The sequence below is a fragment of the Elizabethkingia miricola genome, assembly GCF_001675285.1.
Lineage (GTDB): Bacteria > Bacteroidota > Bacteroidia > Flavobacteriales > Weeksellaceae > Elizabethkingia > Elizabethkingia miricola.
This window is the reverse complement of the sequence record NZ_LSGQ01000001.1, coordinates 1-57671: the sequence shown is the minus strand read 5'-3', so window position 1 is coordinate 57671 and position 57671 is coordinate 1. Positions and strand designations below refer to the sequence as shown.

At 36.3% G+C, this 57671-nt stretch carries 53 protein-coding genes (1 of these 53 running past the window's edge); 34 read left to right on the top strand and 19 right to left on the bottom strand.

Features of this window, described 5'->3' with window-relative positions:
* Positions 1 to 1080, top strand: partial view of an ATP-dependent helicase gene (locus ATE49_RS00260; protein WP_065080648.1) — the 3' portion only. It extends 1239 nt beyond the left edge of the window; the window shows 1080 of its 2319 coding nt (coding positions 1240-2319); its start codon lies off the left edge, out of view; its stop codon occupies positions 1078 to 1080.
* Positions 1081 to 1148: 68 nt separating this feature from the next.
* Here the strand turns inward: ATE49_RS00260 and ATE49_RS00255 are convergent, their stop codons facing one another.
* Complete coding sequence (locus tag ATE49_RS00255; protein ID WP_233174360.1) at positions 1149 to 1874, bottom strand: CPBP family intramembrane glutamic endopeptidase; 726 nt, start codon at positions 1872 to 1874, stop codon at positions 1149 to 1151.
* A 37-nt stretch (positions 1875 to 1911) separates the two neighbouring features.
* Entirely contained in the window at positions 1912 to 3252 is a 1341-nt protein-coding gene (locus ATE49_RS00250; protein ID WP_065080647.1) for a M28 family metallopeptidase, read from the bottom strand.
* A gap of 233 nt (positions 3253 to 3485) precedes the next feature.
* On the opposite strand from ATE49_RS00250, the gene ATE49_RS00245 reads away from it, so the two are divergent.
* Positions 3486 to 3974 carry a MarR family winged helix-turn-helix transcriptional regulator gene (locus ATE49_RS00245; protein ID WP_065080646.1) on the top strand — a complete coding sequence of 163 codons (489 nt, stop codon included), beginning with the start codon at positions 3486 to 3488 and terminating at the stop codon, positions 3972 to 3974.
* Positions 3971 to 4738 (top strand): hypothetical protein, encoded by a 768-nt coding sequence (locus ATE49_RS00240; RefSeq protein ID WP_065080645.1) that lies wholly within the window; start codon positions 3971 to 3973, stop codon positions 4736 to 4738. The genes ATE49_RS00245 and ATE49_RS00240 overlap by 4 nt, the downstream gene beginning before the upstream one ends.
* Positions 4739 to 4895: 157 nt before the next feature.
* Here the strand turns inward: ATE49_RS00240 and ATE49_RS00235 are convergent, their stop codons facing one another.
* From ATE49_RS00235 to ATE49_RS00225, 3 genes are all read right to left on the bottom strand, one after another.
* Positions 4896 to 6053, bottom strand: a complete 1158-nt coding sequence (locus tag ATE49_RS00235; RefSeq protein ID WP_065080644.1) for a glycoside hydrolase family 27 protein — start codon at positions 6051 to 6053, stop codon at positions 4896 to 4898.
* A gap of 122 nt (positions 6054 to 6175) precedes the next feature.
* Positions 6176 to 6559: a DUF3037 domain-containing protein gene (locus ATE49_RS00230; protein ID WP_035591304.1), complete on the bottom strand. Its 384-nt coding sequence runs from the start codon at positions 6557 to 6559 to the stop codon at positions 6176 to 6178.
* Positions 6546 to 7319, bottom strand: a complete 774-nt coding sequence (locus tag ATE49_RS00225; RefSeq protein ID WP_065080643.1) for a HipA family kinase — start codon at positions 7317 to 7319, stop codon at positions 6546 to 6548. The genes ATE49_RS00230 and ATE49_RS00225 overlap by 14 nt, the downstream gene beginning before the upstream one ends.
* Before the next feature lie 199 nt (positions 7320 to 7518).
* On the opposite strand from ATE49_RS00225, the gene polA reads away from it, so the two are divergent.
* From polA to ATE49_RS00210, 3 genes are all read left to right on the top strand, one after another.
* A complete protein-coding gene (gene polA, locus ATE49_RS00220) occupies positions 7519 to 10335 on the top strand; it encodes a DNA polymerase I (RefSeq protein WP_065080642.1) in 2817 nt (938 codons plus the stop codon).
* 249 nt (positions 10336 to 10584) lie between these two features.
* Positions 10585 to 11049 carry an IS200/IS605 family transposase gene (gene tnpA, locus ATE49_RS00215; RefSeq protein ID WP_065080985.1) on the top strand — a complete coding sequence of 155 codons (465 nt, stop codon included), beginning with the start codon at positions 10585 to 10587 and terminating at the stop codon, positions 11047 to 11049.
* 91 nt (positions 11050 to 11140) lie between these two features.
* Positions 11141 to 11998 carry a glycosyltransferase family 2 protein gene (locus ATE49_RS00210; RefSeq protein WP_065080641.1) on the top strand — a complete coding sequence of 286 codons (858 nt, stop codon included), beginning with the start codon at positions 11141 to 11143 and terminating at the stop codon, positions 11996 to 11998.
* Between the two features lie 150 nt (positions 11999 to 12148).
* On the opposite strand, the gene ATE49_RS00205 is transcribed toward ATE49_RS00210, so the two are convergent.
* The gene (locus tag ATE49_RS00205) at positions 12149 to 14326 is read right to left on the bottom strand and encodes an alpha-galactosidase (RefSeq protein WP_260255529.1); all 2178 of its coding nucleotides are present in this window, start codon (positions 14324 to 14326) and stop codon (positions 12149 to 12151) included.
* A gap of 178 nt (positions 14327 to 14504) precedes the next feature.
* On the opposite strand from ATE49_RS00205, the gene ATE49_RS00200 reads away from it, so the two are divergent.
* From ATE49_RS00200 to ATE49_RS00180, 5 genes are all read left to right on the top strand, one after another.
* Complete coding sequence (locus ATE49_RS00200; RefSeq protein ID WP_065080639.1) at positions 14505 to 15542, top strand: hypothetical protein; 1038 nt, start codon at positions 14505 to 14507, stop codon at positions 15540 to 15542.
* A gap of 73 nt (positions 15543 to 15615) precedes the next feature.
* Positions 15616 to 16410 carry an FkbM family methyltransferase gene (locus ATE49_RS00195; protein ID WP_065080638.1) on the top strand — a complete coding sequence of 265 codons (795 nt, stop codon included), beginning with the start codon at positions 15616 to 15618 and terminating at the stop codon, positions 16408 to 16410.
* Positions 16407 to 17897, top strand: a complete 1491-nt coding sequence (locus ATE49_RS00190) for a lipopolysaccharide biosynthesis protein (protein ID WP_065080637.1) — start codon at positions 16407 to 16409, stop codon at positions 17895 to 17897. Before ATE49_RS00195 ends, ATE49_RS00190 begins: the two co-directional genes overlap by 4 nt.
* 31 nt (positions 17898 to 17928) lie before the next feature.
* Positions 17929 to 19119, top strand: a complete 1191-nt coding sequence (locus ATE49_RS00185; protein ID WP_065080636.1) for a glycoside hydrolase family 88 protein — start codon at positions 17929 to 17931, stop codon at positions 19117 to 19119.
* An 18-nt stretch (positions 19120 to 19137) separates the two neighbouring features.
* Positions 19138 to 20235, top strand: a complete 1098-nt coding sequence (locus tag ATE49_RS00180; protein WP_065080635.1) for a DUF4861 family protein — start codon at positions 19138 to 19140, stop codon at positions 20233 to 20235.
* 118 nt (positions 20236 to 20353) lie between these two features.
* On the opposite strand, the gene metQ is transcribed toward ATE49_RS00180, so the two are convergent.
* The 3 genes from metQ to ATE49_RS00165 are packed head-to-tail and all read right to left on the bottom strand — an operon-like array spanning position 20354 to position 22851.
* Positions 20354 to 21163 carry a methionine ABC transporter substrate-binding lipoprotein MetQ gene (gene metQ, locus ATE49_RS00175; RefSeq protein ID WP_065080634.1) on the bottom strand — a complete coding sequence of 270 codons (810 nt, stop codon included), beginning with the start codon at positions 21161 to 21163 and terminating at the stop codon, positions 20354 to 20356.
* 10 nt (positions 21164 to 21173) lie between these two features.
* Positions 21174 to 21830, bottom strand: a complete 657-nt coding sequence (metI, locus tag ATE49_RS00170; protein WP_065080633.1) for a methionine ABC transporter permease MetI — start codon at positions 21828 to 21830, stop codon at positions 21174 to 21176.
* Complete coding sequence (locus tag ATE49_RS00165) at positions 21823 to 22851, bottom strand: methionine ABC transporter ATP-binding protein (RefSeq protein ID WP_065080632.1); 1029 nt, start codon at positions 22849 to 22851, stop codon at positions 21823 to 21825. Before ATE49_RS00165 ends, metI begins: the two co-directional genes overlap by 8 nt.
* 492 nt (positions 22852 to 23343) lie before the next feature.
* Here ATE49_RS00165 and ATE49_RS00160 point away from each other — a divergent pair, with 492 nt between their 5' ends.
* The 4 genes from ATE49_RS00160 (at position 23344) to ATE49_RS00145 (ending at position 29607) form a co-directional block, all read left to right on the top strand.
* Entirely contained in the window at positions 23344 to 23736 is a 393-nt protein-coding gene (locus ATE49_RS00160; protein ID WP_065080631.1) for a hypothetical protein, read from the top strand.
* A gap of 147 nt (positions 23737 to 23883) precedes the next feature.
* Positions 23884 to 24966, top strand: coding sequence for an efflux RND transporter periplasmic adaptor subunit (locus ATE49_RS00155; RefSeq protein WP_045180231.1), 1083 nt, complete (start codon positions 23884 to 23886; stop codon positions 24964 to 24966).
* Between the two features lie 20 nt (positions 24967 to 24986).
* Positions 24987 to 28178, top strand: coding sequence for an efflux RND transporter permease subunit (locus tag ATE49_RS00150; protein WP_065080630.1), 3192 nt, complete (start codon positions 24987 to 24989; stop codon positions 28176 to 28178).
* A complete protein-coding gene (locus ATE49_RS00145; RefSeq protein ID WP_021346601.1) occupies positions 28159 to 29607 on the top strand; it encodes a TolC family protein in 1449 nt (482 codons plus the stop codon). The genes ATE49_RS00150 and ATE49_RS00145 overlap by 20 nt, the downstream gene beginning before the upstream one ends.
* An 88-nt stretch (positions 29608 to 29695) precedes the next feature.
* Here the strand turns inward: ATE49_RS00145 and ATE49_RS00140 are convergent, their stop codons facing one another.
* Positions 29696 to 30643 carry a glycerophosphodiester phosphodiesterase family protein gene (locus tag ATE49_RS00140; protein WP_065080629.1) on the bottom strand — a complete coding sequence of 316 codons (948 nt, stop codon included), beginning with the start codon at positions 30641 to 30643 and terminating at the stop codon, positions 29696 to 29698.
* 152 nt (positions 30644 to 30795) lie between these two features.
* Here ATE49_RS00140 and hpt point away from each other — a divergent pair, with 152 nt between their 5' ends.
* The 4 genes from hpt (at position 30796) to ATE49_RS00120 (ending at position 34330) form a co-directional block, all read left to right on the top strand.
* Positions 30796 to 31353, top strand: coding sequence for a hypoxanthine phosphoribosyltransferase (hpt, locus tag ATE49_RS00135; protein ID WP_009085071.1), 558 nt, complete (start codon positions 30796 to 30798; stop codon positions 31351 to 31353).
* A 25-nt stretch (positions 31354 to 31378) separates the two neighbouring features.
* A complete protein-coding gene (locus tag ATE49_RS00130) occupies positions 31379 to 31957 on the top strand; it encodes an adenylate kinase (protein WP_065080628.1) in 579 nt (192 codons plus the stop codon).
* A 70-nt stretch (positions 31958 to 32027) separates the two neighbouring features.
* Entirely contained in the window at positions 32028 to 33011 is a 984-nt protein-coding gene (gene obgE, locus ATE49_RS00125; protein WP_045180224.1) for a GTPase ObgE, read from the top strand.
* Between the two features lie 44 nt (positions 33012 to 33055).
* Positions 33056 to 34330 carry a DEAD/DEAH box helicase gene (locus ATE49_RS00120; protein WP_059344143.1) on the top strand — a complete coding sequence of 425 codons (1275 nt, stop codon included), beginning with the start codon at positions 33056 to 33058 and terminating at the stop codon, positions 34328 to 34330.
* Positions 34331 to 34403: 73 nt separating this feature from the next.
* Here ATE49_RS00120 and ATE49_RS00115 read toward each other — a convergent pair whose 3' ends face one another.
* The 9 genes from ATE49_RS00115 to ATE49_RS00080 form a co-directional block, all read right to left on the bottom strand.
* On the bottom strand, positions 34404 to 35501 hold the full coding sequence (locus ATE49_RS00115; RefSeq protein WP_065080627.1) for a TlpA disulfide reductase family protein: 1098 nt from the start codon (positions 35499 to 35501) through the stop codon (positions 34404 to 34406).
* A 14-nt stretch (positions 35502 to 35515) separates the two neighbouring features.
* Positions 35516 to 35731, bottom strand: coding sequence for a bacteriocin-like protein (locus tag ATE49_RS20300; protein WP_081278386.1), 216 nt, complete (start codon positions 35729 to 35731; stop codon positions 35516 to 35518).
* Positions 35732 to 36000: 269 nt separating this feature from the next.
* On the bottom strand, positions 36001 to 36768 hold the full coding sequence (locus ATE49_RS00110; protein WP_065080626.1) for a TatD family hydrolase: 768 nt from the start codon (positions 36766 to 36768) through the stop codon (positions 36001 to 36003).
* Between the two features lie 61 nt (positions 36769 to 36829).
* Positions 36830 to 37795, bottom strand: coding sequence for a GSCFA domain-containing protein (locus ATE49_RS00105; RefSeq protein WP_065080625.1), 966 nt, complete (start codon positions 37793 to 37795; stop codon positions 36830 to 36832).
* A gap of 5 nt (positions 37796 to 37800) precedes the next feature.
* Positions 37801 to 38772: a polyprenyl synthetase family protein gene (locus ATE49_RS00100; protein ID WP_059344146.1), complete on the bottom strand. Its 972-nt coding sequence runs from the start codon at positions 38770 to 38772 to the stop codon at positions 37801 to 37803.
* A 93-nt stretch (positions 38773 to 38865) separates the two neighbouring features.
* The gene (locus ATE49_RS00095) at positions 38866 to 40002 is read right to left on the bottom strand and encodes an inorganic phosphate transporter (protein WP_059155430.1); all 1137 of its coding nucleotides are present in this window, start codon (positions 40000 to 40002) and stop codon (positions 38866 to 38868) included.
* 20 nt (positions 40003 to 40022) lie between these two features.
* Positions 40023 to 40661, bottom strand: coding sequence for a DUF47 domain-containing protein (locus tag ATE49_RS00090; protein WP_009085057.1), 639 nt, complete (start codon positions 40659 to 40661; stop codon positions 40023 to 40025).
* 138 nt (positions 40662 to 40799) lie between these two features.
* A complete protein-coding gene (locus ATE49_RS00085) occupies positions 40800 to 42482 on the bottom strand; it encodes a DEAD/DEAH box helicase (RefSeq protein ID WP_065080624.1) in 1683 nt (560 codons plus the stop codon).
* 113 nt (positions 42483 to 42595) lie between these two features.
* Positions 42596 to 43114, bottom strand: a complete 519-nt coding sequence (locus tag ATE49_RS00080; RefSeq protein WP_065080623.1) for a TlpA family protein disulfide reductase — start codon at positions 43112 to 43114, stop codon at positions 42596 to 42598.
* Positions 43115 to 43337: 223 nt separating this feature from the next.
* Here ATE49_RS00080 and ATE49_RS00075 point away from each other — a divergent pair, with 223 nt between their 5' ends.
* From ATE49_RS00075 to trxA, 15 genes are all read left to right on the top strand, one after another.
* Positions 43338 to 44624 carry an adenylosuccinate synthase gene (locus ATE49_RS00075; protein WP_065080622.1) on the top strand — a complete coding sequence of 429 codons (1287 nt, stop codon included), beginning with the start codon at positions 43338 to 43340 and terminating at the stop codon, positions 44622 to 44624.
* A 254-nt stretch (positions 44625 to 44878) separates the two neighbouring features.
* Positions 44879 to 45709: an energy transducer TonB gene (locus ATE49_RS00070; RefSeq protein WP_065080621.1), complete on the top strand. Its 831-nt coding sequence runs from the start codon at positions 44879 to 44881 to the stop codon at positions 45707 to 45709.
* A 163-nt stretch (positions 45710 to 45872) separates the two neighbouring features.
* On the top strand, positions 45873 to 46667 hold the full coding sequence (locus tag ATE49_RS00065) for a ParA family protein (RefSeq protein WP_034869047.1): 795 nt from the start codon (positions 45873 to 45875) through the stop codon (positions 46665 to 46667).
* Positions 46657 to 47547 (top strand): ParB/RepB/Spo0J family partition protein, encoded by an 891-nt coding sequence (locus tag ATE49_RS00060; protein ID WP_078404769.1) that lies wholly within the window; start codon positions 46657 to 46659, stop codon positions 47545 to 47547. The genes ATE49_RS00065 and ATE49_RS00060 overlap by 11 nt, the downstream gene beginning before the upstream one ends.
* Before the next feature lie 54 nt (positions 47548 to 47601).
* Positions 47602 to 48225, top strand: coding sequence for a DUF5683 domain-containing protein (locus ATE49_RS00055; protein WP_034869044.1), 624 nt, complete (start codon positions 47602 to 47604; stop codon positions 48223 to 48225).
* A 99-nt stretch (positions 48226 to 48324) separates the two neighbouring features.
* Positions 48325 to 49023 carry a 4-hydroxy-tetrahydrodipicolinate reductase gene (gene dapB / locus ATE49_RS00050; RefSeq protein WP_065080620.1) on the top strand — a complete coding sequence of 233 codons (699 nt, stop codon included), beginning with the start codon at positions 48325 to 48327 and terminating at the stop codon, positions 49021 to 49023.
* A 62-nt stretch (positions 49024 to 49085) separates the two neighbouring features.
* Positions 49086 to 50690, top strand: a complete 1605-nt coding sequence (gene lepB / locus ATE49_RS00045) for a signal peptidase I (protein ID WP_065080619.1) — start codon at positions 49086 to 49088, stop codon at positions 50688 to 50690.
* Positions 50683 to 51291, top strand: coding sequence for a WbqC family protein (locus ATE49_RS00040; protein ID WP_065080618.1), 609 nt, complete (start codon positions 50683 to 50685; stop codon positions 51289 to 51291). The genes lepB and ATE49_RS00040 overlap by 8 nt, the downstream gene beginning before the upstream one ends.
* Before the next feature lie 6 nt (positions 51292 to 51297).
* On the top strand, positions 51298 to 52980 hold the full coding sequence (locus ATE49_RS00035; RefSeq protein ID WP_065080617.1) for a S8 family serine peptidase: 1683 nt from the start codon (positions 51298 to 51300) through the stop codon (positions 52978 to 52980).
* 93 nt (positions 52981 to 53073) lie between these two features.
* Complete coding sequence (locus ATE49_RS00030; protein ID WP_045184999.1) at positions 53074 to 53544, top strand: lipocalin family protein; 471 nt, start codon at positions 53074 to 53076, stop codon at positions 53542 to 53544.
* A 21-nt stretch (positions 53545 to 53565) separates the two neighbouring features.
* Positions 53566 to 54258, top strand: coding sequence for an OmpA family protein (locus tag ATE49_RS00025; protein WP_065080616.1), 693 nt, complete (start codon positions 53566 to 53568; stop codon positions 54256 to 54258).
* Between the two features lie 98 nt (positions 54259 to 54356).
* Positions 54357 to 55241: a decaprenyl-phosphate phosphoribosyltransferase gene (locus ATE49_RS00020; RefSeq protein WP_065080615.1), complete on the top strand. Its 885-nt coding sequence runs from the start codon at positions 54357 to 54359 to the stop codon at positions 55239 to 55241.
* Between the two features lie 25 nt (positions 55242 to 55266).
* Entirely contained in the window at positions 55267 to 55851 is a 585-nt protein-coding gene (locus ATE49_RS00015; protein ID WP_059344151.1) for an HAD-IB family hydrolase, read from the top strand.
* Positions 55852 to 55968: 117 nt separating this feature from the next.
* The gene (locus ATE49_RS00010) at positions 55969 to 57132 is read left to right on the top strand and encodes a cysteine desulfurase family protein (protein WP_059344152.1); all 1164 of its coding nucleotides are present in this window, start codon (positions 55969 to 55971) and stop codon (positions 57130 to 57132) included.
* Between the two features lie 68 nt (positions 57133 to 57200).
* Positions 57201 to 57515 (top strand): thioredoxin, encoded by a 315-nt coding sequence (gene trxA / locus ATE49_RS00005; protein WP_009085023.1) that lies wholly within the window; start codon positions 57201 to 57203, stop codon positions 57513 to 57515.
* The last annotated feature ends 156 nt before the right edge of the window (positions 57516 to 57671 follow it).

The following is a 57671-nucleotide window of genomic DNA, read 5'->3' as shown; positions in this document are numbered from 1 at the left end:
CGTATTATCAACTATCCAACAAGGGGTATCGGTGAAACAACGCAGAATAAACTAATTGTTACTGCCGATCAACTGAATATTTCGATGGCTGAATTGCTGAATAATCTTCAGATGTATGGGCCACAGACAGGGTTTAATGCGGGTACACTCAACAAGCTTTCAGAATTCTGGAATATGATCAAAGCCTTTCAGGTGATGATGAAGACAGAAACTGTTTACCAGGTGGCTATGGATGTTGCACAGAAGAGTGGACTACTAAAGCTGCTAAAGGATGATCAAACTCCGGAAGGTGTTTCCCGTATGGAGAACATTCAGGAACTAATGAACTCCTTACAAGGATTTATTGAAGAGCAGCAACAATTAGAAGATGGTGATCCCGGCCTTTCTAATTTCCTTGAAAATATTGCACTCTCTACAGATACTCAGGATAAAGACGATGACAACAATAAAGTATCTTTAATGACTATTCACTTGTCAAAAGGTCTGGAATTCCCTGTAGTGCATATTGTAGGTCTGGAAGAGAATCTTTTCCCATCGTTTATGAGTGCTAATACCCGGGAGGAGCTGGAAGAAGAGAGACGTTTGTTTTATGTAGCACTTACAAGAGCTGAAAAACAGGCTATATTCTCGTATGCAGTTTCCCGTTTTCAGTGGGGTAAAATTACAGATTCCGAGCCAAGCCGTTTCTTAAGTGAAGTAGATACAATGTATCTGGACTTCCTTAATCCGGCAACTGATACCCGATTCAGAAATTCTTCAGGTCTTACCTCTAGTCTTTTTGATGATGCACCACCACCACGTCTGGTGAAAAAGGATGCACCTAAGAAGCTGGCGCCAACTCCGGCTTTAACGCCTAAAAACCTTAAGCCAGTTGCTTCTGCCAAAATTAACAATCCGTCCGGTGGAACCACAGATCATATTGAAGTAGGAGATATGGTACGACATGACCGTTTTGGAGTGGGAGAAGTTGTCTTCCTCGATGGAACGGATCCGCAGAATATAAAAGCAAAAGTATTGTTCCAGCATGAAGGTGAGAAGAACCTGATTCTGAAATTCGCAAAACTGACGAAAATTTCCTAAAGGAATTTAGAAATAAAAAATAGCCTGTCAAGATCTTGACAGGCTATTTTTGTCTATAATAATATTTATTATTCCGCTTTACTTAGTTGTTCTTCTTTTGCAAAAGACTTATTCCATGTAAATAAAATAAGAGCAAAAAGAGCAAAACATATTAGTGTTACGACATTAGTACTCACCAATAATGTATGTATAGTTGCCGGAATAAGTATAGCTTTACTTTTTGATACTGAAAATGTAAGTATTACTGAGAAAACAACACAAAATGCCAGAAACACTCCGAAGCCTCCATATTGTTTAAAATCACTAAAGATTAATAAATGCCAGATTGCCCAGAAAACTCCGGAAATAATTCCCTTTATAACCAGATTAATATTTCCAAGACTTTCTGTTAGGTAACCTCGCCATGTATATTCTTCCATGATATTATAGACCAGCATGAAGGCACAGAAGATAAAAGCCCAAAGGTGCTTATTTATTCCATTGTCATTATTCATGCCGTGTACCGAGTATCCGATAAATAGTATAACAGGAAATAGAAGTGCTTTTATTTTATTGGTGCCCAGAAATGTAATTTCTTGTTTTATACCACCGAATCTGTAAAATAAAAAGGAGATGATTGTCACTGCAATTCCGTGATTGTAATTCCATGTAAAATGCAGATCTGAAAACTGACTTAATAATAGTGTTAAGAGATTAGGAAGCTTTCTGGAAAAATAGGTAACAGAGAGAATTAAGACATAAAAAAGCAAAATTCTTAACCAGTTTACTTTTTTAACTTCATGGATAAATTTCATTCTTATATTTAGTAATGTTATTATAGGAGTTGTTATATTATTTTACACCAGGAATAACGATCAGACTTTCGTTACCAGTGCTGTTTACTGCCTGAACGGCAAAGAAACAATTATCTTTAGAATATGGCAATTTTATAAATGTTTCTTTTGTGAAAAATTTCTTTTGCCATACCGGAGAATCCGTCTCACGCATTAAAACATAATATCCGGTTACTTCACCCGATTTAGGTTTCTCCCAGGAAAGAGAAGTATAATTGGTGAGTTCTTTTACTTCCATTTTTACATTTTCAGGTTTTGAGGGTGATTTTGCCAGATTGGCCAATACAGAAACATTTACTCCTACATTCTTTTTGAAGTAATCGAAATCGATAAACTCAGGTAAATCTCCGTATTGTTTTCCGTTTTCCTTGCGGATATCCTGATGCTGATGGTCGAAATTTTCATTGTATTCAGTAAGTCTTACAGCGGAATAGCCTCTTTCTACAAAGGGAGAATGATCACCCCCTCTTAGAAATCTGTCATTTCTGTATATAAGTTTCACCTGTAGATTATCTACATAGCGTTCACCCGTTTCTTTGATATATCTTGCCAATTGTCGGGCATCGCCGTCATTCTCCAAACCAAGGCTTCTGATTTTCTGAGTTTTTTTATCCAATTCGTATTGAGGTAAGCCCTCAGAAAAAACTCTCAACTGATGTGCATTAATCAGATTGGTTTCGCTGGTCAGATTATTAGAAATCATATCATTATTCAGAAGAGCTTCCAGTTGCCAGTTCTCATTTTTAACCTTTTCGGCCATCATTTTAGATCCCAATAAACCTTGTTCTTCTCCCGAAAAAGCGACAAATATTATAGTTGCCGGAAACTTTGATTTACTCAGAATTCTGGCACTTTCTATTACAGCTGCTGTACCGCTGCCATCATCATTGGCTCCCGGAGCATTGTCTTTTGAATTCATAACATCGCTTACGCGTGAATCCAGGTGCCCGCTAATCATAAAAATCCGCTTGTCATTGGGATCTGTTCCGCGAAGAATAGCAACCGGATTTCCTAAATCTGTTGGTTTATCAATCCTTTTACCGTCTGGTTGTATTATCTGATTTTGTAGGAATGCTTCCATTCTGCCATCTGTATTTTTGGCATAATCTTTAAACTTTCTCAGAACCCAGGTTCGGGCAGCACCGATTCCTCTTTTAGGATCTGTTACAGAACTCATGGTATGGCGGGTTCCGAAGCCTACCAGTTTGTTGATATGAGACTTTAAAGAATCTGTACTTACCTGTGAGACATAATTGGCAATTTCGGCATCTTTAGAAACAACCTGTTGGGCAGAAAATACAGCCGGAACAAGAAGAATGGAGACTATTAGTTTTTTCATGATCAAATATTAACAAATTGAGTAGTATCGGGTAGAAGTACAGGATATATACTTCGTAAAGAAACTTTACAAAGAAAAATAAATTTTCACATATAAACTATATGTTCTGCTTGGATGTTAAAGGAAATCATTAAAAGTCCTAAGGATAAAAATTTGCATTTCTAACAAAATATAAAGCCAACTATATAGTTAACTTTATATTTTTATTATATTTGTTACAAATAATACAGAGAATGGATTTTATTAAAACATTGGGATATAAGGCATTCGACAGCAGGCTTAAGAGAATTAGTGATCGGATGTCACATGATGTAAGGAAGCTATACAAAGAAATTGATATAGATATAGAGCCTAACTGGTACCTTATTTTTATGTTACTGCGGAATAAAGGAGAAATCTCAATTGCTGACATTGCAGAATCTCTGGGCTACACGCATCCATCGGTAGTTGTTATTGTAAAAAAAATGTCGGAAAAGGACTATTTAAATATCCAGAAAGATAAGGATGATAAACGGAAACAATTGGTGTCTTTATCACCCAAAGCAACTGAAATATTACCAGAATTAGAACTAATCTGGCAAAGTTGTGAAAGCGCCATCTTAAAACTTCTTTCAGATGACCTGAATATTTTCTCTTATCTGGATGATATAGATGCGGAGCTAAAAGCAAACTCATTTTATAACAGATTTAAGCAAGAATATCAAAAATCAATAAACACATGAGAACATTTATTTTTTTAGCCACAATATTATGTGCTAATATAATGCTGGTTTCTGCCACACCAACCAAAATCATGATAAGGGCAAAAGCCAGGGATGCGAAATTTATCGGAAGTTCGCTTGGAGGGGCTTATATTATTGTAAGGGATAAGACAAGCCAGAAAATACTTGCTGAAGGAAAGACTACAGGCGGGACGGGAAATACAGATTTAATTATGAAAAATGCCAAAATAAGAGAAACCTCTATTACCGATACCCAGACTGCAGGATTTACCGCGAATATCGATATTAACGAGCCTACTTTTGTAACGGTAGAAGTCATTTCTCCATTTAACAATAAACAGGCTCAGGCAAAAGTAAGCACCGAATTATGGGTAATTCCCGGAAAAGATATTTTAGGTGACGGAATTATACTGGAAATTCCGGGATATATTATCGATATACTTAAACCCAGAACTCACCAGTATATATCGCTGAAAACAATAAAAGATAAACCTTTTCAGTTTCAGACCAATATTGTAATGATGTGTGGATGTGTTATTGATAAAGGCGGTGTGTGGGATTCTGAAGAGATTGAAGTAAAAGGAATCCTAAAGAAAGATGGGAAGTATGTGAAGGATATTAAAATGTCATGGGTGTCAACAAACCTTTTCGAAGGAGAAGATATGATTAACTCACCCGGAAATTATGAACTAACATTATATGCTTACCATGAAAAGACCGGTAATACCGGAGTAGATAAGGTAAATTATGTGGTTTATGAGTAAATATTTTTAAATAAGAGGCTGTCTTAAAAGATGTCATGTTGAGCTCAGTCGAAACATTTTCATTATCAAAGATTTAATAGTCAAATATCCTTCGGCAGGCTCAGTATGACAAAGTTTAATACTTTTGGTTTTTAAGACAGTCCCTGTTTTAATTATACTAATCAGTTTTCAGAACAATGATACCATGTTGAGGTATTTTAAAAGTTTGCTGTTCACCGTATTTTCCCAGATCTTTGTGAAGCCATAGATCTCTGATTTTTGTATTTTGATTTAATCCCAGTTTGGAAGCCGCTAGAGTATAACTAATTTCCTGATCACCACGATTCATAATTGCTATTGCTTTTTGTCCTTTATTCAACATCTTCTGCCAAACTTCTATATTACCATCAGAGATAATGTTTTGAGCCTGTTTGAAAGCTGTGTCCTGATTCAGTGCAATAATTTCTTTATTGGTAAGGATTTCGATAGTAGCTTTGGACATCGACCGAAGATCATTTCCTGCAAGCAATGGCGAATTCAATAAAGCCCACATCGAAAAATGAGTTTTGTCTTCATCATGGCTCATCCCTCGTCCTACCTGAAGCATATCCATATCATTGTAATGCCCTGCAGAGGCATAAGAATAGAGATTTTTATTAAGGTCTATAATATGCAGAATGGAGGAGAATTTTGCACTAATATCTCCTGAAACTCTCCAAGAATCGGCAATTTTAATAGCCCATTCTCCCGGGAACTGCCAACGGCAAACATTGAAAACAATATTAGGATCAATAGACTTTACTTTATTAATGATCTTGGTGTATTCTTCTTGTTCATTCAATTTCATTTGCTCACCACCGCACCAGTCTACTTTTAAAAAATCATATTTCCAATCTTTGAAAAATAAGTCAGCATCCTGATCCAAATGGCCGTATAATCCTACACCAAAACCTTGTTTATCATTATCCCAGATGGAACCACATGTGTTTTTTCCGGCATCTGAGTAAATTCCGGCTTTCAATCCTTTACTATGAATATACGCAGCAAGATTCTTCATACCGGATGGAAATTTTTTATTGTCAGTAATCAGGTTTCCTTTTTCATTTCTGCCTCCGAAATAGCCATCGTCTACATTAATATACCGGTATCCTGCCGCATATAATCCTGAAGAAACTAAAGCATCAGCCTGTTCTTTAATCAGTTGCTCATTAATGTTTATACGGAAATTATTCCAGCTGCTCCATCCCATAATAGGAGGTTTGGCTTTTTGGGAAAACAGCATCGTTCCTGTGACTAAGGCTAAAGCACAGACTGTTTTTCTGATTTGTGTATTCATGATAATTAGTTTTTAGTAAAAATAGATTTTTTATAAGAAACATTAATGACGGATGCTAAATAAAAAATCCTTGTCGGATTTTAAATTACGACAAGGATTATAAATATAAAAAAGTGAATTTTTTACTTCACCAGTTCTTCAAAGAGTTTATCAAAAGTTTTGTCCAGATCTTTACTTTTTCCGGGATGTGGACGCGAGGTCTGAACTACAGCACTTCTTACAGCTGTAAGCCAGCGGAAACGTTCTGGGATTTCCAGTAAGGCAATAGGACCTCCGTTTTTGTCTCCTTTAGCGATGTTCTGAAAACTGATCAGATTCTGGGTAATGTCTTCATAATCCAGTTTACTGTGCATTAAAGAAAATTTGTCCGGGCAGAGATGAAACTCCACACGAATGTATTTTTCTTTCTTGGAGAACATGACCAGTCCAATGTTGAAAAATTCCTCTCTCTCAACCTTTGGCACCAAGCGTATTACTGCGTATTCGTATATTTTATCCTCTTGCATTTTTGGCTTCGTTTACAAAGATTTCAGAATTTTCTAATCGGGTTTTCAGGAACTGGCAATAAACTTCTCTTATTTCTTCCGGAGTTTCGTCCGCATCATTCCAGTGTAACCAGTCTTCAGGGATAAGATTTACAATTTCCCTGAAAATAGCATCGTTCAGTTTTTCCTTAGCAAACTGATTAGCCTCATCCAGCATAGATGCCTGTGGAAGTAAAACGTGATCTTTTACATATTTAAAAGGTGTTTTGGCTGCAGTATCAAAATTCTGCCAGGAGTGGTGGAAATAAAAAGAAGCACCATTGTCTATTATCCATAGTTCCTTATGCCACATCAATAGGTTTGTATTTTTAAACGTACGGTCTATATTGGTGATAAATGCATCCAGCCAAACGATTTTGGAAGCCAGAAGCGGATCTATTTTTATAGTAGAGTCATAAGCAATAGCACCTGAAAGAAAATGCAAGCCAAGATTAAGACCTTCACTAGCTTTTAGAAGATCCTGAATTTCTTCATCTCCTTCACTTCTGCCGAAATCAGCATCCAGGTTTACAAATACAAGCTCTGGAATCTTTAATCCCAGTACCTCTGTTATTTTTCCTCCCAATAATTCGGAAATCAGCATTTTTACTCCATGGCCGGCACCACGGAATTTCAATACATATTTAAAATCATCGTCGGCCTCTGCCAGTGCGGGAAGAGAGCCGCCTTCCCGTAACGGCAGAATATAGCGCATTACGGTAACAGTCCTTATGTCTAACATGATACAAAAATAGTTCTTTTTAGTTTACAGTTGCCAGATTAGAGTTTTGGGTAACGAGTAATGAGTAATGAATCATGTGGCAGATAATAAAAAATATTGCGATATCAATCGCTTCATACTCAGAAAATAGGATCCAATGTATTATACCAAACTGATAACTCTTAACCGAAGACTAGTAACTATTTCTTATCTTTGTTTTATGGATGCAACACAAGACAAAAGGCTCTTTCTTATCGATGCCTACGCAATGATTTTCCGTGGATATTATGCTTTAATCAGAAGCCCAAGATTAACAAGCAAGGGGATGAATACCTCTGCAATCTTTGGATTTACTAATTCATTAATAGAGCTTATAAAAAGAGAAAAGCCAACACATCTTGCTGTTGTATTTGATGTGGGAGGTAAAACCCTGCGTCATGATGACTTTGAAGAATACAAAGCCAATCGTTCCGAAACACCGGAGGCTATTAAAATTGCCGTTCCGTACATCCATCAGATTCTGGAAGCGATGCATATTCCTATTCTTGGGGTAGAAGGTTATGAAGCCGATGATGTTATTGGTACACTTTCTTATAAAGCAGAGAAAGAAGGCTATAATGTATACATGGTGACACCGGACAAGGATTTTGCCCAGCTTGTAACAGATCATGTGAAAATATACAAGCCCGGAATGAAGGGAGGGGATATCGAAATCCTTGGTGTAGAAGAAGTAAAAGCGAAGTATGATATTCAGGATCCAAAACAGGTAATTGATTTCCTGGCAATGATGGGGGATAGTGTAGATAACATCCCGGGGCTGGAAGGCGTTGGTGAAAAAACAGCTAAAAAGTTCCTGCAGGATTATGGTAGCATAGAAAATCTTTTGGCGAATACAGCTGATTTGAAAGGGAAGCTGAAAGAAAAAGTAGAAGCAAGTGCGGAAAGAGGTATACTCTCTAAAAAATTGGCAACTATTATGATCGATGCTCCAATAGATTTCCATCAGGAGCAATACGATCTGGAAGCACCGGATTTTGAAAAAGTAAAAGAAATATTCGAGGAACTGGAGTTCCGTAGATTATATGAAAATATGTACCGTGCTTTTGCTCCGAAAGGAGAACCAGCGCAGGCAACGGCTGAAGAGACCGTAAAGAAAGTTTCACCACAGGCAGAGCAGCTTAATTTATTCTCGAGTTTTGACGAGCTGGATGCAGCAACTTCTTCCAAGAAAGATATTAAGACCAATGATCATATATATCAGTATATAGATTCACCAAAAGCACTTTCGGTATTGGTAAGAAATCTTTTAGAAAAACCTGCATTAGCCTTCGATACAGAAACGACTTCTCTGAATGAGTTGGAAGCACAGCTAATTGGTGTTTCTTTCTCGTATAAAAAAGGTTTAGCCTATTATATTCCGATGCCGGAAGATAAGCAGGAAGCACAGGTTCTTTTGGATATTATGCGTCCGGTTTTCGAGAAAGAAGACCAGATAAAGATTGCGCATAATCTGAAGTTCGACTATAAGGTTCTTCATCAGCAAGGTGTTGAGGTAAAGGGGAAACTTTTCGATACAATGATTGCTCATTACCTGCTAAGTCCGGACGGGCGTCATGGAATGGACTATCTGTCCGAAATGTATCTGGATTATATACCGGTTTCTATTGAAACTCTAATCGGGAAAAAAGGTAAAAAGCAAGGCACATTAAGAGATGTGAGTGTTGCTGAACAAACAGCTTATGCAGCAGAAGATGCTGATGTTACTTTTCAGCTATATGAGTTGTTTGCCCCGCAGTTGAAATCTGAAAATCTGGAGAAACTTTTTACTGAGGTAGAAATGCCGTTGGTAAATGTTTTAGCACGTATGGAGCTTGCTGGAGTTTCGTTGGATAAAGACTGGCTGGCACAGGAAAGCGTAGATTTGGAAAGCGACCTTAAGAAATTGGAACAGGAAATATTTGGACTTTCCGGTGAGGAGTTTAATATGAACTCTCCACGTCAGTTAGGGGATATTTTATTTGAAAAAATGCAGCTTGATCCAAAGGCTAAAAAAACCAAAACCGGACAATATGCAACTTCTGAAGATATCCTGCAAAAACTGGCTTCTAAGCATGAAATTATTAAACATATATTAGAATACCGTCAGTTGCAAAAGCTGAAATCTACCTATGTAGATGCTTTACCTACACAGATTGATGCTTTTGACAACAGAGTACATACCAATTTTTCACAGACTACTGCTGCTACCGGACGTTTAGCAAGTGTTAATCCAAACTTACAGAATATTCCGATCCGTACACTTCGTGGCCAGCAGATTCGTGGTGCTTTCGTTGCCGGAGAAGGGAAAAAGCTGATCTCCGCCGATTACTCTCAGATAGAATTGAGATTAATTGCTGAGATAAGTGGAGAGAATAACATGTTGGAAGCTTTTAATCAGGGAGCAGATATTCATGCTTCTACGGCAGCTAAATTATTTAAAATCCCACTTGAAGAAGTTTCTAAAATACAAAGAAGCCAGGCAAAGACCGTAAACTTCGGAATTATATATGGTCAGGGAGCTTTTGCTTTAGCAGAGCAAACCGGACTTTCCCGTTCAGAAGCAAAAGCGATGATCGATGCTTATTATGAAACTTATCCGAGGCTTCGTGAGTATATGGACGAGCAGGTGAAAAAAGCACGTGATCTAGGTTATGTAGAAACTATTCTAGGGAGAAAACGCCACCTTACTGATATTAACTCCAATAATTTTGTTGTACGTGGCCATGCGGAACGTAATGCTGTAAATGCACCGATACAGGGAAGTGCTGCTGATATTATAAAACTGGCAATGATCAGAATAGACCAACAGTTGGACGAAAAGAAAATGAATACCAAAATGCTGCTTCAGGTACATGATGAATTGGTATTTGAATCTCCGGTAAGTGAAATTGAAAAGGCATCAAATCTTATCAAAACCGAAATGGAAAGCGCATACCCTACAAAAGTTCCGTTGGTGGTGGAAGTAGGAGTGGGAGATAACTGGCTGGAAGCACACTAAGAGATTGGTTAATTTTAATGGAATGAGATAGCGCTTCTCCGAAGCGCCGAAGGTATTAATAATCATAATCTACAGAGATATGGTTCCTAAAGGAACCTTTCTTTATTATAATTATCTTATTATTGATGATGAGATTTTATTAAAGAGAAAGAAAAATATTAAAAAAGCTCCGGAGGAGCATTATCTGTGTAAATAAGACGTGAAATATAATTGGGTATTCCGGAGGAATACTATCTGAAAAATATAGAAATGGCTAATACATATTCACAAATATATATTCAGTTGGTCTTTGCAACAAAATTCAGAGAAAATCTTCTTTCTGAATCAATCAAAGATGAAGTTGAGAAGTACATCTGTGGGATTTTTAGTAACAAAGGCCAAAAGGTAATTTCCATTTATGCAAATCCGGATCATATTCATATTTTATTTTCTTATAAAGATTTAAAAATCTCGATTCCTGATTTGGTAAAAACCGTCAAAGTAGAAACAACTAATTTTATTAATGAAAATAGGCTTTGTCAGGGTAAATTCTTGTGGCAGGAAGGGTATGGAGCTTTTTCATATTCAAAAAATCAGATAAAGAATGTGTCCGATTATATTTTGAATCAGAAAATCCATCATCAGAAAAAAAGTTTTAGAGAAGAGTATATTGAACTTTTAACACAATTTGAAATCGATTATAAAGATGAATATTTATTTGATTTTTTCGAGTGACCTCCTTTGAAATATTCCGAATTTTAATCATTATAATCTACAGAGATATGGCTTTTACAGAAGCCGATTCTAATTAAATTATTTTTACTACATGAAATTTCTTATTGTAATCCCGACACATAATGAAGAAGAGAACGTTTTACAGTGTTTAGAGTCACTGAGGAAACAGTCTTTTCAGGACTTTTCGTGTGTTGTTATTAATGATGGTTCTACAGATAATACCAAAGTTCTTGTTGAGCATTTCATAGAAAATACCAAACTGAATAGAGCTCAGGTTTCTATGTTTACGCTTCATAGCCTGCCTAAATCTGAACATCAGCCGGGTGCAAAAGTGGTAAGGACTTTTAATAAAGGGCTGGAAGGTATAGAGCTGGATGATTATGATATCGTTTGTAAATTCGATGCCGATATTATATTTCCGGAAAACTATTTAGAAAAGGTTAGCAGTGTCTATAAAGAAAAACCAAAATCCGGAATGGTTTCTGGTTTGGTATATATTGAGAAGAATGGAGAATGGACATTCGAAAATCTCTCTTCCAAAAACCATGTGCGTGGTCCAATAAAATCTTATAGGGTAGCATGTTTTAAAGATATGAATGGTCTGCGCCCTGTATTAGGTTGGGACAATATAGATGTTATGTTGGCACAGATGCACGGCTGGGAAGTCATTACAATAAAAGATATCTGGGTAAAACATCTGCGTCCTACAGCCTATAAATACAAAAAGCAGAAAGCTGAAAAGCTTGGGCAGTATTTTTATAACATTGGACTGAATTTTCCATTGGCTTTTGTTTCTTCAGCCAAATCATCACTGAAAAATAAATCCTTATCAGAATTTCTTATTACTATGAAGAGCTTTATGAAGCAGAATACTGAGCGAGTACTCTCACCTCAGGAAATTGCATATATTAGAGGTCTCCGCTGGAACCAGATGCTTCGGAGAAAATAGAACTATAGGTACAAAGTTAGAAGTTAGAACCTTATTAAATGATCTGCTTACTTAAAAGCAAGGTGTCATAAAGAAAACAATCTACTGTAGAAAAAATAAAGCCTTGTCAGAATTGAATCTTGACAAGGCTTCTTAAATATTGATGTTGTATTAATTAATTGCTGTGAGTTCAATAACACTGCTTTTCAGACTGCCATTAAGAAACCATGGAAGTCCAATCTTCATTAAATAATCTCCAGAGAAAGACTTTCCGTTTTGTGGAAGCTGAGGTTTGTTTTCATTTTCCAAATTTAGTTCTTTTAATACATAATTTTTATTAGGATCAAGTCCCTGGAATTGTATTGGGGCGAAGTAATCACCTAGTTGAGGATGCAGATTGTATGTGTAGAGCACCGCTTTATTTTTAGCTTTATCAGTAAGCATCCATGCGGCATAATGATTGTTATAAGGAGCAATTAACCGGTACATATCACCGGTATTAATTATATCCTGTAAATTTTTATAATTTTTCAATGCATTCTGAGATAACTTCAATTCCTCCGGATTCATTTCCTCAATTCGTATATCAAATCCCAATTTGCCGCTCATAGCAACATCCAGCTTGAATTTTAAGGGCTGTTTCCCCCAGCTGGTTACGTGTGCACACTGGATTCCCATAGGGAAGAAGTATGAATATCCATACTGAATAAATATCCGTTGTAATGGATCAGTATTATCACTTGGCCAGAATTCATTCGTGTATTTCAATCCTCCATATTCTGCACGGCCGCCACCACCACTACACCACATTAGTTCTGTATCCGGGTATTTCTGACGGATGCGCTCCAGAACTTTATAAAGTCCAAGGGTATAGTCGATATAGAGGTTATTTTGTTTGTCTTTCAGATAATCCGAAAAAGCATTGGTCATATAGCGGTTACAATCCCATTTGATATAAGCGATATCAGGGTTCTCCTGGAGAATATTATCTACTACTTTAAAAACATGTTCCTGTACTTTAGGGTTGGATAAATCCAGAACTAACTGGGTTCTTCTTAGATTTTCATCTCTGTTTGGCAGTTTCAGAATCCAATCGGGATGTTTTTCATAGAGTTCGCTTTTGGGATTCACCATTTCAGGTTCCACCCATATTCCAAACTTTACATTGTGCTTTTTGGCCTCTTTTACAAAGAAGGGGAGGCCATTTGGAAGCTTTTTCTTGTTTACTTCCCAATCACCAAGGCCGGCATCATCATTGTTTCTTGGATATTTATTCCCAAACCAGCCATCATCCAGAAGGAATACATCTACTCCAAGATTTTGTGCATCTCCCAAAAGACTGGTTAGCTTTTGTTCGTCGAATTTAAAATAAGTAGCTTCCCAGTTGTTTAGTAAGGTCGATTTATTTTCTTTACCCTTATATATACCATAGTTGGTAGCCCATTGGTGCAGGTTTCGGGAAGCTTGCCCCTTTCCGGAATAGGAATAAGTATAGATGAAAGAAGGTGTTGTAAAAGTAGTATTCGGTACCAGTGTATATTCAGAAGCATAATTATTGATACCTGGTAAAATCTGTAACAGATTACCGAAATCCTCACTATATCTGATATTTTCAAAGCCTAGTCTAAAATTACCACTCCAGGCAAGGGTACCTGCGAGCACCTTTCCGTTCTCTTCACCAGCTGGCTGATCTACAGAAAGCATGAAAGAAGGTAAGTCGAAATTGGTTGCACGTGTTCCCAGTTTAGATTCTATATGATGAATTCCTTCAGGTAAAGGAACTTCCTCCATACGCACTTCATTGGCCCAGTCTCCAAAGAAATGAGTCAGGTAATAATTTTTTGAAGACAACTGAAGAAAAGCAGATGTAAAATGTTTTAAGATGACAGCCTTTTTCTCCTGATGCTTAATTTCTGCCCATTGCTCAATAACATTTTCATTTTTATAAGCTTTAAAATTTAAAGTGACGTAGAAAGGATATTGTGGATCTTTAAGCTGAATTTGTGTCGTCTGAATATTGCCTTCGGTTTTGGTATTGTGATTAATATACTGGAGTTCCAGTGACGGATTATTATCTGCATGAAGTACCCCAAGCGATGGTTCACGAACCGGTCCTGACCCCTGAGTAATGATGGCCGGTAGGTTGCTTGGCTTTTTTAGAGTGTAATCGGAAGTATTGGCTAGTGCCTGACCGAAATAAAGCTGTGTGAGTTGTTTTTTCACATTTGCTGTATAGACTAATGCTGTATTCTGTGTAGAGATTACAATCGTAGGTGTTTTGTCCTGTGCCTGCAGCCATCCGAAGCAGGGAAACATGCAGCCAATAATGAATGAACAGAGTGTTCTCATGTGATTTTATATTTATGAAGTCTATGGTTATTTTGAATAAAGATAAATAAAATATATCTATGTGTGTTTAGATTTTAAATAATAGACAAGTATATCTCAGGAAATGATAAATATCCTGAAAAAAATAATGCTATTAAATAAAGCAATTTCTTAATTTTGTCTATTAAACTAATACGTATTGAAGAACATTGCCTACATTGAACTGGATACCCACGCTGAACTCGCCATTAATTTTATAGAGCTTACAAGAGATTCCCAATATTTACATGTAGAATATTTCTTTTCCCAAAAAATACTAGACAGAATAAATGAAAAGGGGAGTCATGTGATTCATGCAGAAGCGGCAACACTCTTAAAAGAATTGGACGGGCGGAAATTTGATGCAGTAATTATAGGAACAGCACATCGCTATTTTAATGTTTTTGAAGAAGTGGCAAGAAACTATCCAACCTTCATTATAGCACATAATCTCAATTTTATTAAAGCTTCCAAAGCCGATATTTTCAGGAATATTTTTAAACAGGACCGTCCGTTCAGGATAAAGTTATGGTTGAAAGAGGGGCTGATGAAGAAAGACAAACTCTATAATGAAGCCAGATCGTTATTCATCCTTGATGAAAATATCGATGAGTTACAATATCCATATGAATTAAGATGGCTGCCTTTATTATATACAAAACATTCTGAGCAGAAGATTCAGCCTAATCTGGTTGCAATACCGGGAACTGTAGACCAGCACAGAAGGAATTATAAAAGAATATTTAATAAAATAAAATACTTTCGCGGAAATTTTACCTTTAGCTTTTTAGGACGAGCAGAAGGAAAAGAGCTGGATAAGCTGAAAAGACTATCGCAGAATCTGCCGGATCATGTTGACATTGAATACTATGATTCCAGAGTTTCTCATGAAGAGTTTGAGAAAAAGATGCAGACTGCAGAAGTGTTGTGGTGTCCTATACAAAAAGAAACTAAATTCTTTGGGATTCCGGAAATTTATGGAAAGACAAAGATGTCCGGAAATATAGGTGATGCAATTAAATATGCAAAGCCTGCAATTTTCCCTAAAAGCTATTCTGCGAGCTATTCCTTTATCTTTAAAGAAAAAAGAGATATTGAGAAACAAATCTCTGAAATAAAAAATAAGCATTACGACTTCGACAGCTTCGAAATAAGTCTTGTCCGCAGGAAGCTGGAATATTTGCTGAGCAATCTTTGATTTTTTCTAAAACTTTTATAAAGAATTTGAAAATAAAAACGAATTCTGTTATATTTGTTAAATATTTCTTAAAATGAGTTTGTACAGCCGACTAGCAGAAAATTTAATGTATCTCTCGCCTTCGTATTACAAACAAAGGTTTTTTAAGAAACTGAATAATATCAGCCTGCAGAATGTTTTGGAAAGAGGTGTGGAGCCGGAGCTGATATGGATAAGAGAATTTCTCCCGAAAGATGCAGTTTTCTTTGATGTAGGAGCTAATGTAGGAGCTTATATATATATGTTGGAGGGACATCTGAAACCGGAAAATATTTATGCTTTCGAACCCAATCCTCTACTTTTTAAACGTCTGAAAAGACTTTTTCCGAAGGTGAATATTTCATCATACGCACTTTCTAATAAAAATACAAAAGCACAGTTTAAAATACCCGTAATAAAAGGGCACAGCAATGCGGCACGCGGAACATTACAAACTGAGCTGAAAGAAGAAGGTGAAAAAAAGACGATTACCAGGACGGTTACAGTAAAGAGGCTGGATGACTGGGCCGAGAAAAATGTTATCGACCGTATTGATTTTATAAAAATAGATGTCGAAGGAAATGAAACCTATACAGTTGCCGGAATGATAGATACAATTCTTCGTCTGAAACCTGTATTGATGATAGAAATTGAACAGAGACATCATAAAAGACCTATATGGGATTATATTCATTATTTCGAACGTTACGGATACAATGCCCATTACCTTGATCGTACAAGTTTTAAACTTGTACCTTTAACTGAGAATGTATGTATGCAGCAAAGTGAATACAATGAAAAGGATAAGCAGCGGTATATTAACAATATAATTTTCCTGCCTAAAAGATGAGTGTTGTAGCAAGACAGAGTTTTAAGTACTCCATAGTCGGATATTTAGGTTTTCTGCTGGGAACCCTTTCTGCAATTTTCGTATTTCCACTTGATATGGATTATTACGGAAAGCTTAGGTATATTTTATCAGCTGCAGAAATTGTACTTCCGTTCATTGTATTTGGATTATCATATGCCAATGTAAAATTCTTTTTATATACCCAAAAGGACGGAAAACAGCAAAATTTATTTAGCTTGTCGCTTTTGATGGTAGTGCTGAATTTCTTACTGTTTACTTTACTTTTACTCCTGGTCAATATGATCAGACCTGATCTGAAAAGCTGGGAACTGTTTGAGAAATTCTGGAGATATAAAGCTATTATTATTCCTATGATTCTGATTCTGGCGGTTAGCCAGGTCTATAATAAGTATATATCAAATTACAAAAGAATCGTTGTTCCCAATATCTTCGAGAATATTTTTCCTAAAATAGCTAATCTTGGAGCTTTCGTTTTATTCTTCTATATGGATGTACCGGAGAAGCCTTCAATGCTTTTCTTTTTGGGCGTTTTTGTTCTGGCACTTATAGGCTATCATATATACCTGAATAAACTTGAGAAGTTCAAACCAGATTTCTCGATGGATTATATTAAAAAAGACAATTTCTGGAAGGAAGTACTCAACTATGGATTTTACGGCTTTCTTGGCAATATTGGAAACTATCTTTCCCTGCGTATTTCCAGTGTTATGATATCCAGTTATATGGATTTTAAAGATAATGGAGTATACGGAATTGTAATTGCTGTTACTTCAGTTCTTACCATTCCTCAGATGGGGCTGTACAATATTTCAGCACCCATGATCAACAAACATTTGGAAAATAATGAAATGGATGAGCTGAATGTATTTCATCAGAAAACATCTTTGTCTTTACTATTTCTGGGATTAGTATTATTTTCCTGTGTACTGGTCGGCTATCCATATCTGACACATCTAATACAGAATGGATTTGAATTACGTGCTGCAGAACCAGTTTTATGGATTACCGGTATAGGATTAATGTTCGATCTTGCAACAGGTTTTAACGGACAGATTATATCCATGTCCAGATACTACCGTTACAATATTGTAGTAACATTATTTTTGGCCGTAATTAATATAGGACTGAATTTTTATTTCCTTAAATATACCAATATGGGGCTTGCAGGAGTAGCATTGGCCACAACTATATCGCTGGCTTTATATAATATAGCTAAAATTGTTTTCAATTACTGGAAATTTAAAGTACATCCTTTTTCTATAGAGATGCTGTATGCTTTAGTACTGTGTTTCCTGGTTGTTTCCATGGTTATCCTGATGCCTAATACAAGTTCCAATCTGTTTAATCTTTTCTATAAACCGGCTGTGGTGCTTCTTTTAATAGGTGTTGCAAATCATTATATGAAGATTGTTTCATTGGATAAATATTTAAACCGAGATTTCTTTAAGAGTATTTCAAAATTTTAAGTAAATTGCGCTAAACTAAAAACAATAACGCATGATTCTTAAAAAAACGACAATTATGGCTTTTGCCATAATGGCATTTGGCCTTGGCGCACAGTCACGAAAGGCGCAGATGGGCAAGCTGGTAACTGAAAATTTTAAATTTGCAGACCAGCAGTTCAAATATCTTATGAAAGGGCTTCCCGATGACAAAGTTCCACAGACTTACGACGCTAAAAGTGGTAAAGTAGTGAACTATGAAAGAACCTGGTGGTGTACGGGGTTTTACCCGGGATCTTTGCTCTATGTATATGAGGAGACTAAGGATCCTGTAATGCTGAAAGAAGCGGAAAGAGTTCTGAAAATTATTGAACCCAATCAGACTTTTACAGGAAACCACGATCTGGGTTTTATGATGTATTGTAGTTTTGGCAATGCATATAGAATTACCAAAAATCCTGAATACAAAAAAATTATCTTTAATTCTGCAGAAGCATTATCTACCCGTTACAGACCCTCTATCCATGCAATCCAGTCATGGAATAAAAATGCAAGATTCGACTGTCCGGTGATTATCGATAACATGATGAATCTTGAAATGTTGAACTGGGTAAGCCAAAACGGAGGTGATAAAAAATACCAGGAAATTGCAGTTACACACTCCAATACGACAATGAAGAATCACTATCGCCCGGATTACAGTTCTTATCACGTACTGGATTATGATCTGAATACAGGTGAAGTTATAAAGAAAAAAACCTGGCAGGGCTATTCTGATGAGTCTGCATGGTCTCGTGGACAATCTTGGGGATTATATGGTTATACGATGATGTATCGTTTTACTAAAGATCCAAAGTATTTGGATTTTGCCAACAAAATTGCCAATTTCATTCTGACAAACCCGAATTTGCCAAAAGATAAAATTCCATATTGGGATTTTAATGCCCCGGATATCCCGAATGCACCACGCGATGCTTCTGCAGCAGCACTTATGGCATCTGCCTTCCTGGAACTGGGACAATATACAAAAGGAAAAGAACGTCAAAAATATCTTGATAATGCAGAGCAGATATTAATTAACCTTTCCAGTCCGGCTTACAGAGCTAAACTTGGCGAAAATGGAGGTTTCCTGCTTATGCATAGCACTGGAGCATTACCATTGAAATCAGAGATAGATGTTCCTTTGGTATATGCAGATTATTACTTCCTTGAAGCTTTGAAGCGTTATAAAGACTGGTATTTGTAGAACCTTGCAGATTATAAAATGAAATCATTTACATTATTGACAATAGGCTTTGCAGGAGTACTGACTTTTGCGCAGACAAAGCCACTGCTAAAGTTGCAATTAACCAATGGGCTTGCCGTTGAGAGAAAGCAGCAATCGGTTGAAGTTTCTGCAGCTACAGTAGCGGGAATAAAAAATAAAACATTTGTTGTTAAAAGCAATCAGACAGAGATTCCATATCAGTGGCTGTCAGACGGGAAGTTGCTGTTACAGGCAGACTTTAAGCCTAATGAAAAAAAACAGATAATTTTCACAGAAGGGAATCCATCTCAGAATGAAGCTAAGGTTTACGGGCGCTTTGTTCCGGAAAGATATGACGATTTTGCATGGGAAAACGATAAAATTGCTTTCCGTATGTATGGTAAATCTTTGGAGAAAGTTCCCAATCAGAATGCTTGGGGTATGGATGCCTGGTCGAAGCGTACTAACAGACTGATATTAGATGAATGGTATAAGCTCAACAACTACCATAAAGATAATGGTGACGGATTAGACTTTTTCCATGTTGGAAGCTCTCTTGGAGCGGGGGATATATTACCATTTATCGGGGATAAATTTACCTATTTAGGAAATTATCAAAGTTATAAGATAACGGAAAAAGGACCGCTTAGATTTACTTTTCAGTTAGAATATCCGGAAGTAAATGTAGATGGATATAAAATTTCGGCAGTAAAAAAAGTAAGCCTTGATGCCGGATCTCAGCTCAATAAAGTTGAGGTTACATACACATTTGGTGGACAGTCTGCACTTCCTGTATTTGCAGGTCTTGTACATTGGGATGGAAAAGGTGAAAAGACAGTGGATGACACCAAACATATTGCAGCTTACTGGCCGGAAGATTCTAAAGAAGGTATTGTTGGAACAGCAGTAATCTTCCCGGGTTCTAAAGTAAAGATTCAGAACACCCTGAAGCATTTAGGAGAAAAGGTTGTACTAAAGAATAATCAGAAGTTCACATTTTACAGTGGTGCTGTATGGAGTAAAGCAGGGCTGATCACCAATAATGAAAGTTGGGTAAAATACTTAGAGCAGTTTGCTAATAAATCTATAAATCCTGTAAAGGTTACTAAAATGTAAAAATCGAAAGGTCAGAAGAATTCTTCTGACCTTTCTTTCACCAAATAAATAAAACATTATATTATAAACTAACTGATTTTGGTTAAACAAAAAAGCAGCTTATAGATATAGTATATTGTTACCAGCCTTTTATAGCGCCACCTTTAAATGCTTTTTCAGCGGCTTGTTCTACGGCTTTAGACTGATATGCTTTTACAAAGTTTTTTACTTTTTCAGAGTCTTTATTATCCTCTCTTGCAACAATTACGTTCATATAGGCAGATTCTATATCTTCCTTTAGTAATCCATTTTTTTCCGGATCCAATCCTGCCTGTGCTGCAAAATTGTTATTGATTACAGCTATTGTAACATCCTTATCATCCAATACTCTTGGAAGCTGCGGTGCTTCTATTTCTACAATTTTTAGCTGCTTTGGGTTTTCAGTTATATCGGTTACTTTTGGCAGTAGCCCAACATTGTCTTTCAGTTTTAGTAATCCGTTTTTTTGTAGTAGTAATAACGAACGTCCGCCATTAGTTGGATCATTTGGGATAACAACAGTACTACCATTTTGCAGCTCAGCAATGTTTTTTATTTTTTTAGAATACGCTACGATAGGGAATACAAAGGTTTTCCCTACAACAGCCAGTTTATAACCCCGTTGTTTAGACTGTTCGTTTAGATATGGAACATGCTGAAACGCATTTGCATCAAGATCACCATTGTTTAATGCCTCATTCGGTAAGACATATTCCGTGAAAGCAACCAGTTCTACATCCAGATTGTATTTCTCTTTCGCTTCTTTTTTTGCAGCTTCGGCTAAATCTCTTTCAGGGCCAGAGGCAATGCCTACTTTAATATAGTTAGGATTGTCTTTTTTAGCATTTGTGCAGGAATATAAAAATAATAAGGCTATAGTAATTAAACTTAGAAGTGTAAATCTTTTCATTCTCTTGATTTTATCTATGATTGAATTTTTTTGAAAGTCTGTCTCCTGTAAACTGAATAATGAATACCAGAGCTATGAGTAATAATAATACAGTGTTCATAATAACAGCGTTATAGCCTATATAACCATATTGATAGCCAACCTGTCCCAGTCCCCCGGCACCTACAGCTCCGCCCATTGCAGAGTAGCCTACTAATGTTATCAGTGTAATTGTAGCATTGTTAATTAACGAAGGTAAAGCTTCAGGAAGCAAAACCTTGCTGATAATTTGCTGTGGACTTGCGCCAAGAGCTCTTGCTGTTTCTATCAATCCATTTGGAACTTCAAGAAGACTGTTCTCTACCAGTCTTGCAATAAACGGAGCACAACCAATACTTAGTGGAACAAGCGCAGCCCAAATTCCTATGGAAGTTCCTACCAGTACTCTTGTAAAAGGAATCATCCATACAATGAGTATGATAAAGGGAATAGACCGGAATACATTAACCAGAACAGAGAGAAAACGATTATAAAAATTATTTTCAAGCAGCTGACCTTTTCTGGTAAGGAATAGCACTATGCCTAAAGGTAAGCCTAGCAGAAATCCAAAAAATCCTGAAACTATTGTCATGAAAATAGTTTCCCAAAGTCCTTTTAAGAGTAATGAAAGCGTAATCTGATCAAGCATATCCCTTTATGGTATTTTGAATATTATTCTGATTGAAATACTGGATAGCTTTTGTATTTTCCTCATTATTGCCCTGAAGGTGTAATAACATTTTCCCGAAATTTGCTTTGCCCATATACTCAACATCTGCGGTGATAAGTTTATAGGGGATCTTGTAATCGCTATAAACGACTGACAATAATTCTTCGAACGGTATATTGCCGTTCAGCTCAATTTCTATTAACGGGAACAATCCCGCTGCAGCTTCTTCCTGTAATCTCTTACTTATTGATTGCGGTATATTCATTGTTTTAAATGTTATAAATTGTTTTATGATAGGGTGTTCTTTATCAGATATTATTTCATCCAGAGTACCTTTGGTAACTAATTTTCCTTTGTCTATTACGGCAACATGATTGCATATTGATTTTATAACTTCCATTTCATGAGTAATCAGTAAAATAGTAATCCCCAGACGTTTATTAATATCCTGTAATAGTTGCAGAATAGACTGTGTAGTCGCAGGGTCAAGGGAGCTTGTTGCTTCATCGCATAACAGAAGGAAAGGATCATTTGCCAGCGCCCTTGCAATAGCCACACGTTGCTTTTGTCCGCCAGAAAGACTTTTGGGATAATCATTCGCTTTATCTTCAAGACCTACTATTCTCAGAAGTTCATTTACCTTCTTATTAATTTCTGTTTTGTTTACATGATCCAGTTCAAGTGGCAGTGCAACGTTATCAAAAACTGTTCTGGAGGAAAGAAGATTGAAATGCTGAAAAATCATTCCTATCTTTTTTCTCTGTTCTGCCAGTTGTTTAGAGCTTAGTTTTAATAAATTGATTCCGTTTACAATAACCTCTCCTTCATCTGGTTTTTCCAAGAGATTTATACAGCGTATAAGTGTACTTTTTCCTGCTCCTGAAAAGCCTATAATTCCTGTTATATCTCCTTGTCCAACTTCCAGACTTATATTATCCAGGGCTTTAAACTGCTTTTTTTTCTGTACAAATGTTTTGGATATATTTTTAATTGTGATCACTGATTTCAGTTTTAATTGCTTCTATTTAATAAAAAAATCCGCCGAAAGCATCGGTGGATTCATTATAGATCTGTTTTTCTGACATCTTTAATCACCCGATACGATAGAGAATGGCATAGCCATTTGGTAACACATTATCATGGTTACTTTTTTACTTTTGCAATTGCTCTTTCTGATGATAATTCTGTCCATTTTTATTTTGTTATAGATTTGTTTTCAGAATAATTTCTGATGCAAATATAAATATCTTTTTTTAATATCCTAGTAATTTGATAGAATTTATTATTTTAATTTTTATTCATATTTCTGAAGCTAACAAAACTATTTAATGACAGGGGTGAACAATATTTAGCTGCTGACTTAGAATGATTAAGAAATGTTCTTTTGTTGTGCAATAATTGATTAGAATTTGCATTTTTTTACCTCAAGCGTTAAACTTTGTTAATCAGTGTTGGTTATTTATAAATCTAAGTGTACATTTGCGGCTTTAAAATGAGAAACTTTTTAGTGTTTTTACTGACGGGGCTGTTTTTACTCTTTGTAGTGGAGAGTAGGCTTCATGTAAGAACATTTCAAAACTGCAAATTAGCACATTCTCATCGTCACCTTCCTAAAAAGGCTAATCATCTGAATCAGACCTATGAGAAGTTTTCAATTCAACAGTCTTCTGATGATACTGGAAATAATAGTCCTTTAGAACTTAGCGAAAACGACTTTCAGTTTTCTGCAGATATTCAGACAGTTATCGTATTAGCCAGTGTATTTAGTTTTATATGCCTGTTAGGGCTATTGGGACATAAACGGCGAAATATTGCTGTATACAACTTTGTTGTAAATCTTTCTACAATTAAAAGATTCATTCTGATTCGTTCCATCAGAATTTAAACATCCTTTTTCCGATTGACTTCTGCTCTGTTTTAGAACATGAAGCATTTTGTAATGTGTTTTTGGTAATGGACACTTTATAATATTCTTTATTACCATTTTATTTCCGTTTAAAACATTAACGATTTATAAGCTCTGAAAATTATGATGAAAAGAGTTACCTCAGGCATTGCACTAAGCATACTCCTGTTGGCCATTGGCTGTAATAAGAAAAAAGAAGAAAAAGAAGAAGCAGCTATTTACCCTGTGACTTCTCCAATAGTGAAGGACACAGTGATTAACAAAGAATATGTTGCTCAGATTCAGTCAGTGAAAAATATTGAAGTCCGGGCTCAGGAAAAAGGATTTCTTGAGAAGATTTATGTAGATGAAGGACAATATGTGCATGCAGGACAAACTCTGTTCAGAATTATGCCTCAGGTTTATCATGCAGAATTATTAAAAGCAAAAGCTGAAGCACAACAGGCAACAATTGAGTTACAGAATGCAAGCACTTTGGCCAATAACAATATCGTTTCCAAAAATGAAAGAGCAATGGCAAAAGCTAAACTGGATGCTGCCAATGCTGAAGTTAAGCTGGCGCAGATTCACTTGTCATTTACAGATATTAAAGCACCATTTTCTGGTATAATAAACAGACTTCCGCTAAAGTTAGGAAGTCTTATCAATGAAGGTGATCTTTTAACTTCTTTATCTGATAATACCAGTATCTATACCTACTTTAATGTATCTGAACCTGAATATTTAAGCTACCAGACACATGCAAGTGACAGAGGAAGTCAGTTGGTAAATCTGATTATGGCAAATGGTGAGATTTTTCCTGAGAAAGGTGAAATCCAGACTATAGAAGGAGAATTTAATAACGAGACCGGAAATATTGCTTTCCGTGCAAAATTCCTTAATCCAAATAAACTTCTGAGAAATGGAGAAACAGGAAAAGTTCAGATGACAATGCCTGTTCATAATGCTTTAATTATTCCTCAGAAATCTACTTATGAAATTCAGGATCAGAAGTACGTTTTTGTGATCGATAAAAATGGAGTTGCAAAGTCAAGAAATATAAAAGTATTGTATGAACTTCCTGACCTGTACATTGTAGGTTCGGGAATTTCTGCCGGAGATAAAATCCTGTTAGAAGGAGTTCAGAAAGTAAAAGACGATCAGAAACTGAAAGTAAAATTCCAGGATCCGTTGAAAGTAATCAAATCATTGAAATTAAAAGCAGAGTAGGAGCTCTAAAATGAAGTAGTATGTTTAAGAAATTCATTCGCAGACCTGTTCTGTCTATTGTAATCTCATTGATTATTGTATTTTTAGGGATACTGTCACTTGTGAAACTTCCGGTGACACAGTTCCCGTCTATATCTCCGCCCAAAGTAAATATTACAGCGGAATATCCAGGAGCAAACAACGAACTATTAATTAAATCAGTAATTATTCCGTTAGAAAGAGGACTTAACGGAGTTCCGGGGATGAAGTATATGTCATCCAATGCTGGTAATGATGGTGAAGCTGCTATTCAGATCGTATTCGATTTGGGTACGGATCCCAATGTTGCCGCAGTAAATGTACAGAACCGTGTATCTTCTGTGGTAAACAAACTTCCGCCATTAGTAGTGCGTGAAGGGGTAAAGATTACCCGTGAGGAGCCTAATATGTTGATGTATATTAACCTGTATAGTGATGATCCGAAAGCAGATCAGAAATTCCTTTTCAACTATGCAGATATCAATGTAATGTCTGAATTAAGAAGGATTGGCGGAGTAGGATTTGCAGATATCTTGGGAACCCGTGAATATGCAATGCGTATCTGGCTGAAACCAGACAGGCTAACAGCTTACAATATTTCTGCCGACGAAGTAATGGAATCGCTGAATGAGCAGAGTTTAGAAGCTTCTCCCGGTAAAACAGGGGAGAGTTCCGGAAAACGAGCGCAGTCATTTGAATATGTACTGAAATATCCGGGGCGTTTTAACAATGAAAAGGATTATGGGAATATCATATTAAAAGCAAAGCCAAATGGAGAATCTGTAAGGTTAAAAGATGTTGCAGATATCGAGTTCGGAAGTTCCATGTATGATATTTATTCTACACTAAACGGAAAACCATCTGCTGCAATTACGGTTAAGCAGTCATATGGATCCAATGCAAGTGATGTTATTAAGAACGTAAAAGCACTAATGGCGGATCTCGAGAAAAATACTTTCCCGAAGGGAATGCATTATGAGATCAGTTATGACGTTTCCAGATTCCTGGATGCTTCTATGGAAAAAGTTATACATACTTTATTCGAAGCATTTATACTGGTTGCAATTGTTGTATTCCTTTTCCTTGGAGACTGGCGTTCAACACTGATTCCGGCACTTGCGGTTCCGGTTTCACTTGTCGGAACTTTTGCCGTAATGTCGGCCTTTGGTATTACACTAAACATGATTTCCCTTTTTGCCTTGGTAATGGCAATCGGGGTAGTGGTAGATGATGCTATTGTAGTTATAGAAGCCGTCCATGCCAAGATGGAAGAAAAGAACCTCTCTCCATTGAAAGCGACTGAAGAAGCGATGCACGAAATAAGCGGGGCTATTATAGCTATTACGTTGGTTATGGCATCGGTGTTTATTCCGATTGCATTTATGTCTGGACCTGTAGGTGTATTCTACCGTCAGTTCTCTATTACTATGGCATCTTCTATTATCCTTTCAGGGATTGTGGCTTTAACGCTTACCCCGGCATTATGTGCACTTATTCTGAAAAATAATCACGGAAAAGCAAAGAAGAAAACTCCTGTTACAATCTTCCTGGATAAATTCAACAATATATTTACAAAGGGAGCAGGGAAATATGAAAAGACACTTAATAAGACGGTTACTAAAAAAATGATTACGCTGCCGCTTTTATTAGCTTTCTGTGCATGTACCTATTTCTTGAGTAACTCACTTCCGTCTGGTTTTATTCCGAGTGAAGACCAGGGGATGATTTATGCTATTATACAGACACCGCCTGGATCTACATTGGAGAGAACCAATCAGGTGGCAAGGCAGCTTCTGAAAGAGTCAGAAGATATTGACGGTGTACAGTCTGTTTCTTCGCTCGCCGGTTATGAAATCCTGACAGAAGGAACGGGATCCAATTCAGGAACTTGTCTTATCAACCTGAAAAGTTGGGATGAACGTACAGAATCCGCCGCAGAGATTATTGAGAAGCTTGAAGAAAAGGCTAAAAATATTCCGGGTGCCAATATTGAATTCTTCCAACCACCTTCAGTACCGGGATATGGTGCAGCCGGAGGTTTTGAACTCCGTTTACTGGACAAAGCCGGAAGTGGTGATTATCATAAAATGGAGCAGGTAAGTAATGACTTTGTAAAGGAACTGAAAAAGCGTCCGGAACTGGGTTCTGCATTTACATTTTATTCGGCAAGTTTCCCGCAGTATATGTTAAGGGTAGACAACGATCTTGCTGAACAAAAAGGTGTGACTATTGAAAAAGCAATGGATAACCTTTCTACCTTAATTGGTTCCAATTACGAAACAAGTTTTATACGTTTCGACAGACCTTATAAAGTAATTGTTCAGGCAGGGCCGCAATACCGCGCATTGCCGAGTGATCTGTTAAAGCTATATGTGAAAAACGATAAAGATCAGATGGTTCCTTATTCAGATTTCATGAAACTGGAAAAAGTATATGGGCTCTCTGAAATGACAAGACATAACATGTACAACTCGGCACAGGTCAGCGGAACGCCGGCACCTGGGTACAGTAGTGGACAGGCTATTAAGGCTATACAGGAAGTTGCTGATAAAACATTACCTAGAGGCTTTGGTATCGACTGGGCAGGTATTTCCAAGGATGAGGTAAGCAGAGGAAATGAAGCTGTATTTGTATTCCTGGTATGTCTGGGCTTTGTATATCTGATCCTTTCTGCACAATATGAAAGTTTTATTCTTCCTTTACCGGTTATACTATCATTACCTGTAGGTATTTTCGGTGCTTTCCTATGTCTGAAGCTTATGGGATTAGAAAATAATATATATGCACAGGTAGCGATGGTTATGCTTATTGGTCTTTTAGGAAAGAATGCCGTACTGATTGTGGAATTTGCTGTACAAAAAAGAGCTGAGGAAGGAATTCCTGTGGCACAGGCGGCAATTCAAGGAGCAGCGATCCGTTTCCGTCCAATTTTGATGACTTCATTTGCATTTATTGCCGGATTGATACCGTTGGTAATAGCAACAGGGCCGGGAGCGGTAGGAAACCGTACTATTGGTACAGCTGCAGCCGGAGGAATGTTAATCGGAACAATCTTCGGATTGATGATTATTCCTGGTCTGTACTATATCTTCGGTACGATTGCAGATAAATCGAAACTGGCAAAATATGAAGAAGAAAATCCATTAACCGAACAAACAGAACCTTATCAACACGATGGAAAATTTGAAGACTAAAAGTATTATTAGCGCCATTGCTGTATCGCTGGTTTTAGCAAGCTGTAAAGCGCCAATGGTAACAGTAGTAAAAGATGAGGTAAAAAATAACCTGCCTCAGAATTTCAATCAACAAGAAACAGAAGACTCTGGTAACAATAGCGGTACAACTCCATGGAGACAGTTTTTTACTGACCCGAATCTGGTGAGTCTTATAGAGACTGCGTTAAAGAATAACCAGGATTTATTAATTACATTTCAGCAGATAGAAATTGCTAAAAGCGGTGTATTGGCTAAGAAAGGAATGCTGAACCCGACAGTTTCTGCGGGTGTAAATGCAGGACTGAAAAAAGCAGGACGTTATACGAGTGAAGGTGCGGGGGATGCCACAACAGAGATAGAACCGGGAAGAAAAATGCCAGATCCGTTGGGGAATTTTGCAGGTGGCATTACAGCAAGTTGGGAAGTTGATATCTGGAAGAAGCTAAGAACAGAAAAGGAATCTGCAATTGCACATTATCTTTCTACAGTAGAAGGGAAGAACTTTGTTCTTTCCAGTCTTATAGAGGAAGTGGCAGACAGCTATTACGAATTATTGGCACTGGATAATCAGTTAGATATTACCAGAGAATATATTAAGCTTCAGGAGCGGGCTTTGGAAATCTCGAAAATTCAGAAACAGGCATCTGCAACAACCGAACTGGCTGTAAAGAAGTTTGAAGCAGAGCTAGCAAAATCCAGAGCGTCGGAGTATACAATCCGCCAGGATATAACAGAGAAAGAAAATGAGATAAACGCACTTTTGGGAAGATATCCACAGGCTATTGTAAGAACTAAAGAGAGCTTTATGTCAACCATTCCTCAGACTGTATATACCGGAATTCCTTCGCAGCTACTGGCGAACCGTCCGGATATTAAGCAAGCGGAATTAGAATTAAAAGCGGCAAAGCTTGATGTGCAGGCTGCCAGAAAAGAGTTTTATCCTTCACTGAATATTTCAGCAGCATTAGGTTTGGAAGCATTTAAGCCTTCTTATCTAGTGAAAATGCCGGAATCTATTGCTTACAATCTGGTAGGAGAACTGGCAGGACCGCTTATCAATAAAAGTGCTATTAAGGCAAATTTCCAGGCAGCGGATGCAAGACAAATTCAGGCATTGTACGAATATGATAAAACTATTCTGAATGCCTATTTAGATGTTGCTAATCTAATGTCTAAGGTTAAGAATATTGATGAGTTTTATAAACTTAAATCTCAGGAAAACCATGCATTAGAAGAAGCTACAGGCATTGCAAATCAGTTATTTAAAAACTCGCGTGCAGATTATCTGGAAGTTTTACTAAATCAGAGAGATGCACTGGATGCCAAACTGGAACTAATTGATGCCAAACAACAGCAGCTAAGCACAGTTGTAGATATCTACAAAAGTTTAGGTGGAGGTTGGAAGTAACTTTAATAATTATTTATTTAACCTTATTAGGTTTGGAACCCCGATTAATATCGGGGTTTTATTATAGTTTCTTTTGACTGAATTGACTTTATTCAAAAATCCTTGGGTCATCACTTATAAGGCCGTCTATACCCATTTTTTGCAGTTCCTGTAATCTTTCTTTTGAATTTACTGTCCATGGAATTACTTTCATTCCTAAGGTATGACATTCCTTTACCAACTCTGGAGTTACAAGGCTTTGATCCGGGCTGTAAATAGTAGGGGTAAAGCTTAGAAACTTCATATCTCCTTTTAGGCCATTAAGGTGATTAGGATATTGCTTGAACTTTTCTACAGGAATATTCTGAAAGTTAGCCCGCTGCTGAGCAATTTTTTTGTCATCTACTTTTTCTACAAGCAGGGCCGTCATTATTTTAGGATACTTTTTATGGATAATTTCTAAAGTTCTGGGATCAAAAGACTGAATGATAACTCTGTCCTGAATACCTTTTTCCAGAATAATTTTCATCATAAGATCTATAAATTCTTTTGGCTCGGGATGGAATATATTATCGGAAAACGGACGTGTTTTAGTTTCTATATTATAAAAGGGGAGAGGCCTTTTTAATTCACGAGCATAGCTTTCGCAAGAATCTACTACTGCAGAGAATAAAGGTTTTTGTACTTTCATTTTCTTCTGATCCGGATAACGTTCAAGTTTTTTCATACCTACATCATAAGTCCGAATCTTTGCATAAGGCATATCATAGATTTTATAATAAAAACCGGAGTCTTTTGGAATGTATTCGCCGTTAGGTTTTGTAACAAGTTCAGGAGAGAGGAAAGAGTCATGAGAAAGGATAACTTTTCTGTCTTTGGTAATTGCTAAATCCATTTCCAGTGTTGTAATCCCCATTTTTAGGGCATTTTTCATAGCTGGTATCGTATTTTCAGGATATAGTGATTTTCCACCTCTGTGAGCCTGTTTATCAAAAGATTGCGCATAATTTAGCTGTGCAGCCATACAGAGAATTCCTGCAAAAAATAAACTTTTCATAAATTAAAATTAAATTTTTCGAAATTATGAAATCACTGATTATTACCTGATTACGGGTGTGTTAAGTTTTTAATATATTTATATGAAATGCTTTTCATGGTAAAAAAGGGAGGAAAAAAAATGAAAAAACGTATCTTTGCGTTTTGAAACTTATGGAAAAAATAAAGGTTCACGACAAAACATTCGTACCCTATCTGAAGGACGAAGAATTACAAGAAATTGTTAAAGATGTAGCTCTTAAAATTTACGAAGATTATAAAGACGAAGTTCCTGTCTTTGTTGGAGTACTTAACGGAGTATTCATGTTTTTCTCTGATTTAATGAAACATTATCCGGGAAATTGTGAGATTGCATTTCTTCAGGTAAGCTCTTATGCCGGGACACAATCTACAGGTATTGTATACAAGAAAATGGATCTGACAAAAGATATTAAAGATCGTCATATCATCCTTGTTGAAGATATCGTAGATACAGGAAATACTATTGAAGCCCTGTTCGAGTACTTTAAAAATACACAAAGACCAAAGTCTGTAAAGCTGGCAAGCCTTCTTTTAAAGCCAGAAGTTTATACCAAACAATTTAAAATTGATTACATCGGGAAAGAGATTCCTAACAAGTTTGTATTAGGTTACGGACTGGATTATGATGAACTTGGAAGAAACCTGAAGGATCTTTACCATTTGGAGGATGGGAAAATTAATGATAAGTAATAAAGAATCTAAATAAAAAAGTAAAATGATTAATCTTGTATTATTTGGCCCTCCAGGGAGTGGAAAAGGTACACAAGCTCAGAACTTAATAAAAAAATACAACCTGAAACAGGTTTCCACAGGAGACTTGTTCCGTTTCAATATGAAAAACGACACGGAACTTGGAAAACTGGCAAAGTCATATATTGACAAAGGCGAATTAGTGCCGGATCAGGTAACCATTGATATGCTTATTGACGAGCTAAAGAAGCCTACAGATGCTGCAGGATTTATCTTCGATGGTTTTCCAAGAACTGCTGCACAGACTGAGGCTCTGGAACAAATTGTAGAAGAAGAATTAAATCACCCTATCGATATTTGTCTTTCTTTAATAGTAGATGATGAGATCCTGGTAGAAAGATTACTAAAGAGAGGTGAAACAAGCGGAAGAACGGATGATAGCAATGAAGATATTATTCGCAACCGTATCAAAGAATATTATACTAAAACTGCGGAAGTTGCAGAATTGTATAAAAAGCAAGGTAAATATATCGAAGTAAATGGTGTAGGAGAAATTGATGAAATTTCGAATAAGCTTTTTGCTGAGGTAGATAAAATAAAATAGCTATCAGTTGCTGGTTTACGGTTGATTTTATCAACTGTAAACTAATAACTGTAAACCAAGAACTAAATATATGTCCAATTTTGTAGATTACGTAAAAATTCATTGTCAATCAGGTCACGGAGGTGCAGGTTCTGCCCATCTCCGCAGAGAAAAATATATCCCGAAAGGAGGTCCTGACGGGGGAGACGGAGGACGTGGAGGACACGTAATTATGAAAGGAAATGCCAATGAATGGACATTGTTACCCCTTCGTTATACACGACATGTAAAAGCACAGCGTGGTGAAAACGGTGGGAAAAGTCAGCTTACAGGAGCCGATGGAGAAGATATTTATATTGAGGTTCCTATCGGTACAATTGCAAAGAATGAAGAAGGCGAGGTGATTGGAGAAATCCTTGAAGACGGACAGGAAATTGTTCTGATGAAAGGAGGAAAAGGTGGATTAGGAAACGAGCATTTCAAATCTGCAACCAACCAAACACCAAGATATGCACAGCCAGGACTTCCGGGAGAGGAAGGCTTTATCGTATTTGAACTAAAAGTATTGGCAGACGTAGGATTAGTAGGCTTTCCAAATGCAGGGAAATCTACTCTTTTATCTTCTGTATCTGCGGCAAAACCAAAGATTGCTAACTATGCCTTTACTACATTGACACCCAATTTGGGGATTGTTAATTACCGAAATTATAAATCTTTTGTAATGGCAGATATCCCCGGTATTATCGAGGGAGCTGCAGAAGGAAAAGGTTTAGGACATCGTTTTTTAAGACACATAGAGAGAAACTCTATTCTTTTATTCCTTATCCCTGCTGATTCAGAAGATCATTTTCAGGAATTTAAGATCCTTGAAAATGAATTGAAAGAATACAATCCGGAGCTCTTGGATAAAGATTTCTTAATCTCTATTTCCAAATCAGACTTACTGGATGAAGAATTAAAAACAGAAATTGCAGCTGAATTTCCGGAAAATCGCCAGCCATTATTTTTCTCAGGAGTTACAGGAGAAGGATTAATGGAGCTGAAGGATGCCATTTGGAAAATGCTGCACGGATAATCGTTGTCTATTTCCGTTTACATTAAAGATTTAAAATTATATATTTGACTTTCGACGATTTAAAATTAATAGAACCTATTTCCAAAGCATTGCAGGAAGAAGGTTACAAGACTCCGACCTCTATTCAGGAGCAGGCAATACCGAAAATTCTTGCCGGGAAAGATCTATTAGGATGTGCACAAACCGGTACCGGAAAAACGGCCGCTTTTGCTATTCCTATCTTACAGCTTCTTACTGAAAGAAGCGAAAATAAACACCGTAAAGGTGTTATAAAAGCATTGATATTAACGCCTACAAGAGAGCTGGCAATACAGATAGAAGAAAACTTCGAAGCTTATGGAAGACACTTGCCATTGAAAACAATGGTGATCTTCGGTGGAGTAAAACAAGGTGCTCAGGAAGAAAAGCTAAAAAGAGGTGTAGATATACTCGTGGCAACTCCGGGGCGTTTGTTAGACTTTATAAGCCAGGGAATTATTACGCTGAAGAATCTGGATATTTTTGTTCTGGATGAAGCAGACAGAATGCTCGATATGGGGTTTGTTCATGATGTGAAGCGTATTTTAAAGCATTTGCCGGAGAAAAGACAAAATCTTTTCCTTTCTGCAACAATGCCTAAAGAAATACAAAAACTAGCTTCCGAGATATTGGTAAATCCAGTAAAAGTAGAGGTAGCACCTGTTTCTTCTACTGCGGACACTATTGATCAATCTGTTTTCTTCGTAGACAAAGATGATAAGATTAATCTTCTTATTCATCTCTTACAGGATCAAAGTTTATCTCCTGTTATCGTCTTCTCCCGTACAAAACACGGAGCCGATAAAATTGCGAAGAAACTTAATCAGTCTAAAATTTCTGCTGAAGCCATCCATGGTAACAAATCTCAGAATGCAAGACAAAATGCACTGAATAACTTCAAAAGCGGAAAAACAAGAATTCTTGTAGCTACTGATATTGCAGCGAGAGGAATTGATATTGATAACCTGAAATATGTTGTCAATTTCGAACTTTCGGATGTAGCCGAAACTTATGTTCACCGTATCGGAAGAACAGGTAGAGCAGGAGCTTCCGGAACATCATTCTCATTTGTTGACGGATTAGATTTAGTGAATCTGAGAAATACAGAAAAGCTGATCGGAAAGAAAATTTTTGTAAACAAAGAACATCCTTTCCATACAGATAATCTGGTAGAACAAAAAAGAGACTCCAATAATAAGCCAGTTTCTGCAAGACCTTCAAATGCTGGAAATAATAACAACAGCAGTAAAAGAAATGTAAAGTCTTCTAAAAAGCCTTTCTTTAGAGGGAAAAAGAAATAATTTCTTTAAATAAAATAATAAAGCAGCTCTGTAATTTATAGAGCTGCTTTATTTATAATAGCTTCTAACAGTATTAATTCGTTTCTATTAATTTATTTAATTCTTCTTCAGAGGATAAACCGGTTGAGGATGCTAATATTTTTAGATTATTATCTACCAATACCGTATACGGAATAGCATTGTTTAGTTTAAAAAGTATTTGAAAATTCTCGTAGGCTGGAGAACTGCTATTTACAATTAATTGTTTCCAGCCCATTTTTTCATCATTTAATGTTTTTTTCCATGCATTCTTATCATTGTCTATTGAGATTGATACAAATTCCGTTGAAGTATTAACCTTGCTGTATACTTTTTTTAATAAAGGAATTTCCGCTCTGCATGGACCACACCAGCTAGCCCAGAATATAATAAGATGCTTTTTGTATTTGGTATCTGTAACTTTTAATTGATTACCATTCTCATCCTCTAATAGCGGTAAAATAACACCCTTTTTATTAAAACGTTTCTGGTTGTAATCTTCAAGCCTTTTATAAGTACCACTTTGGGTAATATCACCCTTGAAAGATTCCATGAAACTTTTAATTTCATCAGCATTATAGTTATTCTTATTCTGAACCAGTTTATATAACAGATGATAAGAATATGGATATTGTCTTATTTTTTCTTTAATAATATTGGTTTTGTTAGATTTCACATTATCAAAAAAATCACCATCTGTATTATAATATACTTCAGTTTGTCTGCCTGTGATAATTGGGGGACCTTCAACTAATTTAACTTTCTCAGGAAGCATAAGCTCTTTTGGTGTAAAGTCTTTAATATTTCCTTTTATTGATATAGCAGGATCGGAAAGAAAGGTTGAAGTACTCCAGGGGGATCCTCTGTATTTTGCATGTGTAGGAAAGCTGAAAAGCCTGGAAATACCTTTGTCATCTTTATGATCTATGCCTAAGTAGACAGGCTCAGCAGACTTGCCCCATTTATAAGTAAAGCTGAATACTCCATTTTTTGACCTTGTACTATCAATTTTATTACCTGCCCAGTCTTTATATAGGTATACAGTGCCGTCAGGTAGATTCGGAATATTACCTTCAATCACCGTTTGCTTATCTCTGGAACAGGATACAATACATAATAGAAAGAGAATAAAGTAGAAGGTATTTAATTTCATGTTTTGTAATTTGTTTAACAACGAGATTTTCCTCCATTTGAAGTTACACGTAATGGACCGCTGCCAATACCAATATCACAGTAAGCAGATTCACTGTCAGGCCATGATCTGCATTCACCTGAAAACGTTGTCCAGTTTCCATTACTATCTTGTATACTATAAGTACAGGCTAATCCTCTACCTGTTATCTTTTTTAAATCTGTTCTTGAAAGTTTTTTGAAATTTTTCACCTTGTACTTTTTAGAATTAGTAATTATATTTTCATGTTAAAATTGTATAATACATATAATTGTTTTTGTTTGTTATTATGGTTTTAAATTAGCAAAATGGTTTAAAATTATAATTGTTTTTTATTTTTAAAATTAAATTTTACTTGTATTTAGAATTGTTTTGTAGTATTTACGGTTTACTATTAAAATTTTCTGGTCTTATTTTAAATAAAAAACGCCACATATTATAATAATATATGACGTTTATGTTTTTATAAAGTTTGTCTGATTTATTTCATCCCGAAAATATTCAGTGCATTCTGATTGGTTATAGCTTCAATCTCCTTATAGTCCTTCTTGTAAAGATCTACAAGCTTTCCAAGAATCAAGGCTGTATATGCACTTTCGTTTCTCTTGCCACGGTGGGGAACAGGTGCCAGATATGGAGAGTCGGTTTCCAGAACAATTTTGTTCAATGGAATTTCATTTAGAAACTGATCTATTTTTCCATTCTTAAAAGTAACAACACCGCCTATTCCTAATACAAACCCTAAGTCTATAGCATGTTGTGCCTGGTCCAGGTTTCCAGAAAAACAATGGAATATACCTCTTAATTTTGGATGCTTCTTTCTTTCTAAAACTTCAAAAGTTTCGTTGAAGCTTTCTCTTGTATGAATTACGATTGGTAAATCCATTTCAATAGCCCAGTCAATTTGCTGTTCAAATGCTTTTACCTGAATATCCAATGTAGATTTGTCCCAGTAAAGATCTATTCCAATTTCTCCTATAGCGCAGAACGGTCTTTTATCCAGATATTCTTTTACCAGAGCAAGTTCTTTTTCCCAGGTTTCAGGTTGTACACTACATGGATGCAGGCCCATCATTGCAAATATTTCACCTGGATATTGGCTTTCCAGCTCCAGCATTTTTTCATGAGTTTCTGAATCTATGGCAGGAAGATAAAACTTTTCAACACCAGCTTCTTTAGCCCGTTTAATAGCCTCATCTCTGTCTTCATCAAATTGTTCGGAGTATAGGTGGGTGTGAGTATCAATCATTTTATTATTATCAATTGTTTGTTGTAAAGGTTGTTTGTGTCTGAATATGCAGCGTACAATCTTAAATTCTTACATCACGAAAAATATTGTGATGTACTTTCTGCTGTTGCTGGGCAATCCGTTCCTTCAGTTTTTCTTTAAAAATAATATATTCTTCAGAATTATGCTGAATAGGCCGGTGCATCAGCGCCTGATTTATTTTCAGATTCTCTTTCATAAAGTCAAGAGTTTCTGGTGTAATATAGGCTTTCGAAAACTTTTCCCAGATGTATTGTATAGCCTGATTGTTTGGATGAATCAAATCTTCTTTATAAAACCTGTAATCTCTGAGGTCATCCATCAGGATTTCGTAAATTGGCAAATATTCGCAATATTCTGATACTTCTACCAATTCATGAACCGCATTAATCAGTAAAGATTTGCTTCGCTGATTTTCTACAATACCATCTTTAACATGTCTTACAGGACTAATGGTAAATAGTACCTGCAATTCTTCAGAGGAAATGTCTTTCAGCATATTAATCGTTTCCGAAATAGCATCAGTAATTTCGAGATGAGATAAAAGTCTTTTTGTAAAATGCTTCTGAGGTATTTTATGGCAATTGGCCACAATTCTGTTTTGCTCTGTAAATTCATATACCCAGGATGTTCCATAGGTGATAATAATCCATTTGGCTTCTCTTAGAAATTCAACCGCTTCATTCAATGATTGATTGATTCTGTCAAGACTTTTATGAAGATACTGATCATCAAAACTCGTATGATGGTCCAGGCTGATGTATTTTCCCTGATGGTAAATGAAATCCTCTTCGGTATATTCTCTGCCTTCATAAATCCTTTTTAGAGCATTATTCACTGCCACAGGGTGGAATATTGTTCCGAAAGGATTATTGACGGTCTGTAACTGTCCGGAAGCAAAAATGGAAGCCATTTCTGTAGCGAAACAACTTCCAATGCTGAAAATACGATCTTCAGCCTGAATTTTCTGCTTGCTTTCGGCAAGTTGTATTTCAGTTCTGAAAAGCATTTATATTATGAATCTCTTTTTAACAGATAGTTTGCAAGTTCTACGAACGGCTGCTTCTTATCGTCAGGAAGATTAATTTTATTTAAATAGTGCTGACCTTTTTCGTTATGTCTTTGGATCAGACGTTGTACTTTTTCATCAACTTTAGTTCTGCGGAATATTTTTTCTACACCATAAACTTTGTCAATATTATCGGTTTTCTTAGAATACCAGAAGTTTAATTCTCGGCGCTCCTCTTCGTTTGCAAATTTTAGAGCGATAAGATAGAGAATAGTTTTTTTATTTTCAAAAATATCTCCGGCATGCTTCTTACCAAACTGTTCCTGCTTTCCGAATACATCCAGATAATCATCCATAATCTGGAATGCAATACCAATATGTAACCCGAAGTTGTAAAGGTATTCTGCCTGCTCGTCGCTGGCACCACCAATAAGCGCTCCTATTTTCAGAGATGCAGCACTCAGTACTCCTGTTTTGTTGGAGATCATCAGCATATAGTCACGGTAGGTAACGTTTGGCATATTCTCGAAGTTAATGTCTAACTGTTGACCTTCGCATAATACAGCTCCGGTTTCAGAAAATATTTTCACACATTTTTTGAATAATTCCGGCTCAAGATCTTCGAAAAACTGATATGCCTTAATCATTAATGCATCACCTGAAAGAATTCCGGTGTTAATACCATGCAATGTATGGATTGTAGGCTTATTACGGCGTAGCGGAGCTTCGTCCATAATATCATCATGAATTAGAGTGAAATTATGGAAGAATTCAATTGCCAGTGCAGGCTTTATTGCAGTATCCATATCACCACCGAACAGATCACACGCCATCATTACCATCATCGGGCGCAATCTCTTCCCCCCGTGCGAGATAATGTAGTTAATAGGATCGTATAGCTCAGACGGCTTCTGCGTAAATTTGTATTTTTCTATTCCCTCGGAAACAAGGTCCTGATATTGATCAAAAAACTTCATACTACAAAAATAATATTTTTACTTTCATTTCAGACTTTATAGACATAAAAAAACTACCCGGAAAGGGTAGTTTTATTTCTTTATTGTTTTGTTCTAGAATAATATTACAATAAGATACGCAATAGCTGCTACAATAGCACTAATTGGAATTGTAAGTATCCATGCCCAAAGCAGGCTTACTGTAATTCCCCAGCGTACTGCGGAAACACGCTTTGTAAGTCCTACACCAATGATAGAACCTGTAATCGTGTGTGTTGTAGAAACCGGGATAGCTAAATATTCAGTGATGAATAATGTTAGCGCTCCTGCTGTTTCAGCACTTACACCTTCTAGTGGAGTTACTTTTGTAATTTTAGTTCCCATGGTCTTGATAATCTTCCAACCACCACTCATTGTTCCCAATGCAATAGCAAGGAAAGATACTAATGGTACCCAAAGGTAATGCTGTGCAAAGTAGTTGAATCTATCAGCTGAAGGCATTGCAGCATATCCGTCCTGTAAAATGTTTACATGATAAAAGATTACTGCAGCTCCGATAATACCCATTACTTTTTGTGCATCATTCAAACCGTGCGTCAAACTAAATAAAGCTGAAGAAGCTAACTGTAGCTTTTTGAACGCCTGATCTGCCTTATGAGGATTACTTCTTTTATAAAGGTGTACAATAATCAGTGTAATGATAATTGAAATAACCATCCCGATAAAAGGAGCCAGGAAAATAAATAAGAAAATAGGGATTACTACGTTGAATTTAACAACCCCCTGAGTCGTCAGTTGCTTGAATGCTAAAGAGAACGTATCAAAAAAGCCAAGCCCAGGTTGTGCTGCAGCTATTTGATTGTAATCTGTAACGAAAGCATGCATAAGAGCAGCTCCTAAGAAACCTCCGATAAGAGTATGTGATGAAGAGGAAGGGATTCCAAACCACCATGTAAGCAGGTTCCATGCTATAGCAGCAATAAGACCTGAGAAAATTACTTCAAGAGTAATGAAATTTTCGTTAACCGTTTTAGCAATGGTATTTCCGATTTTAAATTCCCCTATTACATATGCTGCAAGGAAGAAAGCGGCAAAATTCCATAATGCTGCCCACAGTACAGCCTGAAATGGCGTCAATACTTTTGTGGATACAATTGTAGCAATAGAATTGGCTGCGTCATGGAAACCATTGATATAATCAAAGATCAGTGCTAAAGCAATAATAACTATTAGTAAAATAGGAAAATCCATTCTGTGTGTTATATATTAGTTTAGGCGTATTTAATCATGATGTTTTCAATAGTATTGGCTACATCTTCAGCCTTATCTGTAACGATTTCAAGATAGTTTAATACAGATGAAACTTTAATAACGTTTATAGCGTCATTTGTTTCGAACAATTCTACCATTGAGTTGGATAATAAATCATCCGCAATGTTTTCAATAGAGTTTACTTTAATACAAGCTTCTTTTACCTGCTCCATGTTTTTGAAACCTTTAAGGTTCTTCATCGCATTCTGGATCTCAATACAAGCCTTATGAATTAATAAAGAGAAATCCGTGTATGATTTTTGTTGTGGAGATTTGTATAGGTAAATATACTTTGCAGAAGCATAAATATAATCGGCAATATCATCAAGACCTGTAGCCAGCTCGTGGATATCTTCACGGTCAAAAGGTGTGATAAAGTTTTTTCCTAATTCCACAAAAATCTCGTGAGTAAGATCATCATTTTTGTGTTCATAGTCGCTCATTTTTTTAAGCATTGAATCGTCGTTCAGATCAAAATCCTTTAAACCGTTGTTAAACTCATTTGACATCTCGACAAGATTGTCTGTTACTTTCTCAAAAAGGACAAAGAAAATCTTATCCTTTGGTTGAAATGCGTGGAAAATATTACCAATTCCCATTATGATATAATCTTTAAAAGTTTGTGCAAATATCGGGAAAACGAATTTGTGTTTTCAGGGGTAAATATTAATTTTTGTTAACATAAAAAACACTGCCGTTTGGCAGTGTTTTAAATATTTAGAATAAAGCAAGTTAGATTAGTTAGCAACCTCCAAACGCATCTCTCTGCCTTTGAATTTTTTGTTGTTAATGTTACCCATTACTTCATTTTTGAAGCTTTTTTCTACTTCGAAGAATGTGAATTTCTCTAAGATTTCAATATCTCCGATATCAGCTTTTTTACCTGATTTTTTAGTAGACTGGTTAATGATGTCCAGTACGTCTACTTTTTTCAGTTCATCTCTTTTTCCTAGGTTAAAGAAGAAACGTACCATGTTTTCGCTTTTCTTTCTCGATTTACGATCTCCACGGTCTCTGCTGTTTCTATCTCCTCTGTCCCTGTCTCTGTCGCGGCTACGCTCACGTCTGCTTCCTCTTTCAGAATCATCTCTACCATTAAACTTCTGCTCAGCAATATCGTTACGGTTTTCGTAGTATAATGCCATGTCACGAAGTTGGAACTGTAATAGCTGACCAACAAGTTCTTCTTTAGTGAAGTTAGACAAATCAGGAATTAAAGAAGCATCAAATTCAAAATAGTTTTCGTGCTCAGAGAATAATTTTTCAAAAACACCTTCTACCTGAGCTTTGATAATTTCTTGTCCTGTAGGAATTATTTTCTCAGTAATTTCAATTTTACTTTGGCTCTTAATCTGCTTCAGCTTGCGGCTTTCTTCAGGTTTGATTAAAGCAATTGAAATACCATCTTTTCCGGCTCTACCAGTTCTACCACTTCTGTGTACGAATACTTCAGGATCGTCTGGTAAAGAGAAATGGATAACGTGAGTTAAAGAATCTACATCTAGTCCTCTTGCAGCAACGTCAGTAGCAACAAGGATATCGATATTCTTTAAACGGAACTTTTTCATTACAGTATCACGCTGTGCCTGAGAAAGATCTCCGTGAAGTGCATCTGCTGCATAACCATTTTGCATTAGGAAATCAGCAACTTCTTGAGTTTCCATACGGGTACGGCAGAAGATAATAGAATATTGGTTCGGGTTATTGTCAATAAGCCTTTTCAAAGCTTCTTTTTTCTGACGATATCCTACTACATAATATTCGTGCTTAATGTTCTTCTTAACCTCGTTAATAGAACCTACAGAAATTCTGTGCGGTTTAGTCAAATAGTTCTTAGAAATACGTTCTACCTCCTTGCTCATTGTAGCCGAGAAAAGGAAAGTCTGTTTGGTTTCCGGAGTTTCGCTGATGATTGTTTCCAAATCATCTTTGAAGCCCATTGAAAGCATTTCATCTGCTTCGTCTAATACCAACCAGTGAATATTGGAAAAATCCAAAGATTTACGATTGATCAAATCGATAACACGTCCCGGTGTACCAACAATAATTTGCGGTTTCTCACGAAGCGATCTGATTTGGTCATTAATGCTGCTACCACCATATACGGCAACAGTCTTAATATTAGGAAGGTATTTAGAGTAGTTTTTTATGTCTTTTGTAATCTGAAGACATAATTCGCGCGTTGGACACAATACCAAAAATTGGATTTTGCGGCTTGTGTCATCTACCATATCCAAAATTGGAAGGGAAAAAGCTGCTGTTTTTCCGGTACCCGTCTGCGCCAGAGCGATAAGATCTCTAACGTCTGATGATATAAAGGGGATTGTTTGTTTCTGGATTTCAGTAGGGCTCTCGTAGCCTAGTTCACCAATAGCCTTCAGAATTTCAGGACTTAAATTGGTTTCGGTAAATAAATTCATTAATTTCTTAAATATTTTGCAAAGATACGATTTTTAACTTAAACATTTTTTTATAAATACAAAAGCACATCATTTAACTAAGATGTGCTGAGTGAATTACCTTATTTTTAAGATTATTTTTTAAGGAGTTTATTGATGGTTGATTGTATTTCCGGATCGTCCGGAGTGATAGCATAATATTTTGCAATCTTAGATTTCTGATCAATAACCAGATAACGTGGAATCCAGTTAAGATCAATATAATTATTAAAATTATTTTTCCATCCTTCGGAAAACCAGTAGTTTTCTTTTCCTTTCATATTGAATTTTTCAAGGCTTTTGTCAAATCCTTCTCTGTTGCGATCCAATGAAAAGAATACAAAATGAACCTCAGGATTGTTTTTTTCCAGTTCTTCTGCCTTTGGCAATGCCAGAATACAATCTCTACACCATCCCGCCCAAAGATCGAGCACAATAACTTTTCCTTTATGTTTACTAAACACATCTTTAATAGACATAACATCTCCGTTTTCAGCAGTAATTTTCTGTGCTAATGCTTCTTTTGTAAATAAGGTCTTTAATACTTTAGGGGTTTGCTGAGCGAAGGTTAAACCGGATAAAATTATTCCGAAAAATAGAATGGCTCTTTTCATGTCTCTTTGAATTGTTATAACAAAGCTATATAAAATATAGGAATTACAGAACAACTATTTTTATCCTATAATAATGCTGTGGTTTCAGAGAATCTGATATTTAATTACTTCCAATAGCTTTTCCTTCGGGGTTTATAAAGATTTCTTCTTAAAAATCAGATTTTAATTTGTCTTAAAAATGAATTAGAGCTAACTTTGCATGAATCTAAATTTATAGTAAAATATGTCAACTTACGTTGTAGTAGGCCTTCAGTATGGAGATGAAGGTAAAGGTAAAATTACGGATGTTCTTTCCGCTAAATCAGATTACGTAGTACGTTTTCAAGGTGGAGATAATGCAGGACATACTGTATATGTAGGAGATAATAAATTTGTCCTGCAACTTTTACCATCAGGTGTTTTACAATGCCGTGGAAAATGTTTCCTTGCTAATGGGGTAGTAGTAAATCCTAAATCTTTCCTGAAAGAAATTCAGCAGATTGAAGATAAAGGAATGAAAACAGATCACGTGTTTATTAGCCGCAGAGCGCATGTGATTATGCCTTATCATATTCTCTTGGATACTTATAGAGAAGAAGAGCAGGGAGGTACACAGATCGGAACAACCAAAAAAGGTATCGGTCCATGTTACGAAGACAAAATTTCCAGAGTAGGTATCCGTATGGTAGACTTACTAAATCCTGAAATACTAAGAGAAAAGATTGAAAAAAATCTAAAGCTTAAAAATGCTTTGTTCTCCAAATATTTTGATAAGCCGGAAATGGATGTTGAAGAGATTTACAATGAATTTTTAGAATTAGGAGAAAAACTAAAAGACAGAATTGTAGATACTGAGCTTGAAATCAACGAAGCAATTAAAGAAGGTAAAAATATCCTTTTTGAAGGAGCTCAGGCTTTAATGCTTGATATAGACTTCGGAACTTATCCATATGTTACATCATCTTCTCCTTCTACAGGTGGGGTTTGTACAGGTGCTGGTGTTCCGCCAACATCTCTTCAAAACCTTATTGGTGTGGCAAAAGCTTACTGTACAAGAGTAGGAAACGGACCTTTCCCTACAGAATTGGATGACGAGCTTGGAGAAAATATCCGTAGAATTGGTGGTGAGTTTGGAGCTGTAACCGGAAGACCAAGAAGAACAGGTTGGTTAGATCTTGTTTCTTTAAAGCATGCTTGTATGATTAACGGTATCAACAACCTTGTAATTACTAAATTAGATGTAATGACAGGTCTTGGTAAACTAAAGATTGCTACACACTATAAAACTGAAGATGGTAAAATCATTGATTACTTCACTTCTTCTACAACCAAGTTATATAACTATGAGCCTATCTATGAAGAATTAGAAGGTTGGGATGAAGATATTACTACAGTAAGAAGCTATGACGAGCTTCCTGCAGCAGCTAAGAAGTATATTGAGTTTATCGAAAAATACTTAGGTATTAATGTTTACTTAGTTTCTGTAGGACCAGAGCGTTCTCAGAATATTATCAGAAAAGAGCTTTTCTAAGAAAAAAGAAATAGCAGAATTATATAAAAGTTCCGGAAAATATTTTCCGGAACTTTTTTTATTAAAAAATGATGGGGATAAGTGTTTATAAGGTTAATATTATTCTTAATCCAGGGTTTTTGAATATGTGTTTTGAGAAAAAAGTTATTATTTGACAAACACTTATTGGATTTTAACAATTTTTTGGAATAAATTTTGATTTGAATGATGCATATGTGTTAATTTTTTTATTTAATCATCAAAACCACAAATCTATGAAGCCATTCCAACATCTGAACCACGAGTTCGCTTTGAATGAAATTGTTTTTGAAAACAGAAACAAATTTTATGGTGCCTATGACCTGAGAAATCGGGCAGGGCAGTATATGAATAGGGCCCTTTTTTCTGGGATTCTTTTCTTTGGTGCACTGACAGCAGCGGCTATAATTTATACCAATCTTGCAAATTCAAAAGTAGTTGAAGTTCCGCCGCCAACATTATTTAATGGAGTTATTGTTAATGAACCTCAGGATCCTGTAAAACCAAAAGATCCGGAACCAGTTCAGCCACAACCACAAAAAGTTGTAAAGACAATTGATACTCAGGTGCCAACTCCGGTAAATAATCCACCAATTGAGAAGATTACGACGAAGGTACCACCAGATGCTGTTTCTGGAACACAGAATGTAGAAGGGCCAGTTGCAACGAATCCAAATACTCCGGCTCCGACAATTAAAACAACTCCGGGAAATGAAATTGTACCTGCTCCACCACAACCAAAGATTTTATCGAATGATCCTGCTACTGTTGTTGATGTTGAAGCTGCTTATGTTGGAGGATTGGATTCTTTCCGTAATAAGATTAAAGAGAACTTTGACGGAAGTGTAATGGATGGAACAGAAGGTGTTATTAAAACAATGGTAACCTTTATTGTAGAAAGAGATGGTACAATTACCAATATAAAAGCAGATGGCCCTAACAGAGATTTTAATGCAGAGGCTATCCGTACGATAAAATCAGTAAAAGGCAAATGGAATCCTGCTAAATTGGAAGGTCAGAATGTAAGATCTTATTTCAGAATTCCGGTGTCTATGAAATTTGAATAAATTTTACCAGATAAAATTGCTATAATTATCCACAAAGAGTTTTTTTTGTGGATAATTTTTTTAAGGTATAAAGCCTTGTTTAACAAATATTTAACAAGATCACGTCTTTTGTGATAGGCGTTAGCATTAAAAAAATTGTATTTTTGAATCTTAAATCTTGAAAATGGGTAAAATAATAGGAGTGGCAAACCAAAAAGGAGGCGTAGGAAAGACAACTACATCTGTTAATTTAGCTTCTGCATTGGGTGTTTTAGAGAAAAAAGTTTTACTAATAGATGCTGATCCACAGGCTAATGCAACTTCGGGCTTAGGAGTGGAAGAAGTATACAATTCTACATATAATGTTTTAGAAAACAGTAAGAATGTACGCGAATGTATACAGAGAACCACTTCTCCTAATCTGGATATTATGCCGTCGCATATTGACTTAGTTGCGGCTGAAATTGAACTCGTAGATAAAGAAAGACGTGAGTACATGCTGAAAGAAGCATTGAAGGAGATTAAAAATGATTATGATTACATTATCATCGACTGTGCTCCGAGTCTTGGACTTATTACGATAAACGCATTAACTGCTGCGGATTCAGTAATTATTCCTATCCAGTGCGAATATTTTGCTTTGGAAGGTCTGGGTAAGTTACTTAATACCATTAAAAATGTTCAGAGAATTCACAATCCGGATCTGGATATCGAAGGTTTATTGCTTACAATGTATGATAGCCGTTTAAGATTGTCTAATCAGGTTGTTGAAGAAGTTAATTCCCATTTCCCGGATATGGTATTCAGTAGTATTATCAACCGGAATGTAAGATTGAGTGAAGCGCCAAGTTTTGGAGAGTCTATCATCATGTACGATGCCGAAAGTAAAGGAGCTATACAATATATACAGCTTGCAGAAGAAGTTTTGTTGAAGAACGAGTCAAAAACCAAAAAGAAGAGAGAAACCATTGAAAGATAAGAAAAGAGCCATGGGGCGTGGTTTAGGTGCTATTCTTAGCGCTGAAACCAAAGGCACAGTAAACTCAGCAACGGATGCCGGTGCGGAGCAGTTAGTGGGCAATATAGTAGAGGTGTCTATCGATGATATATATCCTAATTCTAGTCAGCCACGTACTTATTTTGATGAGAAGGCACTTAATGACCTTGCTCAGTCTATTCTGGCTTTAGGTATAATTCAGCCGGTAACGCTACGTAAGGACGGAGATAAATTTGAAATTATCTCCGGAGAACGTCGTTTCCGCGCCAGTAAGATCGCCGGTCTGAAAACAATTCCGGCTTATATAAGATTGGTGAACGATCAGGAGCTATTAGAGATGGCTCTTGTAGAGAATATACAGCGTGAGGATTTAGATGCCATCGAGATCGCACTTACCTACCAAAGGTTAATTGATGAAATAGGTCTTACCCAGGAAAATCTTAGTTCCCGTGTCGGAAAAGAGAGAAGTACCATTACCAATTCATTGCGTTTGCTAAAGCTTAGTCCTGAAATTCAGGGAGCTATCCGAAGTAATGAGATCTCAGCTGGCCATGGCCGTGCCTTGCTAAGTCTTCAGGACGAAGCACAACAGGAATTACTTTATCAGAAAATTGTTAAAGAAAACCTGAATGTTCGCCAGGCAGAAGAGCTTGTAAACAAATTAAAGAACAGTAAACAAAAAACTGTTAAAGCCATAAAAGAATTACCTAACCATTTGAAGAAAGCACAGAAAAGTATTTCCGATGCATTGGACTTGAATGTGGAAATTAAATCTGTTGGAAAAGGTAAAAAAGGTAAAATTATTTTAGATTTTGCTTCAGAGGAAGATCTGGAGAGAATTTTGAAACTTATAGGGGAATGAGACTTTCGTTCCGTAAATACCAGCCACTAAAAGTGGTTAACGAAAAATAGACGAATGAAAAAATTAATTGTTTTTTTTAGTACGCTTATCGTTGTATTTTGTTTTTCTCAGGAGAAAGTCAATGATACAATAAAAAGCCCTTCGGTTACAGATACGCTTAGTGCTAAGAAAACACCAGATGATGTTATGAAAGACATCAATATGGTAAATGCAGCTCCCAAAAAAATAATTGAAATAAGTCCCACAAAAGCAGGATTATATGCTGCAATATTACCGGGATTGGGGCAGGCTTATAATAAAAAATACTGGAAGATTCCTATTGTTTTAGGGGCTATCGGTACAGGAGTAGGAATTGCAATGTGGAATGATAAGCAATACAGACGTTATCGGGAAGCTTTTATTGCAGAACTGAATGGTCAGAAGCATGAGTTTTCCGGAATTGCAGGAGTGACCAAAGACGTACTGGGACGTACACAGGATAGGGCTAAGCGACAGAGAGATTATGCAATTGCTATTACAGCCGGAGTTTATCTGTTGAGTATTATAGATGCGGTGGTAGATGCCCATTTAGCTCCAATTAAGAATGATCCTGATTTGGCATTTGCACCAGTGGTTATTATGGATCCTACGGGGTTTGAGCCTTCTAAGCCTGGCATAGGAATACGATACAGATTTTAAAATATTCGAATAAATTATAATGAAACCTTACAGGTGATTTTATCTTAGGATAATTGCCCGTAAGGTTTCATCAGATCAATAAAAAATAAAAGTTATCTAATGAAAATAGCATTAGTAGGTTACGGTAAAATGGGTAAAATTATCGATGAGATAGCCCAGAAAAGAGGCCATGAAATCGTAGCCAGATTAAAAGAAACACCAACATCTGATAATCTGAACAATCCGGATGTTGTTATTGAATTTTCTAACCCGGAAGCAGCTTATGAAAATATAAAAAACTGTTTGGAACTTGGAATTCCTGTAATATGTGGAACAACAGGCTGGCTTGAAAAAAAACCTGAAATAGAAAGATTAGCAGTTGAAAAGAATACTGCATTTTTATACGGATCCAACTTTAGTTTAGGAGTAAACTTATTTTTTGCACTTAATGAAAGGCTGGCAAAAATGATGAGTCCTTTTCCTGAATATGACGTTCAGTTGGAAGAGATCCACCACATTCATAAATTAGATGCTCCAAGTGGTACAGCGATTACATTGGCAGAAGGAGTTATTGGAAATTCAGGTTTTGAATCATGGAAATTAGAAGAAACGAAAGGCAAAGAATTGGGTATATTTGCTATTCGTGAAAATGAGGTTCCGGGTACACATAGTGTATATTACCGTTCGGAAGTGGATGAAATTGAGATCAAGCATACAGCTTTCAACAGAAATGGCTTTGCTTTAGGTGCAGTTGTTGCTTCAGAATGGATCAAAGATAAAAAAGGTGTTTTCACCATGAATGATGTGTTGGGTTTGTAACATTTACCCCGAAATTATAACTAATCATTTGAAAAAATAAAGATTAATCAAATCAGAAACTGATGAATTACGTTCTTACATATTGCTTTTATGTATTAATCCTGAGTGTATTAATGGGGATTTCTACATGGAAGCTATTTAAAAAAATGGGATATAATCCTGTTTTTGCATTTATACCTTTTTACAATTATTCAATAATACTGAAGGAAACTGAGCACCCTAAATGGTGGGCAGTATTATCGTATTTACCAATTGTAGGACCTATTATGATGTCCGTTTTTCATTTATTTTTAATGAAAAAGTTTGGTAAGGTTTCTTTTGTACAAAGAGTTCTTACTGTTGTACTGCCTTTTATCTATATGGCAGTAGTTAACTATTCAAAAGATACAGAAATCTATAAAGAATTTTTACTGCAGGGTGAAGAAGAAGCAAAGAAGAAAGATGGTTTCTGGGGTTCTGTTGTGTATGCTGTTGTTTTTGCAACCGTTATTCACACGTTTATCACTCAGCCGTTTGGTGTACCTACCGGCTCTATGGAAAGAACAATCTTGGTTGGAGACTTCCTGTTTGTAAATAAACTGAACTATGGTTACCGTTTTCCAATGAGACCTGTGGCGATTCCTTTCTTACAAGGAACTATAGGTGGAAGTGCTAATCCTAAAAAAGCAACAAAGTCTTATGTAGATGGCGTAAAACTTCCTTATTTTAGACTTCCGGGTTGGGAAAAGGTAGAAAGAAATGATATCGTGGTATTCAACTATCCTGGAGACTCCGCACACGTAGCAATAGACCGTAAAGATCCTTATGTAAAAAGGGTAGTAGGTATTCCGGGAGATGTTATTGAAATGAGAAACGGAAGATTATTTGTGAATAATCAGCCTGAAAAAAGAATGGGTGATGCAGAAGTTCAGCATTCTTACTTAGTATATACTTCTTCTGCATTGGATGTAAACCGTCTTTGGAAAGTATATGGCTATTTACCTCTACAGGAAGGAGAAATGCCTACCGGAGGATATGTTTATCAGTTCCAGGGATTAACAGATAAAACTGCTGCTGAAATAAAGAGCCTTCCGGAAGTAACCAAGATGGAAGAAGTCATCAATCCGAAAGGAGAAGCTGCAATTAGCTATTATAATCAGGAAACTAAAGCTAAAATCGATACAGCTCAGTCTATATTCCCTATTAATAAGCCATGGAATGCAGATCAGTATGGTCCGCTTAAAATTCCTAAAAAGGGCGATGTTGTCGCTGTAAATAAAGATAATTTACCGGAATACCAGTGGATTATTCATAAGTATGAAGGTCATAAACTGGAAAATAAAAATGGTAAAATCTTTATCGATGGTAAAGAATCTAACCAGTATACTATAGAACAGGACTATTACTTTATGATGGGGGACAACAGAGATGCTTCCCTTGATGCCCGTTTCTTTGGATTCGTTCCGGAGCAGTACATCGTAGGTAAGCCTATGTTTACATGGTTAAGTGTACAGGGTGTTTTTGATGAAGGACCAAAGAAAGTTCGATGGGATCGTATGTTCAAAGCATCTAATACCGGCGATATGAACAAAACATCTTATTGGTGGATTGCTGTACTCGTATTGGTATTGTTCTTTGGATGGGATTATTTTACTAAAATGTTTAAGAAAAAGAAAGAAGATGAATAATGTACTTCTTCCGATATTCTACCTGCCTCCAGTACAGTGGTTTGCAGAGTATTTGGATGAGAATAATGATGTTGTATTTGAAGAGTGGGAAAACTTCCCTAAACAAACCTACAGGAACCGTACAGAAATTTATGGTGCCAATGGTAAGCTTGCGCTGATTATTCCAACCAAGCATACCGGAAGCAGGTTGTATAAAGAAACGGAGGTTTCTTATGCCGAGAATTGGCAAAAGCTACACTGGAAGTCAATTAAAACGGCTTATCAGAGTTCTCCTTATTTCGAGTTTTACGAGCACCAGCTGGAAGATATTTACTCCGTTCAGACAGACAGTTTAATGGAATTTAACCTTCGGGCTTTAAATATTATTTTAAAAATACTGAAGACTGAGAAAAAGTCTGCTTCTACTTCCACGTATGAAAGAGAACCTGAGGCTACTGACTTTAGAGATTCATTTTCAGCTAAGAAGGATACAAACTCAGCTTCAAAAGAATATTATCAGGTGTTTTCGGATAAGCTAGGCTATATTCCAAATTTGTCTATTGTGGACTTATTATGTAATCTTGGCCCGGAATCTGCAACATACCTTAAAAATTTTAAATAAAAAGTTATGAGAAAATTCTTTATAAGTGCTGCTTTTCTGACAGCATTTACTTTTGGTTTTTCACAGGAAACCTCCGATAAGCAAAATAAGGATCTGGAAACCTGGTATCATAAAGATTTTGCAACAACCAAAGTTTACGGAGTTAATACTGAAAAAGCTTATAAGTTCTTAGAATCAAAAGGACTAAAACCACAAACGGTAATCGTTGGTGTTTTGGATAGCGGAGTAGAGGTAGATCATCCGGGACTTATAAAGAATATGTGGGTTAATACCAAAGAAATTCCGGGTAACGGAATCGATGATGATGGCAACGGATATGTAGATGATATCCACGGCTGGAATTTCCAGGGTGGTAAAAATGGTGATGTGGATGTAGATACTCAGGAAGTAACCAGAGTAATTCAGAAATACAAACCTCTTTTCGAAGGCGCTGATTCAACCGCAAATAAAGCCAATCAGGCAAAAATGCCTGCAGAATTTGATCTGTATATGAAATCGAAAGATATTTATACAGCTAAGAATGGTGAAGCACAGCAATACTATGTATTTTACATGGAGCTGAAAAACAGAATTCCGGCAATTGTAGGATTGTTGGGAGGTAAAGCTTTAACACCGGAAAATGTAAAGGCTATTGTACCTAAAGATGGTCTTGAAGCTAATTATGTAGGTATTCTGGATAATATGACAAAAGACGGTGATCTTGCCGGCAAAAGTGGTAATGACCTACAAAAAGTTTTCTCAGAACAAATAGAAGATGGTATAAAACATTATAAAGTACAGGCGACTAAACAGTTTAACCTGGACTATGATCCACGCTCTATTGTAGGAGATAACTATAATGATATCAATGAAACAAAATATGGTAATAACCATTACGAAGGGCCGGATGCTGAGCACGGTACTCACGTTTCAGGGATTATTGCAGGTTTGCCAAACGGTAAAGAAGTTCAGTATGGGGTAGCTTCTAGAGTGGCTAAGATTATGACGGTAAGAGCTGTTCCGGATGGTGATGAACGTGATAAAGATGTGGCCAATGCTATCCGCTATGCTGTAGATAATGGTGCAAAAGTATTGAATATGAGCTTTGGAAAACCTGTTTCTCCGGGGAAAGACAAAGTTTGGGAAGCATTTAAATATGCACAGGATAAAGGTGTGCTTTTAGTAAAAGCTGCTGGTAACGAAAATGAAGATATTAGTGAACATGTTGCTTTTCCTACCAATTTTAAAGATCCGGCAGATGAAAAGCCTTTTGTAAATAATGTAATTGTTGTTGGAGCAAGTACAAACGATAATAATAAATTAAGAGCTTCATTTTCTAACTATAACCAGAAAATGGTAGATATTTTCGCTCCGGGTGAGAAGATATATTCTACAGTGCCGGATGGTAAGTATAAATACCTTCAGGGAACCTCTATGGCTTCACCAGTTGTTGCCGGAGCCGCTGCTGTATTATTAGCTTATATGCCAACGCTTACACCTGCCCAAATTATTGAGGCAATTGTAAAGACAGCAAATAAGTCTACTGTGGATGCTGGTATTGAAGGACGTAAGGTAAATAATACATTCAATTACATGTCCAGATCCGGAGGTGTAATGGATCTTTATAAGGCAGCAGAATATGCCTATAATAACTTTTACACTTCAGGGAAAAAGCTTCCCGTAAAATCCAAAACAAAGGTTAAGAAATAACATGAAAAAAAACATCTTCACACGAAGATGTTTTTTTTTGATTTCGGAATTTTTGGCACAATTTTTTATTACCTTTATATAAATAAACAATTTATGAAAAATCTATTACTTACGGGATTATTTGGCTCTATGGTAGCCGTTTCCTGTTCAACAGCAAATCAGGCACAGAGTGCTCGTAATGACAATTATAGTTTAAAGGGTACCTGGCAGATTACTAATGTAGATTATGATAAAAACTATAAGATCAAACCTTTCGATGAGGGAGTTGATATTAATTGTTTCGTTGGTAGCCAGTGGAAATTGGTTCCGAACAATAATACAGGATCTTATTCTATTTCGGAGTCAGCTTGTCCAGGTGTAAACACTCAGTTTAAGTTTAATGTAACAACTGACAGACAATTCTCTTTCAAGAAAATTCCAAACGGAACTAAAGCAAAAACTGTAACAGCTGGTTATTTCCTTCAGTTACAAAATCAGTCACCAGATTCATTTGAGCTAGTACAGACTGTTGGAGATTCTTCCACACCGGTAAACGTTGTATACCATTTCCAGAAAATTAACTAATCTACTTTAAAATTAAAAAAAATGAAATATTTAAATAAATCAAGCGTAGCAGCTTTATTCCTGTCAGGAAGTTTACTACTAACTAGCTGTGAGGCTGTACAAAATGCTAATAATACACAGAAAGGTGCAGCTATCGGAACTGCTGGTGGTGCTGTACTGGGAGGTATCTTAGGAAACAATATCGGTCGTGGTGGTAATGGTGCCATCGGTGCTGTATTAGGTGGTATTCTTGGTGGTGTTGCTGGTGGTGTTATCGGTAACAAAATGGACAAGCAGGCTAGAGAAATCAACCAGGCTTTACCAGGCGCTGAAGTAGAGAGAGTAGGAGAAGGTATTAAAGTTATCCTTAACGAAAATACAATTAACTTCAACTTCGACTCTGCAACACTTACACCAACAGCTAAAGCTAACTTAGATAAGTTAATCCCTGTTTTCAAAAACAATCCGGATACCAATATCAATGTTTACGGACATACAGATGCTAAAGGTACAGATTCTTACAACCTTGGATTATCTGAAAGAAGAGCAAACTCTGTAATCAGCTATTTTGTGTCTAATGGTCTTTCAAGAGGTCGTTTTGTAGCAAAAGGTATGGGTAAAGCAGAACCTATCGCTACTAATGATACAGATGCAGGAAGAGCTCAGAACAGAAGAGTAGAGTTTGCAATTACTGCAAATGATAAAATGATTCAGGATGCTAAACAAGGTAGATAATTAGACCTTTTTAGCTTTGATATAAAAAAACCACTGCCCAGGCAGTGGTTTTTCTTTATGATTATTATAATCGTTACTTTTGCATCAGTATATTATAAATGAAGAAGTATTTAAAACTTTTACGAGTTGAGCAGTGGGTGAAGAATTTATTTGTGTTCTTGCCTGTATTTTTTTCCGGGAAAATAATGGATACAGATCTCTTTTCTAAGAGCTGTGTCGCTTTTGTCGTGTTTTCTCTTACGGCAAGCTGTATCTATATTCTAAATGATTATATGGATATAGAACTGGATAAGCAGCACCCTGAAAAGCGAAACAGACCATTGGCCAGTGGTGCCATAGGAAAGAAAACAGCTATTGGTATATTCGTTTTATTAATAGCACTTGCAGTAGGTTTTACCCTGTATATGCAAAATCAGGGACTAGAAATACAGAACTTTGCCACAGTCATTATCTCTTACTTTGTGATTAATATTCTCTATACCTTTAAATTAAAGCATGTTGCTATTGTAGATATTTGTATTATTGCTACAGGTTTTGTACTCAGAGTTTTAGCGGGTGGTTATATTACCGGGATTGTAGTTTCGCAGTGGGCAATACTGCTTACTTTTATTCTGGCATTAGTATTGGCAATAGGAAAAAGAAGAGGCGAACTTATCAATGCTCAGATTAATGGTAAAACCAGAAAAGCTCTGGATGGTTATAATGTTCAGTTTGCCGATATTGCTTTATCTATTAGTTGTGCACTGGCGATTGTATGTTATCTGATGTTTACGCTCTCACCGGAGGTACAGCAGAAATTTCACCCGAGGGTTTTTTATACTGTAATTTTTGTTGTTTTTGCTTTTCTACGTTATTTGCAGCAGACTTTAGTGTATAATAAAACAGAATCCCCAACAAAGATTATTTATAAAGACCATTATATACAGGCTACAATGCTGTTATGGCTTATAGCATTTTTATTACAGATTTATTTCAAAAAATAAAATACATCATTAAAACACTTTGCAAATGAAAAAATTGTACTGTTTTGATTTTGACGGAACGATAACGACTAAAGACACGATGTTTCTATTTCTTAGGTTTTATAACCCGGGACGTTATTATTTTCAGTTTATGAGACATGTTCCGTTGTTTGTAATGATGAAGCTGAAGCTGGCGAATACAGAGAGGGTGAAAAAAAGCTTCATTACTTCTATATTAAAAGATGAGAAGCAAAAGAAGCTGGAGGAGCTTGCTCAGAATTTTTTTAAAGAATATAAGAACAGCATTATGAGAGAAAATGCACTGGATTTCTTTAAAAACATAGATAAGAATGCAACGGCCTATCTGGTAACCGCATCTTTGGACATCTGGGTAAAGCCATTTGCCGAGCATTTTAATTTTGGATATATTTCTACAGAAGCTAAATTTGTAAATGGTAAATTTGCAGGAGATTTTGCAACCAGAAATTGTAACGGGCCCGAAAAAGTCACTCGGATAAAAAGAACGATAGATTTAACAAGGTTCGACAAGACCATTGCCTTCGGCGATACTTCCGGAGACAAGCCAATGCTGGAGTGGGCAGATGAAGGGTATTTCAAATTTTTTCACTAATTTTAATATTTGAATACAAGGCACTCGAAGGGGAATATTAATGAATGTTTTTATGTTTCTCCTTGCAATAGTATATAAATGATAATGTAAAAACATAATAACAACGAGAGATCTAAAATGGATAGAGTTTATCTTGATAATGCAGCGACAACCCCCCTTTTGGAAGAGGTAATTGATGCAATGGTAGATGTGATGAAAACCCAGTATGGGAATCCATCTTCCACATATAGCCTAGGGCAGGAAGCAAAAGCTATAATTGAGGAGAACAGACGTAAAGTTGCGGCTTACCTTAATGTAACACCTGCTGAAATTATTTTTACTTCTTGTGGTACTGAATCTAATAACATGATTATAAGATCAAGTGTAGATAACCTGGGAGTACAACGCATTATTACTTCTCCTATGGAGCATAAATGTGTTGCAGAAGCATGCCTTGAAATGAAGAAAATGAGAGGTGTAGAGTTAGTTTATCTTCGTCCGGACAGTAAAGGTGATTTCGATCTTGCAAAGCTCGAAAGCCTTCTTCAGAATTCTGAGAAGAAAACTTTGGTATCTCTGATGCATGCAAATAACGAAATCGGAAACTTACTGGATATAGAGAAAGTTGCTGCACTTTGCAAGCAATACGATGCTTTATATCATTCAGATACAGTACAGACTGTCGCGCATATGCCTTTAGATTTCTCTAAAATTATGGTTGATTTCGCATCATGCAGTGCTCATAAATTTCATGGCCCTAAAGGAGCAGGATTTGCTTTTGTAAGAAAATCATCCGGGCTTAAAGGAATTATTGTAGGCGGATCTCAGGAAAGAAGCCTTCGTGCCGGTACAGAAAACGTAACAGGTATTGTAGGATTAGGTAAAGCTTTGGATATTGCGGTAGAGCATATGGATGAATATGCTAACCATATGGAGGAGATTAAGGCTTATACAATAGAGAAATTAACAGAAAAGATACCAGGAGTATTATTCAACGGACATAGTGCAGAAAGAGGCACCAGTCTTTACACTTTATTAAGCGTACTTTTACCATTTAAAAACCCGCTTATCGGCTTACAGTTGGATATGAAAGGAATCGCAGTATCTCAGGGTAGTGCTTGCAGTTCCGGGGCTGCTAAGCCTTCTATGGTAATGATGTCGATACTTACAGACGAGCAAATGGATAACGGTACTCCGCTTCGTCTTTCTTTTAGTCATATGACTTCAAAATCCGATATAGATGCTTTGGCTAAAGCGCTGGAAGAGATTAAAGAAGGTACTATCGAAAAAATGAATGTTTGATATAGACATTCAGGTATAATAAATTGTGTAAATTTGTAGACTTAAATTAAACTGAAATAATAAGAATTATGGCATTAGAAATCACTGATTCAACATTTAGCGAAATTATCAATTCGGATAAACCGGTATTAGTTGACTTTTGGGCAACTTGGTGTGGTCCGTGCAGAATGTTGGGTCCAATTATTGAGGAAATTGCTACCGATTTTGAAGGAAAAGCGGTTGTAGGAAAAGTAGATGTAGACAACAATCAACAAATCTCTATGGAGTTTGGGATTAGAAATATTCCTACAGTTTTAATCTTCAAGAACGGAGAAGTAGTGGACAAATTGGTTGGTGTATCCCCAAAAGAGGTTATTGCGCAGAAGCTTTCTGCTCACTTATAGAAAAAAGTATAACTGATAATGAACGCTTTCCCGACTGGGAGAGCGTTTTTTTTGAAAAATATTTGTTAGTATCGATTATTGTTGTATTTTTGCAACCACAATAAACAAAGAGCATACGTTTTTAAATATTGTCGATTGATCCGGTAGTTCAGCTGG

Bases quoted from the DNA above. Each gene is read 5' to 3' on its own strand.
- metQ (WP_065080634.1), bottom strand. From the start codon at position 21,163: ATGAAAAGATTTACACTTCTAAGTTTAATTACTATAGCCTTATTATTT.
- ATE49_RS00070 (WP_065080621.1), top strand. From the start codon at position 44,879: ATGAAGCCATTCCAACATCTGAACCACGAGTTCGCTTTGAATGAAATT.
- ATE49_RS00245 (WP_065080646.1), top strand. From the start codon at position 3,486: ATGGATTTTATTAAAACATTGGGATATAAGGCATTCGACAGCAGGCTT.
- ATE49_RS00185 (WP_065080636.1), top strand. From the start codon at position 17,929: ATGATTCTTAAAAAAACGACAATTATGGCTTTTGCCATAATGGCATTT.
- ATE49_RS00225 (WP_065080643.1), bottom strand. From the start codon at position 7,319: ATGTTAGACATAAGGACTGTTACCGTAATGCGCTATATTCTGCCGTTA.
- ATE49_RS00095 (WP_059155430.1), bottom strand. From the start codon at position 40,002: ATGGATTTTCCTATTTTACTAATAGTTATTATTGCTTTAGCACTGATC.
- ATE49_RS00015 (WP_059344151.1), top strand. From the start codon at position 55,267: ATGAAAAAATTGTACTGTTTTGATTTTGACGGAACGATAACGACTAAA.
- ATE49_RS00205 (WP_260255529.1), bottom strand. From the start codon at position 14,326: ATGAGAACACTCTGTTCATTCATTATTGGCTGCATGTTTCCCTGCTTC.
- ATE49_RS00110 (WP_065080626.1), bottom strand. From the start codon at position 36,768: ATGATTGATACTCACACCCACCTATACTCCGAACAATTTGATGAAGAC.
- ATE49_RS00250 (WP_065080647.1), bottom strand. From the start codon at position 3,252: ATGAAAAAACTAATAGTCTCCATTCTTCTTGTTCCGGCTGTATTTTCT.
- lepB (WP_065080619.1), top strand. From the start codon at position 49,086: ATGAATTACGTTCTTACATATTGCTTTTATGTATTAATCCTGAGTGTA.
- ATE49_RS00035 (WP_065080617.1), top strand. From the start codon at position 51,298: ATGAGAAAATTCTTTATAAGTGCTGCTTTTCTGACAGCATTTACTTTT.
- ATE49_RS00255 (WP_233174360.1), bottom strand. From the start codon at position 1,874: ATGAAATTTATCCATGAAGTTAAAAAAGTAAACTGGTTAAGAATTTTG.
- polA (WP_065080642.1), top strand. From the start codon at position 7,519: ATGGATGCAACACAAGACAAAAGGCTCTTTCTTATCGATGCCTACGCA.
- ATE49_RS00140 (WP_065080629.1), bottom strand. From the start codon at position 30,643: ATGAAAAGTTTATTTTTTGCAGGAATTCTCTGTATGGCTGCACAGCTA.
- ATE49_RS00130 (WP_065080628.1), top strand. From the start codon at position 31,379: ATGATTAATCTTGTATTATTTGGCCCTCCAGGGAGTGGAAAAGGTACA.
- tnpA (WP_065080985.1), top strand. From the start codon at position 10,585: ATGGCTAATACATATTCACAAATATATATTCAGTTGGTCTTTGCAACA.
- ATE49_RS00160 (WP_065080631.1), top strand. From the start codon at position 23,344: ATGAGAAACTTTTTAGTGTTTTTACTGACGGGGCTGTTTTTACTCTTT.
- ATE49_RS00100 (WP_059344146.1), bottom strand. From the start codon at position 38,772: ATGAAGTTTTTTGATCAATATCAGGACCTTGTTTCCGAGGGAATAGAA.
- metI (WP_065080633.1), bottom strand. From the start codon at position 21,830: ATGCTTGATCAGATTACGCTTTCATTACTCTTAAAAGGACTTTGGGAA.
- trxA (WP_009085023.1), top strand. From the start codon at position 57,201: ATGGCATTAGAAATCACTGATTCAACATTTAGCGAAATTATCAATTCG.
- ATE49_RS00195 (WP_065080638.1), top strand. From the start codon at position 15,616: ATGAGTTTGTACAGCCGACTAGCAGAAAATTTAATGTATCTCTCGCCT.
- ATE49_RS00240 (WP_065080645.1), top strand. From the start codon at position 3,971: ATGAGAACATTTATTTTTTTAGCCACAATATTATGTGCTAATATAATG.
- ATE49_RS00115 (WP_065080627.1), bottom strand. From the start codon at position 35,501: ATGAAATTAAATACCTTCTACTTTATTCTCTTTCTATTATGTATTGTA.
- ATE49_RS00235 (WP_065080644.1), bottom strand. From the start codon at position 6,053: ATGAATACACAAATCAGAAAAACAGTCTGTGCTTTAGCCTTAGTCACA.
- hpt (WP_009085071.1), top strand. From the start codon at position 30,796: ATGGAAAAAATAAAGGTTCACGACAAAACATTCGTACCCTATCTGAAG.
- ATE49_RS00230 (WP_035591304.1), bottom strand. From the start codon at position 6,559: ATGCAAGAGGATAAAATATACGAATACGCAGTAATACGCTTGGTGCCA.
- ATE49_RS00145 (WP_021346601.1), top strand. From the start codon at position 28,159: ATGGAAAATTTGAAGACTAAAAGTATTATTAGCGCCATTGCTGTATCG.
- ATE49_RS00030 (WP_045184999.1), top strand. From the start codon at position 53,074: ATGAAAAATCTATTACTTACGGGATTATTTGGCTCTATGGTAGCCGTT.
- ATE49_RS00040 (WP_065080618.1), top strand. From the start codon at position 50,683: ATGAATAATGTACTTCTTCCGATATTCTACCTGCCTCCAGTACAGTGG.
- ATE49_RS00155 (WP_045180231.1), top strand. From the start codon at position 23,884: ATGAAAAGAGTTACCTCAGGCATTGCACTAAGCATACTCCTGTTGGCC.
- ATE49_RS00190 (WP_065080637.1), top strand. From the start codon at position 16,407: ATGAGTGTTGTAGCAAGACAGAGTTTTAAGTACTCCATAGTCGGATAT.
- ATE49_RS00075 (WP_065080622.1), top strand. From the start codon at position 43,338: ATGTCAACTTACGTTGTAGTAGGCCTTCAGTATGGAGATGAAGGTAAA.
- ATE49_RS00010 (WP_059344152.1), top strand. From the start codon at position 55,969: ATGGATAGAGTTTATCTTGATAATGCAGCGACAACCCCCCTTTTGGAA.
- ATE49_RS00150 (WP_065080630.1), top strand. From the start codon at position 24,987: ATGTTTAAGAAATTCATTCGCAGACCTGTTCTGTCTATTGTAATCTCA.
- dapB (WP_065080620.1), top strand. From the start codon at position 48,325: ATGAAAATAGCATTAGTAGGTTACGGTAAAATGGGTAAAATTATCGAT.
- ATE49_RS00065 (WP_034869047.1), top strand. From the start codon at position 45,873: ATGGGTAAAATAATAGGAGTGGCAAACCAAAAAGGAGGCGTAGGAAAG.
- ATE49_RS00025 (WP_065080616.1), top strand. From the start codon at position 53,566: ATGAAATATTTAAATAAATCAAGCGTAGCAGCTTTATTCCTGTCAGGA.
- ATE49_RS00180 (WP_065080635.1), top strand. From the start codon at position 19,138: ATGAAATCATTTACATTATTGACAATAGGCTTTGCAGGAGTACTGACT.
- ATE49_RS00210 (WP_065080641.1), top strand. From the start codon at position 11,141: ATGAAATTTCTTATTGTAATCCCGACACATAATGAAGAAGAGAACGTT.
- ATE49_RS00105 (WP_065080625.1), bottom strand. From the start codon at position 37,795: ATGCTTTTCAGAACTGAAATACAACTTGCCGAAAGCAAGCAGAAAATT.
- ATE49_RS00090 (WP_009085057.1), bottom strand. From the start codon at position 40,661: ATGGGAATTGGTAATATTTTCCACGCATTTCAACCAAAGGATAAGATT.
- ATE49_RS00020 (WP_065080615.1), top strand. From the start codon at position 54,357: ATGAAGAAGTATTTAAAACTTTTACGAGTTGAGCAGTGGGTGAAGAAT.
- ATE49_RS00080 (WP_065080623.1), bottom strand. From the start codon at position 43,114: ATGAAAAGAGCCATTCTATTTTTCGGAATAATTTTATCCGGTTTAACC.
- ATE49_RS00055 (WP_034869044.1), top strand. From the start codon at position 47,602: ATGAAAAAATTAATTGTTTTTTTTAGTACGCTTATCGTTGTATTTTGT.
- ATE49_RS00085 (WP_065080624.1), bottom strand. From the start codon at position 42,482: ATGAATTTATTTACCGAAACCAATTTAAGTCCTGAAATTCTGAAGGCT.
- obgE (WP_045180224.1), top strand. From the start codon at position 32,028: ATGTCCAATTTTGTAGATTACGTAAAAATTCATTGTCAATCAGGTCAC.